This window comes from Leuconostoc sp. DB-1 (assembly GCF_013414845.1).
In the GTDB taxonomy this organism is placed as follows: Bacteria; Bacillota; Bacilli; order Lactobacillales; family Lactobacillaceae; genus Leuconostoc; species Leuconostoc mesenteroides.
Genome location: NZ_JABFNJ010000001.1, coordinates 1,326,446 through 1,384,116, shown reverse-complemented (window position 1 = coordinate 1,384,116; position 57,671 = coordinate 1,326,446). Strand labels below are relative to the sequence as shown.

62 protein-coding genes and 5 pseudogenes (2 of these 67 running past the window's edge) are annotated in these 57,671 nt (G+C 37.9%); 60 read left to right on the top strand and 7 right to left on the bottom strand.

Going from position 1 to position 57,671, the window contains the following annotated elements; all coding sequences use genetic code 11:
* From HFP47_RS06740 to HFP47_RS06680, 13 genes are all read left to right on the top strand, one after another.
* On the top strand, positions 1-1,354 hold the end of the coding sequence (locus HFP47_RS06740) for a hypothetical protein (protein WP_179876253.1). The gene continues 2,939 nt to the left of window position 1, outside the view; only the last 1,354 of its 4,293 coding nucleotides appear in the window; its start codon lies off the left edge, out of view; it ends in the stop codon at positions 1,352-1,354.
* A 12-nt stretch (positions 1,355-1,366) separates the two neighbouring features.
* On the top strand, positions 1,367-1,504 hold the full coding sequence (locus tag HFP47_RS06735) for a hypothetical protein (RefSeq protein ID WP_179876252.1): 138 nt from the start codon (positions 1,367-1,369) through the stop codon (positions 1,502-1,504).
* Positions 1,504-1,740, top strand: coding sequence for a hypothetical protein (locus HFP47_RS06730; RefSeq protein WP_179876251.1), 237 nt, complete (start codon positions 1,504-1,506; stop codon positions 1,738-1,740). The genes HFP47_RS06735 and HFP47_RS06730 overlap by 1 nt, the downstream gene beginning before the upstream one ends.
* A gap of 49 nt (positions 1,741-1,789) precedes the next feature.
* Positions 1,790-2,215, top strand: coding sequence for a hypothetical protein (locus HFP47_RS06725; protein ID WP_179876250.1), 426 nt, complete (start codon positions 1,790-1,792; stop codon positions 2,213-2,215).
* Positions 2,212-3,306, top strand: coding sequence for a hypothetical protein (locus tag HFP47_RS06720; protein WP_179876249.1), 1,095 nt, complete (start codon positions 2,212-2,214; stop codon positions 3,304-3,306). The genes HFP47_RS06725 and HFP47_RS06720 overlap by 4 nt, the downstream gene beginning before the upstream one ends.
* Before the next feature lie 11 nt (positions 3,307-3,317).
* The gene (locus HFP47_RS06715) at positions 3,318-4,124 is read left to right on the top strand and encodes a hypothetical protein (protein ID WP_179876248.1); all 807 of its coding nucleotides are present in this window, start codon (positions 3,318-3,320) and stop codon (positions 4,122-4,124) included.
* Between the two features lie 17 nt (positions 4,125-4,141).
* Positions 4,142-4,366 (top strand): hypothetical protein, encoded by a 225-nt coding sequence (locus HFP47_RS06710; protein WP_179876247.1) that lies wholly within the window; start codon positions 4,142-4,144, stop codon positions 4,364-4,366.
* A 3-nt stretch (positions 4,367-4,369) separates the two neighbouring features.
* Positions 4,370-5,461 carry a GH25 family lysozyme gene (locus tag HFP47_RS06705; RefSeq protein ID WP_179876246.1) on the top strand — a complete coding sequence of 364 codons (1,092 nt, stop codon included), beginning with the start codon at positions 4,370-4,372 and terminating at the stop codon, positions 5,459-5,461.
* Positions 5,462-5,470: 9 nt separating this feature from the next.
* A complete protein-coding gene (locus HFP47_RS06700) occupies positions 5,471-5,776 on the top strand; it encodes a phage holin family protein (protein WP_179876245.1) in 306 nt (101 codons plus the stop codon).
* Positions 5,777-5,862: 86 nt separating this feature from the next.
* Entirely contained in the window at positions 5,863-6,375 is a 513-nt protein-coding gene (locus HFP47_RS06695; protein WP_179876244.1) for a Panacea domain-containing protein, read from the top strand.
* Positions 6,366-7,106: a hypothetical protein gene (locus tag HFP47_RS06690; RefSeq protein WP_179876243.1), complete on the top strand. Its 741-nt coding sequence runs from the start codon at positions 6,366-6,368 to the stop codon at positions 7,104-7,106. Before HFP47_RS06695 ends, HFP47_RS06690 begins: the two co-directional genes overlap by 10 nt.
* Positions 7,107-7,264: 158 nt before the next feature.
* Entirely contained in the window at positions 7,265-8,044 is a 780-nt protein-coding gene (locus tag HFP47_RS06685) for a hypothetical protein (RefSeq protein ID WP_179876242.1), read from the top strand.
* Between the two features lie 64 nt (positions 8,045-8,108).
* On the top strand, positions 8,109-8,366 hold the full coding sequence (locus tag HFP47_RS06680; RefSeq protein WP_179876241.1) for a hypothetical protein: 258 nt from the start codon (positions 8,109-8,111) through the stop codon (positions 8,364-8,366).
* 561 nt (positions 8,367-8,927) lie between these two features.
* Here HFP47_RS06680 and rnjA read toward each other — a convergent pair.
* Positions 8,928-10,610, bottom strand: a complete 1,683-nt coding sequence (gene rnjA, locus HFP47_RS06675) for a ribonuclease J1 (RefSeq protein WP_011680268.1) — start codon at positions 10,608-10,610, stop codon at positions 8,928-8,930.
* Positions 10,610-10,822: a DNA-directed RNA polymerase subunit epsilon gene (locus HFP47_RS06670; protein WP_011680267.1), complete on the bottom strand. Its 213-nt coding sequence runs from the start codon at positions 10,820-10,822 to the stop codon at positions 10,610-10,612. The genes rnjA and HFP47_RS06670 overlap by 1 nt, the downstream gene beginning before the upstream one ends.
* 138 nt (positions 10,823-10,960) lie before the next feature.
* Between HFP47_RS06670 and HFP47_RS06665 the strand changes: the two genes are divergently transcribed.
* From HFP47_RS06665 to HFP47_RS06595, 15 genes and pseudogenes are all read left to right on the top strand, one after another.
* Positions 10,961-11,512: a TIGR00730 family Rossman fold protein gene (locus HFP47_RS06665; protein WP_011680265.1), complete on the top strand. Its 552-nt coding sequence runs from the start codon at positions 10,961-10,963 to the stop codon at positions 11,510-11,512.
* 3 nt (positions 11,513-11,515) lie between these two features.
* Entirely contained in the window at positions 11,516-11,992 is a 477-nt protein-coding gene (locus HFP47_RS06660) for a MarR family winged helix-turn-helix transcriptional regulator (protein WP_011680264.1), read from the top strand.
* Between the two features lie 85 nt (positions 11,993-12,077).
* Positions 12,078-12,638: an elongation factor P gene (efp, locus tag HFP47_RS06655; RefSeq protein WP_002815385.1), complete on the top strand. Its 561-nt coding sequence runs from the start codon at positions 12,078-12,080 to the stop codon at positions 12,636-12,638.
* A gap of 122 nt (positions 12,639-12,760) precedes the next feature.
* A complete protein-coding gene (locus HFP47_RS06650; RefSeq protein WP_002815384.1) occupies positions 12,761-13,213 on the top strand; it encodes an Asp23/Gls24 family envelope stress response protein in 453 nt (150 codons plus the stop codon).
* On the top strand, positions 13,213-13,626 hold the full coding sequence (gene nusB, locus HFP47_RS06645; protein ID WP_002815382.1) for a transcription antitermination factor NusB: 414 nt from the start codon (positions 13,213-13,215) through the stop codon (positions 13,624-13,626). Before HFP47_RS06650 ends, nusB begins: the two co-directional genes overlap by 1 nt.
* A gap of 92 nt (positions 13,627-13,718) precedes the next feature.
* Entirely contained in the window at positions 13,719-14,516 is a 798-nt protein-coding gene (locus HFP47_RS06640; protein ID WP_025268385.1) for a TatD family hydrolase, read from the top strand.
* Positions 14,509-15,078 carry a ribonuclease M5 gene (gene rnmV / locus HFP47_RS06635; RefSeq protein WP_179876240.1) on the top strand — a complete coding sequence of 190 codons (570 nt, stop codon included), beginning with the start codon at positions 14,509-14,511 and terminating at the stop codon, positions 15,076-15,078. The genes HFP47_RS06640 and rnmV overlap by 8 nt, the downstream gene beginning before the upstream one ends.
* A gap of 1 nt (position 15,079) precedes the next feature.
* Positions 15,080-15,967, top strand: coding sequence for a 16S rRNA (adenine(1518)-N(6)/adenine(1519)-N(6))-dimethyltransferase RsmA (rsmA, locus tag HFP47_RS06630; protein WP_011680262.1), 888 nt, complete (start codon positions 15,080-15,082; stop codon positions 15,965-15,967).
* A gap of 104 nt (positions 15,968-16,071) precedes the next feature.
* On the top strand, positions 16,072-16,317 hold the full coding sequence (locus HFP47_RS06625; protein WP_002815378.1) for a Veg family protein: 246 nt from the start codon (positions 16,072-16,074) through the stop codon (positions 16,315-16,317).
* A 47-nt stretch (positions 16,318-16,364) separates the two neighbouring features.
* The gene (locus tag HFP47_RS06620) at positions 16,365-17,207 is read left to right on the top strand and encodes a metal ABC transporter solute-binding protein, Zn/Mn family (RefSeq protein WP_179876239.1); all 843 of its coding nucleotides are present in this window, start codon (positions 16,365-16,367) and stop codon (positions 17,205-17,207) included.
* Positions 17,204-17,908 carry an ABC transporter ATP-binding protein gene (locus HFP47_RS06615; protein WP_179876238.1) on the top strand — a complete coding sequence of 235 codons (705 nt, stop codon included), beginning with the start codon at positions 17,204-17,206 and terminating at the stop codon, positions 17,906-17,908. Before HFP47_RS06620 ends, HFP47_RS06615 begins: the two co-directional genes overlap by 4 nt.
* The gene (locus tag HFP47_RS06610; protein ID WP_002815374.1) at positions 17,901-18,692 is read left to right on the top strand and encodes a metal ABC transporter permease; all 792 of its coding nucleotides are present in this window, start codon (positions 17,901-17,903) and stop codon (positions 18,690-18,692) included. Before HFP47_RS06615 ends, HFP47_RS06610 begins: the two co-directional genes overlap by 8 nt.
* Positions 18,693-18,795: 103 nt before the next feature.
* Positions 18,796-19,628, top strand: a pseudogene (purR, locus tag HFP47_RS06605) (pur operon repressor).
* Between the two features lie 6 nt (positions 19,629-19,634).
* Entirely contained in the window at positions 19,635-21,008 is a 1,374-nt protein-coding gene (glmU, locus tag HFP47_RS06600) for a bifunctional UDP-N-acetylglucosamine diphosphorylase/glucosamine-1-phosphate N-acetyltransferase GlmU (RefSeq protein ID WP_084033508.1), read from the top strand.
* Between the two features lie 113 nt (positions 21,009-21,121).
* The gene (locus HFP47_RS06595) at positions 21,122-21,607 is read left to right on the top strand and encodes a hypothetical protein (RefSeq protein WP_011680258.1); all 486 of its coding nucleotides are present in this window, start codon (positions 21,122-21,124) and stop codon (positions 21,605-21,607) included.
* Between the two features lie 10 nt (positions 21,608-21,617).
* Here the strand turns inward: HFP47_RS06595 and HFP47_RS06590 are convergent, their stop codons facing one another.
* Positions 21,618-21,872, bottom strand: coding sequence for a hypothetical protein (locus HFP47_RS06590; protein WP_010288725.1), 255 nt, complete (start codon positions 21,870-21,872; stop codon positions 21,618-21,620).
* Positions 21,873-22,291: 419 nt separating this feature from the next.
* Between HFP47_RS06590 and xseA the strand changes: the two genes are divergently transcribed.
* The 6 genes from xseA to recN are packed head-to-tail and all read left to right on the top strand — an operon-like array spanning position 22,292 to position 27,678.
* Positions 22,292-23,569, top strand: coding sequence for an exodeoxyribonuclease VII large subunit (gene xseA, locus HFP47_RS06585; RefSeq protein ID WP_179876237.1), 1,278 nt, complete (start codon positions 22,292-22,294; stop codon positions 23,567-23,569).
* Positions 23,562-23,786 (top strand): exodeoxyribonuclease VII small subunit, encoded by a 225-nt coding sequence (locus HFP47_RS06580; protein WP_002815368.1) that lies wholly within the window; start codon positions 23,562-23,564, stop codon positions 23,784-23,786. Before xseA ends, HFP47_RS06580 begins: the two co-directional genes overlap by 8 nt.
* Positions 23,779-24,693 (top strand): polyprenyl synthetase family protein, encoded by a 915-nt coding sequence (locus HFP47_RS06575; RefSeq protein WP_050895145.1) that lies wholly within the window; start codon positions 23,779-23,781, stop codon positions 24,691-24,693. The genes HFP47_RS06580 and HFP47_RS06575 overlap by 8 nt, the downstream gene beginning before the upstream one ends.
* A complete protein-coding gene (locus HFP47_RS06570; RefSeq protein ID WP_011680255.1) occupies positions 24,690-25,526 on the top strand; it encodes a TlyA family RNA methyltransferase in 837 nt (278 codons plus the stop codon). The genes HFP47_RS06575 and HFP47_RS06570 overlap by 4 nt, the downstream gene beginning before the upstream one ends.
* Positions 25,519-25,974: an arginine repressor gene (locus tag HFP47_RS06565; RefSeq protein WP_010282264.1), complete on the top strand. Its 456-nt coding sequence runs from the start codon at positions 25,519-25,521 to the stop codon at positions 25,972-25,974. The genes HFP47_RS06570 and HFP47_RS06565 overlap by 8 nt, the downstream gene beginning before the upstream one ends.
* Before the next feature lie 36 nt (positions 25,975-26,010).
* The gene (recN, locus tag HFP47_RS06560) at positions 26,011-27,678 is read left to right on the top strand and encodes a DNA repair protein RecN (protein ID WP_050895144.1); all 1,668 of its coding nucleotides are present in this window, start codon (positions 26,011-26,013) and stop codon (positions 27,676-27,678) included.
* 53 nt (positions 27,679-27,731) lie between these two features.
* On the opposite strand, the gene HFP47_RS06555 is transcribed toward recN, so the two are convergent.
* Both HFP47_RS06555 and HFP47_RS06550 read right to left on the bottom strand, forming a co-directional pair.
* Positions 27,732-29,039, bottom strand: a complete 1,308-nt coding sequence (locus HFP47_RS06555) for an NCS2 family permease (protein WP_011680253.1) — start codon at positions 29,037-29,039, stop codon at positions 27,732-27,734.
* 153 nt (positions 29,040-29,192) lie between these two features.
* Positions 29,193-30,548 (bottom strand): MATE family efflux transporter, encoded by a 1,356-nt coding sequence (locus tag HFP47_RS06550; protein ID WP_179876236.1) that lies wholly within the window; start codon positions 30,546-30,548, stop codon positions 29,193-29,195.
* Positions 30,549-30,887: 339 nt separating this feature from the next.
* Between HFP47_RS06550 and HFP47_RS06545 the strand changes: the two genes are divergently transcribed.
* The 14 genes and pseudogenes from HFP47_RS06545 (at position 30,888) to HFP47_RS06485 (ending at position 43,684) form a co-directional block, all read left to right on the top strand.
* Complete coding sequence (locus tag HFP47_RS06545) at positions 30,888-31,550, top strand: 2,3-diphosphoglycerate-dependent phosphoglycerate mutase (protein WP_042252677.1); 663 nt, start codon at positions 30,888-30,890, stop codon at positions 31,548-31,550.
* The gene (gene pepA / locus HFP47_RS06540; protein WP_042252674.1) at positions 31,547-32,614 is read left to right on the top strand and encodes a glutamyl aminopeptidase; all 1,068 of its coding nucleotides are present in this window, start codon (positions 31,547-31,549) and stop codon (positions 32,612-32,614) included. Before HFP47_RS06545 ends, pepA begins: the two co-directional genes overlap by 4 nt.
* Positions 32,614-33,786 carry an FtsW/RodA/SpoVE family cell cycle protein gene (locus HFP47_RS06535; protein ID WP_014325053.1) on the top strand — a complete coding sequence of 391 codons (1,173 nt, stop codon included), beginning with the start codon at positions 32,614-32,616 and terminating at the stop codon, positions 33,784-33,786. Before pepA ends, HFP47_RS06535 begins: the two co-directional genes overlap by 1 nt.
* Positions 33,783-34,073, top strand: coding sequence for a YlbG family protein (locus HFP47_RS06530; protein ID WP_002815350.1), 291 nt, complete (start codon positions 33,783-33,785; stop codon positions 34,071-34,073). Before HFP47_RS06535 ends, HFP47_RS06530 begins: the two co-directional genes overlap by 4 nt.
* Positions 34,074-34,094: 21 nt before the next feature.
* Positions 34,095-34,648 (top strand): annotated as a pseudogene (gene rsmD / locus HFP47_RS06525) (16S rRNA (guanine(966)-N(2))-methyltransferase RsmD).
* Positions 34,649-34,651: 3 nt separating this feature from the next.
* The gene (coaD, locus tag HFP47_RS06520) at positions 34,652-35,140 is read left to right on the top strand and encodes a pantetheine-phosphate adenylyltransferase (protein WP_014325051.1); all 489 of its coding nucleotides are present in this window, start codon (positions 34,652-34,654) and stop codon (positions 35,138-35,140) included.
* Positions 35,124-36,215 (top strand): SepM family pheromone-processing serine protease, encoded by a 1,092-nt coding sequence (locus HFP47_RS06515; protein ID WP_011680248.1) that lies wholly within the window; start codon positions 35,124-35,126, stop codon positions 36,213-36,215. The genes coaD and HFP47_RS06515 overlap by 17 nt, the downstream gene beginning before the upstream one ends.
* Before the next feature lie 64 nt (positions 36,216-36,279).
* Positions 36,280-36,915 carry a helix-hairpin-helix domain-containing protein gene (locus HFP47_RS06510; protein WP_014325050.1) on the top strand — a complete coding sequence of 212 codons (636 nt, stop codon included), beginning with the start codon at positions 36,280-36,282 and terminating at the stop codon, positions 36,913-36,915.
* A 1-nt stretch (position 36,916) separates the two neighbouring features.
* Complete coding sequence (locus HFP47_RS06505; RefSeq protein ID WP_257229735.1) at positions 36,917-38,632, top strand: ComEC/Rec2 family competence protein; 1,716 nt, start codon at positions 36,917-36,919, stop codon at positions 38,630-38,632.
* Positions 38,578-39,198 (top strand): ComEC/Rec2 family competence protein, encoded by a 621-nt coding sequence (locus HFP47_RS10720; protein WP_257229734.1) that lies wholly within the window; start codon positions 38,578-38,580, stop codon positions 39,196-39,198. Before HFP47_RS06505 ends, HFP47_RS10720 begins: the two co-directional genes overlap by 55 nt.
* A complete protein-coding gene (gene holA, locus HFP47_RS06500) occupies positions 39,167-40,168 on the top strand; it encodes a DNA polymerase III subunit delta (RefSeq protein ID WP_011680245.1) in 1,002 nt (333 codons plus the stop codon). The genes HFP47_RS10720 and holA overlap by 32 nt, the downstream gene beginning before the upstream one ends.
* A 47-nt stretch (positions 40,169-40,215) precedes the next feature.
* Positions 40,216-41,301 carry a DNA polymerase IV gene (dinB, locus tag HFP47_RS06495; protein ID WP_179876235.1) on the top strand — a complete coding sequence of 362 codons (1,086 nt, stop codon included), beginning with the start codon at positions 40,216-40,218 and terminating at the stop codon, positions 41,299-41,301.
* A 39-nt stretch (positions 41,302-41,340) separates the two neighbouring features.
* A pseudogene (locus HFP47_RS06490) lies at positions 41,341-42,320 on the top strand (bifunctional oligoribonuclease/PAP phosphatase NrnA).
* On the top strand, positions 42,320-43,684 hold the full coding sequence (locus HFP47_RS06485; RefSeq protein WP_179876234.1) for a DEAD/DEAH box helicase: 1,365 nt from the start codon (positions 42,320-42,322) through the stop codon (positions 43,682-43,684). Before HFP47_RS06490 ends, HFP47_RS06485 begins: the two are co-directional and overlap by 1 nt.
* Before the next feature lie 55 nt (positions 43,685-43,739).
* Here the strand turns inward: HFP47_RS06485 and rpsT are convergent.
* Together rpsT and rpsO are read right to left on the bottom strand one after the other, a co-directional pair.
* A pseudogene (gene rpsT / locus HFP47_RS06480) lies at positions 43,740-43,990 on the bottom strand (30S ribosomal protein S20).
* A 49-nt stretch (positions 43,991-44,039) separates the two neighbouring features.
* Positions 44,040-44,309 (bottom strand): 30S ribosomal protein S15, encoded by a 270-nt coding sequence (rpsO, locus tag HFP47_RS06475; RefSeq protein WP_011680241.1) that lies wholly within the window; start codon positions 44,307-44,309, stop codon positions 44,040-44,042.
* A gap of 220 nt (positions 44,310-44,529) precedes the next feature.
* Here rpsO and gatC point away from each other — a divergent pair, with 220 nt between their 5' ends.
* The 12 genes and pseudogenes from gatC to murB form a co-directional block, all read left to right on the top strand.
* Complete coding sequence (gatC, locus tag HFP47_RS06470; protein ID WP_025268372.1) at positions 44,530-44,838, top strand: Asp-tRNA(Asn)/Glu-tRNA(Gln) amidotransferase subunit GatC; 309 nt, start codon at positions 44,530-44,532, stop codon at positions 44,836-44,838.
* A 1-nt stretch (position 44,839) separates the two neighbouring features.
* Positions 44,840-46,306: an Asp-tRNA(Asn)/Glu-tRNA(Gln) amidotransferase subunit GatA gene (gatA, locus tag HFP47_RS06465; RefSeq protein ID WP_179876233.1), complete on the top strand. Its 1,467-nt coding sequence runs from the start codon at positions 44,840-44,842 to the stop codon at positions 46,304-46,306.
* Positions 46,307-46,321: 15 nt separating this feature from the next.
* Complete coding sequence (gene gatB / locus HFP47_RS06460) at positions 46,322-47,761, top strand: Asp-tRNA(Asn)/Glu-tRNA(Gln) amidotransferase subunit GatB (RefSeq protein WP_014325043.1); 1,440 nt, start codon at positions 46,322-46,324, stop codon at positions 47,759-47,761.
* An 81-nt stretch (positions 47,762-47,842) separates the two neighbouring features.
* On the top strand, positions 47,843-48,829 hold the full coding sequence (locus HFP47_RS06455; protein ID WP_011680237.1) for a diacylglycerol kinase family lipid kinase: 987 nt from the start codon (positions 47,843-47,845) through the stop codon (positions 48,827-48,829).
* An 80-nt stretch (positions 48,830-48,909) separates the two neighbouring features.
* Entirely contained in the window at positions 48,910-50,304 is a 1,395-nt protein-coding gene (gene rlmD / locus HFP47_RS06450; protein WP_179876232.1) for a 23S rRNA (uracil(1939)-C(5))-methyltransferase RlmD, read from the top strand.
* 140 nt (positions 50,305-50,444) lie between these two features.
* On the top strand, positions 50,445-53,009 hold the full coding sequence (gene mutS, locus HFP47_RS06445) for a DNA mismatch repair protein MutS (protein ID WP_179876231.1): 2,565 nt from the start codon (positions 50,445-50,447) through the stop codon (positions 53,007-53,009).
* A 4-nt stretch (positions 53,010-53,013) separates the two neighbouring features.
* A complete protein-coding gene (gene mutL, locus HFP47_RS06440; protein WP_042252641.1) occupies positions 53,014-54,960 on the top strand; it encodes a DNA mismatch repair endonuclease MutL in 1,947 nt (648 codons plus the stop codon).
* 161 nt (positions 54,961-55,121) lie between these two features.
* Positions 55,122-55,265, top strand: a complete 144-nt coding sequence (locus HFP47_RS06435; protein ID WP_011680233.1) for a hypothetical protein — start codon at positions 55,122-55,124, stop codon at positions 55,263-55,265.
* A 169-nt stretch (positions 55,266-55,434) separates the two neighbouring features.
* Positions 55,435-55,644, top strand: a pseudogene (locus tag HFP47_RS06430) (CsbD family protein); the annotation flags it as partial.
* A 209-nt stretch (positions 55,645-55,853) separates the two neighbouring features.
* A complete protein-coding gene (locus HFP47_RS06425; protein WP_031296130.1) occupies positions 55,854-56,375 on the top strand; it encodes a DUF1456 family protein in 522 nt (173 codons plus the stop codon).
* A gap of 64 nt (positions 56,376-56,439) precedes the next feature.
* Positions 56,440-56,853, top strand: a complete 414-nt coding sequence (gene ndk / locus HFP47_RS06420) for a nucleoside-diphosphate kinase (RefSeq protein WP_042252636.1) — start codon at positions 56,440-56,442, stop codon at positions 56,851-56,853.
* A gap of 190 nt (positions 56,854-57,043) precedes the next feature.
* On the top strand, positions 57,044-57,671 hold the 5' portion of the coding sequence (gene murB, locus HFP47_RS06415; protein ID WP_011680231.1) for a UDP-N-acetylmuramate dehydrogenase. It continues 251 nt past the right edge of the window; 628 of the gene's 879 nt are visible here — the first part of the coding sequence; the start codon lies at positions 57,044-57,046; its stop codon lies beyond the right edge, outside the window.

Sequence of the window (57,671 nt, the reverse complement as noted above, 5' to 3'; positions counted from 1 at the left end):
GGTTACATCAACCTCAGCGGGTTATCAAGGTTATTTGGCAAATATGATTCCAGTATATGGTGGTAAGAAGTATAGCGCTTCTGTATTAGTTCACTACTCCAATGGTGGTTTAAGTAGTGGACAAGCATTGCTAGATATTTGGTTCTACGACAAGGATAACCAAAGAATATCAGCTGCTTCTAGGTCAACAGGGCAAGTAAGTAGCCCATATTGGGTAAAGCTATCTAATGAAGGATTTACAGCTCCTATTAATGCTGTGAAAGTACAGGTATGGTTAATTGTTAACAATGCAGGAGCGGGTCAAGTAGCTACATTTGCCCAACCAATGGTGACGGCTACTGAAAAGCTACAAGAGTATACACCCAATGACGACATTTCTTCACAGTTATCATTGCTTAAAGATAATTGGAGCATTGGTATTACTGATAACATCAGCAAAATTACCAGTGGCATTGTTGGTAATGCATCTCAAATGAGCCTTATTAGCAAGAATGTGACGATTGATGCACCAAACACTCAGATTAAGGGTACAGCGTGGATTAACTCAGCCATGATTGCAAACGGTGCTATAGGTAGTGCACAGATTGGCGATGCAACAATTACCAGCGCTAAGATTGCTACCCTAGACGTTGCTAAGTTGACTGGTAATGTTTCTAATTTCATTCAGTCAAACTGGAATGGGTTATATCAGTCAGTGAAGATTAGCCCAATAGGCATGACTATTAGTACCTCACAAGGTAGCACAGCTCAATTTAATCAGGATGGGTTGGTGTTAGATGGTTCTTTAGGTACCACTAATGTTCTAAATGGGCAGATCGAATTGATTAGTAGCAAAAATGAATATCTGGGTACATTCCAGCATGAAACCATGCCAGACCATGACAACGTAGATTATCTAATGATTAAGCTTGCTGGATGGCATACAGGTAAGTCTACAGACCCAGATTATGACTTAAATTCAGACGGAACTAACACCATTAGAGGTGGCGATGGTATTGGGTTCGGTGTAACTAACAGCGTAGGCACCTACGACATGAAAATGTCGTGGGATTCTAGCCTTGTAGCTGGCTACAAGGGACGTAAAGCAGGGTGGCATGTTGAAGACATCATGACGTGGCACCAACCAACTTACTTTGAGGGTGGTTTTGACGTAGCGCAACAATTTAGTTCTACAGATAGAAGAGCATTGCATATCCAAGGAGCAACATTATCGAACGGTCATAAATGGTTTGGATTTTTTGACACACCATCAAAAGCGGGCTTTGGCACAGATGATACCAATGACGTGCTATTTTACGTGAAGGGTAAGAGTTACAGCCTCTATACCGTGTTGAGTAAATTAAATATGCTATAAGAAAGGCAAAAAATGCAACCAAGACAGGAAGACATAATTAACAACTTATTGCAACAATTGACCAATCTAACTTATGTTAATGCACAGTTGCAGTCAGTTGTAACGCAATATCAAGCAAAAGCAGAACAAGTAGAAGAGGAAAGTAAATAATGACAATTAATAAAAGCGTATCAATCACAGCAATATCACAAACAGCAGACGGTCAAGCAATTGCTTACTTTAGTGCCAATGTATCTGATAGTGGCACATCAAGCAACATGACAATTCAAAACCAGGATTTATACGAAGCTAATAAAAAGCAAGTTCGTGCAGATAAGGCAGACTTTGATAACGCTGTATATGATGTGGAAGATGAACAAGCATCAAAGCCAACAACAGAAGGCTAAATAAAAGGGATTTATTCCCGTACATATCCAATAAAACAGGAGGTAATGCATGACTACAAAATATGGATTTGTTTTTATTGAAAGCAATGTAACAGGGCGCGAAAAAGCTATCACGCTAGACAACAATAGTGAATATTATGGCGTTCAATCAGGTAGCCCATCTTTAGTAACTATCACAGGTAGATGTAATGTCTACCCAGAATGGCAGATTATCCAAGATGGTGCAGTAGTTGGTAAGGCCAAATTTAGCTTATATCTAGCTGATAACCAGAGATTAATAGTCTCTAGCTATCCCGAAGACCAATATGCCCGTGTTTATAACACAGACGGTAGTTTCAGTGATGTTAGTCAATTGGCTGATTTTTCAGTTAACAATTATCTAAAAGTGCCAGAGGGAACTAGCACGCTACTGGCTTACTTAGATGAAAATGCTCAACTAGATGTGACTTTCAAAGAAGAGAGGATGATAGTATGAGCTTGGCACTTGATATTACAGTATTTGATAGTGCTAAATTAGTTATAAAAGGTACCTATAAGTTATTCAGCTATGATATACAGATGGATGCATTGAGTAATGTTACTAGTACATTCACTATTGATAAGAACACCAAAATTACAACAGGTGATTATGTAGCTGTTAGACCTAATAACAGCACCACATTGTTATACTACGGGCAAATAATCACAGTTGATGTAGATGATTCTAGTAACCTTATGACATTATCAGCTAACTATATATGGAACTTACTCAATGGTGACATTATTGTAGGTAGCAAGAGCAGTAATAGCTATGAAGCTCATATATTAAAGCTAATAAACAACTATATTAACTCTAATGTAGGTACTAACATACTCAATAAGGGGCTTACTAACTCAACTAACACAGCATTTCAGGTAACCTCATCTGATGGAATCAGTACAAGCAACTTTATTGATTATTTAGTAAGAGGATTCAAGCTACATAATACAGTGTTTGAAGTAACAGGAATAGGTCAAGGTACATCAGAAAATGGTGTACCTTTTTATTACCCAAAAATTGACTTTCATCAGGTAAAAGACACATGGAATTTTAAAAATGATGTTTACGATTTCAATAATTGGGTAGTCAGTGATTCCAGGAATCTACGAAATTACAATAATGAGTTGTGGATTGTAGATCAGGCAGGCACTAACATGGAAAATCCTACTGTATTAGCACGTTATTGGCTCACAGAAGACGGTTCAGTTATAAAAAACCTTACAGATAATGTGGCAAAGCCTACACAAGTTCAGATATATTTATTTGACAAGACAGCGACTGATAATCCTACTTATGACTCAATAGCACAAAGTAATCTATCAGCTAATGCTTACTCTCATAGTATTCAATTTAGCGCACAGTTAGGAAATAACTTCCTACCCCTAGAAAAAGTAAAGCTAGGGCTACAATCAAATATTTACTACGACAACACACAATATAAGTCAGTGCTTACGGCTTATTCAATCGACAGTAGCTCAGAAGTGGTTAACCTAACTTTTGGAAACCTACGCTTTGGACGAAATGACTTATTCAGCACAACGAATTAGGAGGAATAGTAATGGCCATAACAATGTATACCAGTGATCGTGCTTTTGTCACACCACGAGAAGTGGCATCAGCACAATCAGCTCTAGGCGGGGACACTTCAGGAGTTCTAAAAAGAGGTAATCAATTAAAAATAACAGTTAATGGTCTAACGGCAACCATTGACACAGGGCAAGTAATTATTTTAGGTCGATTAGTCGAAGTGACAAGTCCTACACAAATAACTTTGCCAGCTAATTCAAATGGAAACTTGGCAATTGTTGTAGACCTTTCAAAAGCCAACACTGTGCAAGGACAAGCAGGACAACCCAACTATTACCCAACAATCAACCAAGTATATTTAAGCGCTGTTACAGGTGATTTAGTACAGGAAGACATTAACAATGGTGGTTTTATTTATGAATTACCACTAGCAACATTCAGTACTACAGCAACAGCAGGAACAGTAACACAACATAACCCAATGCTTAACGATAGTGGATGGATGAACTTAGACATAGCATCAACAGGTGCTAAATTGTGGTCTGATAATGGGGCACCTTGCTACGCTCAATATCGTGTAAGAGATAACGTTATGTTCCTTAGATGGCGTGGCGTAGATGTTTCTAAAGCAAATAATGGTAACCAAATTGGACGTGTTCCATGGAGCCTACGCCCAGATGTCGAAATTGCTCAGGCTTCTAGTGACATTGGTGCAACCTCAATTTATCCCGTTATTAGTTATGTGAATGACACAACTACATTATGGGTAAGGGTTGTAGATAATCATTGTGGTAATTTGGTTGGTTCTATGAGCTATCCGTTGCCAGTAGGTCGCTAAAGAAAGGAGGTGAATGAATGCAAATGCCACATGATTTGTTGAGTTGGCTAAGTGTGGGGTCTATTCTTCTGGGTGGTTTGTGGTGGGTATTGAAGAATACCATTGTGAACTCAATTAATGGATTGAGAACAGATATCGCTAGCTTAAAAGATGAGCTAAAAATATCTAACAGTATCACTGACAACCATGAGATACGGCTTACTAAATTGGAAACGTGGAAACACAATAAATGGGAGGTTTGAAAATTGAATAAATTAAAACGATGGGTATTCGCTTCAATTGGAGCGGTTGCCTTTTTTGGTGCAATGATCACGGGTGTTTCAGCCAATACTAATGGTATTGATGTTGCCAGTTATCAAGGTGACACAGCAAGTTATTTCAATTCGTTTAAGCAAGTTGGCGATAACTTTACCATGGTTAAGTTAGGTGGACGAGGTGGTGGTGAGGGTGCTCATTATAGTAACCCGAAAGCCTACGCACAAATTCACAACGCTGATGCAGTCGGTATGCAAACAGGCGGTTACTTCTGGGCACAAGTAGGTGACTCAGTCAGTGAAGCTACTTATTCAGCTCAATTAGCTGTTCAAGATGCACAAAATGCAGGGTTGGCTAAAGGTTCATATATTGCTATGGATTACGAAGCAGGAGCTGGTGCAAACAAGGCCAATAACACAACGGCTATTCTAGCGTTCATGGATCAGATTTACGCCTCTGGGTATAAGCCTATGTTTTATAGCTACACTAGCTATGTGAACTCACACGTTGATTTAAGTCGTATTAACGCTCGTTATCCTAATGCTTTGTGGTTAGCTTGGTACTTAACTACAGCACATCAAGCAACACCACCTATGCAATATTTCCCTAACTATTCCAACGTGAAGATTTGGCAATACGCTGATAATCACTACGGAGTTGACGGGAACGTGATGGTCGTCGGTTCATTGGATAACAACAAGCCAGCCGAACAGGTTGCATCTAAGCCAAGTCAATCAACCAACACGCCAAGTACACCAGCTAAGACGCAATACGCTACATTCAGCGGTGTGTATGTCGCTGATTACTGGGTAGGTTATAACAACAAGATGTATGGTGTGAACTTTGATATGAGCATCAAAACCATTGACTACAACAACTATATTCCTATTTCAGCCATGACATTGACTGATAAATATGGCAACAAGTTGCGTAATCAATACATTCAAGGTAACAACGGACGTATGGAATACTTCACTTTGAACGGTAAGTACAAGGTTATTAGTCAAACAGCCACAACGATTAATGTTGAAATCGGTGGTGAACCAGTTAGCATGATGAAGGCTTTTGCCACGATTAAATAAGGAGAAATAATGGCATTTAATGTAGATTCAAATATCGCAATTCTAGTAATTGTATGGTTAATTGTACAGGTGCTGAAACCTACCAAGATTAACAACCATCTGTTACCCTTAATAGCTGTAATTGTAGGTGCCATGGTAGCAGTAGGTTTGTCGTTCTACACCAAAGACACAAAGCTAGTGCAAGACATCGTTCTAGGTGTATGGGCTGGATTTGCTTCAACAGGCTTGAATGAAACAGCCACCAAGTCAATCACATCAATTATTGATGGCTTCGCTAATGGATTTGGGAAGCCAGAAGATAAGAAAACTGAATAAAATAAAAGCACCCAACTGGATAATCTGGTTGGGTGTTTTTTAATTTTGGTGATATAATTAATCGAAAGTGATAGAAAGGACTTAAAATGGATAATCGTAATTATAGCTGGGATCCAAATGCTGTAGCTAACTATATAGTTGACTACGCTAATGAGAATGGTAAAACATTAACTAATCTTAAGTTACAAAAAGTTCTCTATTTTTTGCAGGCAGCCTTCTTAGTGGAACATGACTCTACTTTGATGGACATTAAATTTTCGAGATGGCAATACGGGCCCGTTTCCCGAGATGTCTATTACAATTTTAATGATCGCGGAGCTTTACCAATCAAAGAAAAAACATCCGTGTTGAACATGGAGAATTTTTCTTTTTCTGTACCAACTTTGGAGAAAGTTCCTAACGATGTTGAAGGAGACTTGAATCGGTACATTGATTCGTTACTTGCCTTTTCAGCAAGCGACCTAGTAAAAGCAACTCATAGTCAAGCACTATGGGCTGATTACCAAGATGATATAGCCAAACATATGGCACCCGAATATACAGACGAGGAAATTAGAAATTATTTCAATAATCATAAAGAAGATAGAATATGGATATAAATACAAAAACAGTTGTCTATGTCAATAATCTATTTGAACAGATGCTGGTTTATGACGATACGAAAGAAATAGAAAATGAAAGATTAAAAAATGCGTTAACTGGAATTAAGAAGATTAGTAATAATTTTCATTCAGCAGTCGGAATCGTTATTTATCAATTAAACGATGAAAAGTGTTCTCTGATTGGTAAAATGTTCATTAAGGAAGAGGCTACGTTTGATTTTTTGTTAAATTCATATGAACTGGAAGATCCATCATATTTGAAATTCCGTGATTCGGTTATTTTATCATTAGCCCAAAGGCAATATATAAATGAATCAAACCAAAAAGCAGAAAAAGCTTCAAAGCGTGTGCTAAAAAACTTGAAAAAAATAAAATCAACAAAAACGGGAATATATAGTGATTTAATTGCCATATTGGGAATATTTACGGCCATAACTTTCGCAACTTTCGGGGCTACGTCTATGCTGTCGTCTGTTTTCTCGCATGTTAGTAATGTGACGGTTTCGAATTTAGGATTTATATTCATAACAGCTGGAGTTTATCTAGTTTGTTTATATGCTTTAATAGCGGTCATGTTCGTTGGGATACACAAAATAATTCATAGTGAAGATATTAATAAACATAATGGTAAATATGATTACCATTTTTCTGAAAATGTTACTGCACCGATTGTTTTGTTTTCATTATTGCTCATTATTTTTGGTTTTGTAATCATTACCGTCAACTAGTAAAAAAATAGAAATTTGCCCTCAATTCACACAAGTGATACTATAAAAAAGCCAACTGAATTAAGTTCTAGTTGGCTTTTTTATTTTTACAATATTATTTTTGCTTCTCTTGTCAATCAAAATGATAGAATCAATATATACAAGATAAAGGAGAAAATATGTATAAATTAAATTTGAAATACGCAAACAAAATTATATATTCCAAAGATGTAATTATTGATAATAATGATGAACGCCTACACGATATTATTAATAAATTTGTTAGGGACAATGTTCATGAAATAAAAAATAGTATATCAGAATCAAATGATTACGATTATCTTAACAGTGTATTATCAACTGAAGATAAATTACCATTTTTCATTTACTTAGAACCGTCGTCAAATCCACTTAACTATGATTTAGATGAAAATGGATTATTATATATTCATTCATCAACTTTAGACGGTCTTTGGTCGATTGATAGTATTAATAAGCTTCAAGACTTAAATCTTATTGCATGGGAAGGGCGAGAAATTACCTTTTCCATAGCACTAGGTATCGGTGCCGGTGGATTTATTGATGCATTAGTCGAAACTTTCGTCAACATATTAACTTCTACACCGGTTACTGCGTTTATAAACGCGAAAACTTTATTGGATGCCAGTGCGGAAGGTATTCAAAAAGTACGCGATTTCGAATCTGAAGATAGCAAGAAAATTCTACGAAAAACAGCACAGGGTTGGGTAAAAAGAGGTATTTACCCTAGACAATTTAAAGAGATTATTTTAACAAATAGTCACTGGAATAAAGAAGATTTGAAGCGTTCATTTGGTACAGACGAAAGGGTGGTAATAGCTATTATGCAAAGCCTTGGGTACATAAAAATAGATAGAAGTACTTTTGAAATAAGTGAAACGAATGAAGCAATAAAGTCTAGAGAAAGATGGAATGAATAGAACAAAGTAACATATTATTTGCAATAAAGAACAAGTGTTCGTATAATGTCATAGAGGTGACATTATGAACTACGACGACAAACTAATCGAAGAAATCAAGAAGCGATTCACGAAAAAGAAAAACACCCTGTATTGGGTGCGCATCGTGTATCAAAGATATTCCAAGCAGTTAAACGTGTTCTTCGAATACGCAAAAATAGGTACGGCCACACATTCTGAACAAATAGGTAGGTACGTTGAATCTGAAAAGGATCGTATACCTGAATTAGCAAAACGCATCAAGAAAGAGACGAATGTAAGTGTGGAGCTTGGCGATTTTTGATGGATTTAATATTAGTTATTGTTTTCGGAGAATTTATCGGTTAAAATAATCATGTAATTATATTAAAAGTAATTACGCGGCCCGATAGCATTCCGAGAAGCTTTACCCCTATCGGGTCTTTTTATTACAAAATATTTAAAAACACTTTTTAAAATTAGTAGTGTATAATTATTTTTAAGCCTAACAGACTTTCTTCGCTCTATAAGTATAATTACCTGAGTTATTTTTGTTCGCTTATTCATCTGTTAGGCTTTTTACTTGCAAAAATGCATGTCAATATAGTAGAATTATTTTACGCCTAGCTGGCAGTCAAACTCCATGATAATATCCTCCCAAGGTGATTATCAATTTATTGCGCATCCTGCTAGGTTTCTATATAGATGAAACTCGTTAAAAAACCGGCTAGAAATTAATCTAGTCGGTTTTTTATTTGTAGTAAATTTGTAGCAAATGTAGTAAATTTTAAGTGAAAAATAATGAATAATAGTGAATTTTTAGAAAATAAGTAAAACAAAAACCGCTAATCAACTTCTTGTAAATGTTGATACATAGCGGTTTTATTTAAACCAAAATTAGCATTGGCATAATCATTGGTTTGCGAGCTGTTTCTTTGAATAGGAAACGAGACAAGTCATCAATAACAGCTTGACGAATATCTGACTCGCTATTGTTTGAACTATTCATAACGCGGCGCATTGTGCTGAAAATGACACGTCGACCTTCATTAATCAAATCGCCAGATTCACGCATATAGACAAAACCACGTGATAAAATATCTGGTCCAGATAAAATCTCTTTCTTTTTCAAATCGATTGTTGCAGTAACAACAACTAAGCCATCTTGTGACAGCTTTTGACGATCATGTAACACAACTGAACCGATATCACCGATTCCTGATCCGTCAATGTATGTGTCATCGCCAGGGAAATGTCCAGCAACGCGTGCATTTTCACCATCCAGAGCCAAGACATCACCATTTTCTAAAATGAAAGTATGGTCTTCTGGTACTTCTAGCTCATGTGCTAATGAAGCGTGGACTTTTAACATACGATATTCACCGTGAACAGGCATGAAAAATTTAGGCTTCAACAAAGCAATCATTAACTTTTCTTCTTCTTGACCACCGTGACCAGAAGTGTGGATGTTATTAACTTTACCGTAGATGACATTAGCGCCACCTTCTTGTAATTTATTAATAACAGCGTTTACAGATGCTGTATTACCTGGAATTGGTGAAGAGGAGAAAATAACATTGTCTTTTGGCTTCAAACGAATTTGCTTATGTGTTCCTTCAGCAATTCGTGCCAGGGCAGCCATCGGTTCACCTTGAGAACCAGTTGATAGAATAAGTAATTCATCGTCAGGAATATGTTTGATTTCTGATTGTTCGACCAGCATATCATCAGGGATATTTAGATATCCCAAGGCACGACCATTAGTAACAGCTGATTCCATTGAACGGCCAAATACCGCAATTTTACGCCCATGTGCAATAGCTGCATCTGTAGCCATGCGAACACGGTTCATATTAGAAGCAAACGTTGCAAATATAATACGTCCATGTTGAATTTTATCAAATATATGGTTAACAGATTTTGCTACCCATGCTTCTGACTTCGTCCATTCAGGGCGTTCAGCATTGGTTGAATCACTCATCATGAGTAATACACCATTTTCGCCAATACGTGCCATTGACCAAAGGTTAGGTGGCTGCTTAGTAGTTGGTGTCAGATCAAACTTAAAATCACCAGTTTCTACAATAGTCCCAACTGGTGTGTGTACAGCTACACCAAATACGTCAGGTATAGAGTGAGTGGTACGGAAAAACTCGACACTTAACTGATCAAATTCCAGTACTGAGCCATCAGTAATTTCATGAAGTTCGACGCGATTAAGCATCTGTTTTTCTTCGAGTTTGTTCTTAATTAATGCCATTGCTAATGGGCCAGCGTAAACTGGAACATTAACAGCTTGCAAAAAGTAGGCGATTGCACCGATATGGTCTTCGTGTCCGTGGGTGATAACCAGTGCTTTAACGCGATCGATATTATCAACTAAATAAGTATAGTCAGGAATAACGTAATCAATACCGAGCAATTCGTCTTCTGGGAACTTAATGCCCGCGTCGACGACGATAATTTCATTTTGGTACTCGATACCGTACGTGTTCTTACCAATCTCGCCTAAACCGCCTAGCGCATAAACTGCGACTTCGTTAGGTTTGATATCTACAGAATATGTCATTAGAATGTTGTAACTTCGAAGTTAGGATTGGCCTTTTCATAAGTTACAGCCTTATCAGATAATTCTTCGATAAACTCCACATTGTATTCTGTGTTTTCTTCAATAATTTCACGTGCTTGTGGCAAACTTTCGGCCTCAATGTACATTGAAATTGTTGTTTCACGCTTTGGATTGCGTTCAGGGTGTTCTTGGTAGTAAATTTTATAAATCATAAATGCCTCCATTAAATATAGTATAGTAATTTGTCACGAACAAAACCTTATTTTCTAGTTTACCACATAAACTAAGATTTCAACCACTTGCTTGATTAATAAACCAATAATTGATAAATTATTATTAGGGATAAACATATGAAAATATCATCTATTGGCGTTTTTATGGGATCACAATCAGGTAATGACCCACAGTACATAGAGGCAGCAGAAGAACTTGGTAAAAGAATTGCTCTGAAAAAAATCAAGTTGGTTTTTGGCGCAGGGAAGGATGGCTTAATGGGTGCCACCGCCCGAAGTGCCATGGAAGCCGGTGGTTCAGTTCTAGGGATTTCACCTCGTAATCTTGCTGAGGAGGCATTTGAGGCTTCAGAAATTACGCAGTTAATAGAAGTGAACACGATGACAGATCGTAAGCAACTATTAATGGATAATTCTGATGTTTTTATTGTGCTACCAGGTGGTTTTGGAACCTTAGAGGAGATAGCACAAGTTATCAGTTGGTCAAAAATTCATTTACACGATAAACCGTTGGCACTTTTTAACGTTAACGGTTTCTATGATAAATTTTGGGCATGGTTAAATGAAGTTTACGAAGATGGTTTTGTAAGTGAGCATGATATGAGATGTATTCAAATGTTTGATTCAATTGATGCAATGTTCGAGTATTTAGAAAATTTTGAAGGTTGATGTATGCAAAACTCAGAATTATTGAATGAATCTATTAATGTATATATGTCGGCATTAAAGAATCTTGAAAAACTAATTTCGCAACCAACGAGCGAATATGGTGCTTCTTTTGAGCAGTGGCTTATTATGGCCGCTGTTGCGGATAGTGATGAGCCACTAACGATGACCAAAATAGCTAAAGATCGTGGTGTAACCAAAGGAGCTGTTGCTCGCCAATTAAAACCATTATTTGATTGTGGCTACTTAAAACATATGCCTGATGAAAAAGACCATCGCCGTGTGCTACTAGTTTTGACGTCAGAAGGGAAGGCTGTTGAAAAACAGATGACGATGAAAGTGCAACAGCGTTTTCATAAATGGTTGGATATTTTTGGTGTAGAAGAAGGCAAATCCTTTCTTAAAACACTGAAACGCTTCCAAAACTTAATTGTCCAACCGGAGTTAAACAAAAAAAATATTGAACCTAATCAGGATTTGTGATAGAATATTAACTTGTTTGAAGTCTGCATAAATTACGGATTTCTGTTATAATAAACTATATTATCGGATAAAGAGGATACTAATCATGGCAATCGGCATGAATGACTTAAAGACAGGTTTGACTATTGAATACTCAAACTCAATTTGGCGTGTTTTGGATTTCCAACACGTTAAGCCTGGTAAAGGTGGTGCGTTTGTTCGTTCAAAATTGAAGAATTTACGAACTGGTGCGGTTAATGAAGTTACTTTCCGTCCTGGAGATAAGTTTGAACAAGCTGATATCACAACACGACCAATGTCTTACCTATATGCTGAAAATGATGGCCGTGTATTTATGGATGTTGAAAGTTATGATCAAATCAACATTCCTGATGAATATTTAAAAAATGCTTTGAAGTTTTTGCTTGAAGGTATGGAAGTTAAAATTACCATGTTTGGTAATGAAGTGCTTGGTGCAGAACTACCATCAACTGTTCAAATGAAGGTGACAGAAACGCAACCAGGTATCAAAGGCGCAACAGCAACTGGTTCAGGAAAGCCAGCAACGGTTGAAACTGGTGCTACTATTACTGTACCTGACTTTGTTAATGAGGGTGAAACCATTATTATTAACACTGAAGATGGTTCGTACAAAGGTCGCGCCTAATTAAGGTAAATGCACGATTGTTGCCTGGTTACAAGTAACATTTGAGCGGTAGTGAACGTGTTTATCATAAAAAGTTCCCCCGCGGAACTTTTTATTTTAGAAACTATTTTCGAGGAGCAAATATGGCCAAAGAAATTAAATACAATAAAGCAACTACTAAGAATTTGTTATTAATCACTGAGAGTGAAGTACCTGGAACCACGCAGGTAACGCCAGAAGTGATTGAAGTCATTGCACAAATCGCGGCACAAGAAGTGTCTGGTGTTTACTCAATGAGAGGTAAATTATCAGACCGATTTGCCAGTGTGTTTGGATCAACTGCCCGCGGAAAGGGCGTTGAATTACAGCAAACAATTGATGGCTTAGTGATTGAAGCGTATGTTTTCTTGCAATATGGTGTTCCAGTACCAAAAATAGCTTTAAACATTCAAAATGCAATTAAGTCTCAAGTTTCGTCAATGACAGATTTAGAGGTAGCGCGTGTTAATGTGCACGTTAGCGGAATTATACCGGAAAAGCCGGATCATACGATTGATCCTGATAATTTATTTGGTGAGAATGAGGTAGCTAATTAATGGCAAACTTAACGCGACATGAGTCACGACAAGCTGCATTTCAAGTTCTTTTTGCATTAGAAAAAGATCCACAGAGTAATAAAATTGATGATTTATACGAAATTGTGCTAAATGGCAAACAATTTGATGACTATTTGCCACGATTAGTTAATGGTGTTTTAGGTTCCAAGGCAGATTTGGATGAAAAAATTTCATCACATTTAGCTGAAGGTTGGGCGATTAACCGTATCAACAAAGCTGATTTAGTTATTTTACGGTTAGCAATTTACGAATTAACTGCTGTCGAAGCAACCCCATACAAAGTTGCCATCGATGAAGCTATTGAATTAGCAAAAACTTTTGCTGATGAAGATGATCGTAAGTTTGTTAACGGTGTTTTAAAACATTTTGCACGTGATGAAAAAACCGCTTAAGTAGCGGTTTTTTCATTTTAAACGTGTGTATTATTAGTAATGTACTTATCATGGTATACTAAACAAAGAATAATTTATTACTGGAGACTAAAATGGCGATATATGATCCAACGAAAACACCAACAGATAGTTATGATACCCATACGCATTTGAACGATGACCAATTATTTCATGACGTGCCAGCGTATATTGGACGAGCTAATGAGTTTCGTGTAATGGAAATGAATGTGGTGGGATACAATGCACAAAGTAATGAACGTGCATTAGAAATTTCAAATAACCATGATAATATTTATGCAGTTCTTGGTTTTCAACCTGAGGATACAAAGGATTTTGATGATCAGGCGTTTATCACATTGGAACAGCAACTACAACAGCCAAAGGTTGTTGGGGTCGGTGAGACGGGGTTGGATTATTATTGGGAAACAACAGCTCACGATGTCCAAATTGCAGCATTTAAAAAGCATCTTGAGTTAGCTAAAAAATTTGATTTACCCGTCATTATTCATAATCGTGATGCTTTTGAAGATGTTTATAAAATACTAAAAGATTCAGGTGTGAAAAAGGGTGTGATGCACAGTTTTTCTGGCACACCAGAGCAGGCTAAGGCATTTATTGATTTAGGAATGCACATTTCTTTTAGTGGTGTTGTAAGTTTTAAAAAAGCCGAAGAAGTTCGTGAGGCAGCAAAAACAATTCCTCTAGATCGTCTCTTGGTTGAGACGGACGCTCCTTATTTGGCACCTACACCTTATCGTGGTAAAACGAATGAGCCGGCGTTAGTTAAGTTTGTCATCGATAGCCTGGCTGAAACATTAGAGATGTCAGCTAAAGACTTATCAGATGTGACACGCGGCAATGCACATCGTTTATTTTTAAATCATGAATGAGTTGCCTAAAATTAACGAAATGATTGTTGTTGAAGGACGATCAGATACGCAAAATCTTGCGCGTGCAGTTATTGCGGATACTATTGAAACTGGTGGTAGTGCGGTTAATGAAGATGCGATTGAGCGAGCTAAATTAGCAGCTAAAACGCGAGGAATAATTATTTTAACTGACCCAGACTTTAATGGTCAGCGTATTCGTCATATGGTTACAGAAGCAGTACCCACAGCTAAACAAGCCTACTTGACGCAGGCAGAAGCACGTGCAACAAAAGATAATCCGCATAAATCATTGGGGGTTGAACACGCAACGCCAGATACATTGCGAAATGCATTGGCCAACGTTATTACACCAGTGCACGCAATTGGAATAACTTCAGATATTGATCGTTCATTTCTTCTAGATTTAGGACTACTAAGCGGGCCAGAAGCGCGTGTTAAGCGGGCATTTGTTGGTGAACAGTTGCATATTGGTTATGCAAACGGAAAACAATTGTTGAAACGATTGCAAGCATTTGGTATTCGACGTGCGCAAGTGGAAGATGTACTTAAAGGAAAATTTTAAAATGGCACAGACAATTGACATAGCCAATCCAACGAGAACACAGGCTATTTTAAATGAATATGGCTTACGAGCTAAGAAAAAATTTGGTCAAAACTTTTTGACAGATTTAAATGTACTACATAATATTGTCGAAGCAGCCGAAATTACTGCAGAGGATTATGTTATTGAAATTGGTCCAGGAATTGGTGCTTTAACTGAGCAGTTAGCTCGCTCAGCTAAAAAGGTGTTAGCTTTTGAAATTGATTCGCAAATGGTTGAAGTTTTAGCTGACACTTTAAAGCCTTATGATAATGTTAAGGTAATCGAAAATGATGTGTTAAAGGTTGATTTGGCAAAAGTCATTAGCGAAGAGTTCGGTGACAATGCTCATGTAAAAATTGTCGCCAATTTACCATATTATATTACCACACCTATTCTCATTCAGCTTCTCCGGTCTAATATCAATTGGGATAATATCGTAGTTATGATGCAACGCGAGGTAGCTGACCGATTAAATGCGGCAGTCGGAACGAAAAGTTATGGCGTACTAACGTTAACCATCCAATACTTTGCACAAGCAACATTAGCAATCAAAGTACCAGCGAGTTCCTTTAACCCATCACCTAATGTTGATAGTGCAGTGGTTAAATTAACCCCACTAAAACCAACAACTGTTGTTGAAAATGTTGGTAAACTTTTTGGTGTGATCAAAGGAAGTTTTTCACACCGCCGCAAAAGTTTATGGAATAATATGTTACAAACATATGGTAAAGATGCAGGAACAAAAGAACAATTAACAGTTGCTTTGAAATCAGCACAAATTGATCCAGCAATCCGTGCTGAACGACTGAATTTGGAACAATTTACGCAATTATATTTGGCATTACGTGATCAAAATTTAACACAATAAACGAATAATTATTCGACAATATGTTTTAATATTCGCAGAAAATTGCAAACATTCCTTATTTATGGTATAATTGAACTAGCTTTTACACGAAAGGTGGTATAAAAATGCCAAGTAGTTTGCAAGATATTAAAACAAAGATTGACGCTCATGTGGGTCAAGAAGTGACGATTATTGCCCAAGCTGGACGAAAGAAGATCACGGAGCGCTCAGGAATTCTTCGTTCAACGTTTCCTTCATTGTTCGTTGTCGAATTAGATGAGGATGCTAATTTTGAACATGCTTCATATAGTTATACAGATATTTTAACAAAGAATATTGACATTACATTCGCTGATGAGTTGCCCGCTTAAGGGCTTTTTTTATAGCGATTACAGATACCACTTTAGAAACGAATGACATGAATAAACAATCCGTTTATGCAATTTTAACGATTATGTTAATCCCTATTGGGATTCTTTTAGTGTGTGCTAAAATGGTTGGCGACACAACTGAAGCACAGGATACTGCTGTGAAAATTACGACAGATAATCCAGCCTATCAACAAATTGCAAAAGCTATTGCCGGCAAAAAAGGGCGTGTCAGCCTCATGTCGGGCAATCTCAAAACAGCACAACAGAAAACAAAATTTAAAAAGTCTGAACTACTTTTGACAGATGATCACACGAGTGCGCTGTTAACAGAAGCTCAAAAGTTACATAGTAGCCCTAAGTTAGTAATTGCGAGTGACTATATTCATACAGACTCGTCAACACAGAAGTATTATTTAAGCCCAAATACAACAGTAGTAATGGCACAACAAATCGTGAATTATTTGAGTGACATGGATCCAAGAAATCGTGATACTTATGTCGAAAACAATAAGCAATTTGTGGAAAAAACAAGCGACTTGACGACGCTTTACACAACCCTAAAAAAAATAAAAGATATTCGGTATGTCGCTACGAACAACTCACAGCATTTGCTTATGACACAATTGGGATATGCTGCTGAAACAGATGATGTATCTAAATTAACGGATAAGCAAATGTCAGATCTTGAGAGTAAATTAGCTGATAAAAAAATTCAGTTTATTTTTACAACGTCACAGGACACAACTGAAAATAAACAAAAACTTGTGACTATGGCAAAAAAAGATGACGTCCCTGTCGTCACGTTTAGTCAATTTACGCCTGACAGCACGAAAATTTGGACTTGGCAATTAACGCAACTCAAAAAAATTCAAAAGGCATTAGATAAATGAATACAATCATTAGCACGAAAGATTTCATGGTTCGGTATGGGGAAAAAGTTATTTTATCGCATATCAACATTGAGGTATTAGCTGGACAGTTTCTGGCTGTTTTAGGAGAAAATGGTGCCGGTAAAACAAGTTTCATTAAAGCACTCACTGGACAAAATAAACAAACAGAAGGTACATTAACGGTAGCGACGAATCGTATTGGATATGTCCCACAATTCAGAGATATTTCTCGTGATTATCCTTTAAGTATAGCTGAATTTGTCGGACTGAATTTCAATCATGGTAGCCGCTTATGGTTTACTAAAGAGGAAAAACAGTTAATAACTAAAGCTTTAAAGCGTATGGACTTAAATCAAATGCGTGACCAACGATTGGGACTAGCATCAGGTGGACAAAAACAGCGCGCATTTGTAGCTCAAGCCTTAGTAAAAAATCCAGATTTGTTAATTCTAGATGAGTCCACTGCTAGTTTGGATCATGAACACAAAGTGCAATTATTGGAAAATGTCCGTACCTTACAGCAAACCACAAATATGACAGTGCTATTTATTACACATGAAATCAAGCTGGTCACTGATTTTGCGGATGGCTATCTCTCTTTTGAAAATGGTAAAGTACAACAAGGGGATGCTACCCAGCTGCAAACGCTGACGATGGATATGACGTCTAGGCACAAAGAAGATGAGGTGCGCCATGTTTAGTTATGATTTTATGCAAAATGCTTTCATAGCAGGTACGATTGTCAGCATTGTTGCCGGGGTTATCGGTACATTTGTTGTGGCGCGAAATTATGCGTTTTTAACGCACTCTTTGAGTGAAATAGGTTTTGCCGGTGCAGCTTTTGGTTTGTGGATTGGTTGGCCGGCTTTATTAGGTATGATGATTGCAACTTCTGTTGCTTCAGTAGCTATTGGCGCCTTGGAATCAACGTATACGAAACATGATAATGTCACAAGTGCTGTATCTGCGTTGGCTATTGGTTTGGGAATATTATTTTTAGCACTAGGTCATACATCATCTAATGCTGCTACTGGCATTCTATTTGGTTCAGTTCTTGGAATTAGCCACCGTGACTTATACTTGCTCATAATTTTAGCCTTAATTGTATTAGTTACGCTACTATTCAATTACCGCTCCTTGCGTCAATTAGCATTTGACGAAGCAGGTATTTTTCTTCAAACATGGAAACAAAAATCAGTTCGCTATACCTTTTTAATCATGATTGCATTATCGATTAGTATTTCATCACAATTGGTAGGATCCTTACTTATTTTTGTGTTGGTAACATTACCCGCGGCGAGCGCAAAATATTATGCTAAAACGACGTTGCAGCTTATGGGGATGGCCATTGTCTTCGCTTTGTTCGGTACGTGGATTGGCTTGACAATCGCTTATTTAACAAATTTACCAACAAGTTTTTTTATAGCTATTATAGAAGTAATAATTTATCTTGTTTCAATATGGCAATTCAAACGAAATGCCTAGTTTCCGAACAATTAGAAAATAAAAATGGTATAATTAGTCGTAAATATTAATAAAAGTTTAGGAGGAAACGGACTAAAATAACTTTGTTGGTCCGTCACACATCATGAAAACACGTCGTTCTGACCGGTTAGTCGATATGGCGCGCTATATGCTTGAGCGCCCACGCAAGTTGATATCTTTATCTTATTTTTCCAAAAGGTATGAATCGGCTAAGTCATCAATTTCTGAGGATCTATCAATACTCAAGCGTACATTCCAAGAACGTGGTACAGGTTTATTGGAGACGGTACCTGGTGCTGCTGGTGGGGCACGTTTTATTCCTTATATGACTGAGTCCGAAGCAGCAGAATTTATTGACGATATTTGCCGGTTAGTAAATGATGAGACGCGCGTATTGCCTGGGGTTATGTCTATCTATCTGATTTGTTAGGTCGTCCTGATATTTTACGACAAGCTGGGCGTTTAATTGCAACACAATACATACGTGATGATATTGATGCTGTCATGACTGCAGCGACTAAAGGTGTTCCGTTGGCACAAGCTGTTGCTGATCAGTTAAATGTACCATTTGTAATTGTTCGCGATGATGCGAAAGTTACCGAAGGTCCGACTGTATCTGTTAATTATTTGACTGGATCATCAAAGCGTGTCGAAAAAATGGAATTGTCTCGTCGTTCACTACGCACAGGTTCACGTGTGTTGGTCGTAGATGACTTTATGAAAGCTGGCGGAACAATTCAAGGAATGCAAACCTTGGTTGGTGAATTTGATGGTACGGTGGTTGGTACTGCAGTATTTGCTGAAGGCCGTTCAACAACCAGATTACTTGATCACTTCACATCATTGTTGCATGTCGACACAAACTTGAAAAATGGTGATCCAATTTTGGTTACGCCGGGTAATTACTTGAATGAAATATTTAAACATGAGGCTTAATTAAACATGAGCAATATAAACGTATTAATATTGGCAGCAGGAAATGGCTCAAGAATGAAGTCAACAACTCCAAAAGTATTGCATACTGTGGCTGGGCAAACGATGATTGACTGGGTACTAGATGCTGTCGAACCACTTAAGACGGATAAGTTAATCACTGTTATTGGAGTTGGTGCTGAACGTGTCCAAGAACATGTCGGTAATCGTAGTTCATTTGTACTGCAATCTCAACAACTTGGTACTGGTCATGCTGTGCGTCAAGCTGAGGCAGAACTTAAAGACAGCGATGGTGTCACCCTAATTATGTCTGGTGACACGCCAATGTTTCGTTCAGAAACCTTACAAGGTTTCATTGCAGAGCATGAACGTTCAAATAACGCTGTGACTGTACTAACTGCCATTGCCAATGATCCTACTGGGTACGGCCGCATTGTCCGCGGAGAAGATGAGACAGTTCAGAAAATTATTGAACAAAAAGATGCTAGTATTACAGAACGTCGTATTAAAGAAATTAATACTGGCGTATATGTATTCAATAACCGTTTATTATTTGAATCACTAGCAAAAGTACAAAATAATAATGCGCAAGGCGAATACTATTTACCTGACACGCTTAACATTTTGCGACGCTCAGGAGAACAGATTGGTGCGCACACACTCCAAGACTTTACAGAGTCATTAGGAGTTAATGATCGAGTAGCATTGGCAACAGCTAACCGCGTCATGCACGAAAGAATTAATCATCAACTAATGGTTGATGGCGTTGAACTGTTAGATCCAGCGAATACATATATTGATTCAACGGTTAACATTGGGCCCGATACCTTAATTGAGGGTGGCGTAACTATTTTAGGCAAGACGACCATCGGCGTAAATAATACTATTACACAAGGATCACGAATCGTAAATAGTGTGCTTGGTGACAATAATGTGATTACATCATCGCACATTGAAGATGCTATCCTGCAAAATGGTACCACAGTGGGTCCATATGCACATTTGCGACCGGCTGCTCATTTAGAAGATAATGTTCATGTTGGTAATTTCGTCGAAGTCAAGAATGCTAAATTGGGTAAAGACACCAAATCAGGACATCTCACTTACATAGGTAATGCCACTATTGGTCAAGATGTTAATATTGGAGCAGGTACGATATTTGTTAATTACGATGGGGTGAATAAGTTTAATTCAACTGTCGGAGATCGCGCGTTTATTGGCTCAAATACCAAAATCGTTGCACCGGTTAACATTGCTCAAGAATCAATTACTGCTGCTGGGTCAACAATTACAAATGACATACCAGAACATGCAATGGGGATTGCTCGCACACGTCAGACAAATAAAGAAGATTTCTGGCATCACATGCCACATAAATTTTAAATAAAAAGAGTTCATTTGAGCTCTTTTTATTTTGGTATTTGTTGTTAATTATGTTTATAATAGAAAGAAACTTTGAGAAAAATTATTATTACGAAAATAAAAGGGGATTTTTGATGCAAATTACAGGTGAACGTGCATTAGTCAATATCGAAAATGAAACATTCTATACAAAGAGAATAGACGTAGCTGATGACGAAACAATTCCGCTTGATGCGCTTTTTTCAGAAATTGATTCACATATTGAAAATGAAAACTTTATACATATTGAGTTGCAGATTAATGGCGGAGTAGAGTCCACGGGGACGACATTAAGTGTTGAAACCAATGTCATTAATTTACCCTTGCGCTATCAAAACCAATTACGAAAACTGGTTTGGCAAGAAAAAGACGCATTAGATGTCAATCTGTATATGATTGCTGAAAATGAATTTGAGAGTCAGTCCCATTTGAAAATATCATTAGCAAGCTCTGTTGCCACATACGTAGATGATTCTGAGAGTGTGAAGGCTAAAATTTCCACATGGTTTAATGAACAACTTGAACATATTGTTAATGAACAAAAACAAGCGGAAAAGGAAGATGTGGGTGTCGAAGAATAAGCAACTGCCCTCAGTCTGCCTCAATATAACCAGTTACATGTAAGAGTTTATTATCGTCTAGACAGGTAAAGTCTAATATGTGTTTTGAAACCGTGGTTTTGACATTATTTAGTTCCCCTAAGTTGTAGGTGTCGATAGTATATTGAGCTAGTTTAGCCTTATCATTTAAATCAGACATAGGCACAATTAAATCCTCTAAGGCTGTTTTAGTGGGGTTAGCAATGCGGTCAATGTAGTTTTTTTCAAGCTTTGTTAATTTTATCATGGTTATAATTATAACGATTTTGCTCGTGTGTGTAAACGAAACTACTTGTTTGGTTATACTGAAATAAATAGAATATTTTTTGACTATTTTATAATTTATTGATATAATTGATGTATGCGATGAGTCGAAGCGCTTGAAAAATTAGCGCTGATTGCGGCCTACTGTGTTTAATCACAAGTCTCGTATAGATGTAGGTGATGAGTGTTGTTGTGGAACTCGCTCATCTCACTTGACTAACAGTGCTTGCACTGTAGTGACGCGACTTTGCTATTGATGTGACAATCAATAGCCGCCAGCCAGAGCGAATCTGGCACGCCAAACTAACAACTAACTTAGGTTAGTTGTTTTTTTATGCAGATTTTAATGTATAATTGTAGTAGAATTTACATGTTATTGAATTAAGTAGGCTTAAAGGAAAAATGGAAAAAGAACGAAATCAATACTTAACGGTCAGTGCATTAACTGCTTATTTAAAAAGAAAATTTGATGCTGATCCGTATTTAGCCAAAGTCTATGTTACCGGTGAAATTTCTAATATGGGTCGTCGTCGCGGGCCACATTTATATTTTTCTATTAAGGATAGTGAAAGCAATGCTGTGATTAATGCATCAATGTTTGGCTATGAACGGCGTATTAAATTTCAGCCCGAAGAGGGGATGAAGATTAATGCGATTGGGCGGGTGGAAATATATGAACCACGGGGCTCATATTCCATTATTTTGGAATCAATGACTCCCGACGGCGTTGGTGAACTATTTTTAGCTTATGAACAACTAAAACGTAAATTACAGGCCGAAGGATTGTTTGATTTGCCAAAAAAACAAGTACCACTATTTCCTAAAAAAATAGCGGTAGTTACTTCACCAACTGGGGCAGTTATTGAAGATATTGCTCGTACGGTGCAACGACGTTTTCCAAGTGCTCAGGTTATTTTATTTCCAGCAGTAGTGCAGGGCGAAAAGGCAGCGCCAACAATTATTCGGCAGCTCCAACGTATTGATAATATGGATTTTGACACGTTAATTGTTGGACGTGGCGGTGGTTCCATTGAAGATTTGTGGGCTTTTAATGATGAAAAATTGGCGCGAACTGTTGCTAGTATGAAGACACCGGTGATTAGTTCAGTTGGACATGAGACAGATAATACCTTAGTAGATTTTGTTTCTGATCGACGTGCAGCTACGCCAACGGCCGCAGCTGAACTAGCGACACCGGTAACATTACAACAATTGACCACCCGTTTGCAAGAATTACATTTACGGCAAATATCACGGATTAAACAGATGATTGACATGAGGCAACAACGATTAAATCGAGTTGCAACGTATGTTATTTTTCAGCAACCGGATCGGTTATACACGGGGTATAATCAACGAATAGATCAGTTATCGCATGCATTGCAACAGCTAACAAAACAAAAAGTAATTAATGAAAAACACAAATTAGCGGCAATATTGCAACGACAGCAGCAGTTACAACGTAGTTTATTGCAACCTGTACAAGAAAGATTACAATTATTAAGTACTAAATTAGACTTAGTAAGCCCTTTGAAAATATTATCCAGTGGTTATGCAATTGTTGAGCATGACAATAAAGTAGTTCGTAGCATAACAAATATTACGATTAATGATGAAATTGACATGCGCTTTTCTGATGGGCATGCCACGGCAAAAATAACAGGAGTACAGCATGAGTGAACAACCCACATTTGAAGATAAGTTACAACAATTAGAAAGTATCGTGAGTCAGCTAGAAAAGGGTGATCGTCCCTTGGAAACCGCTTTGGCTGATTTTCAAACCGGTGTTGGTTTGGTCAAAGATTTACAAAAGACATTGAAGGATGCTGAAGATACATTGGCAAAGGTTATAGATAATGATGATGAATTATCAGATTTGGAATTAACTAATGATTGATTTAAAAAGTTTCCAAAAAGAATGGCTTCCAAAAATTAATCAACAATTGGAAAATGATTTATCAATGGCTTCCCCAGATGCTGATTTAGTTGCTATGATGAAGTATGCAGTTTTGAATGGTGGCAAAAGGCTCCGACCATTGCTGACGTTAGCAGTTGTTACAAGTTTTGGAGAATCTATCACACCAAGTATATTGAAAGTAGCAACGGCAATTGAATGGGTTCATTCATATTCCCTTGTTCATGATGATTTGCCGGCAATGGATAATGATATGTTTCGACGTGGCAAACCCAGCGTTCATGCATTATATGGTGAAGCCAATGCTATTTTAGTCGGCGATGCGTTATTAACTGGTGCCTTTGGAGTCATAGCGACTGCCAATAGTTCATGCAGTGTTGAGGATTGTCTTCCAACTGAAGAGCTATTATTAATTACTCAAAAATTAGCTCGCGAAGCAGGTGGATCAGGAATGGTTTTAGGGCAACTCCATGATATGGATAATCACACTGAAGAACAAAATGCTAGTACAAATTGGTTGTTAAATGATGTTTATAGCATGAAGACTGCAGCATTGATAAGATATACAACAACGTTGGGCGCAATATTGACCCATCAAAATGTCAATGTTGAGGATAATCATTTTGATCCGAAGAAGGCAATGTATGATTTTGGTGAAAAATTCGGATTGGCCTTTCAAATTCAAGATGATTTAGATGATTATCAGCAAGATCAATTAGAAGATGTGAACTCATTGCCACATATAGTGGGTGTTAAAGAGGCACAAAGTGTGCTTGACCAATACCTCTTCTCAACACAAGAAATATTAGCTAATACTGTTGAACAAGATCAACAATTTGATCGACGTTTGCTGGATGATTTTGTTAGTTTAATTGGAGATAAAAAATGAGCATTGAAAAAGAACGTGTTGATGTATTGCTGGTCCAACAAGGATTGTTTCAGTCACGTGAGCAAGCAAAACGTGCTGTGATGGCTGGTCAGATTCTTGGCAATAACGAAGAACGTTTAGATAAAGCGGGTGAAAAAATTCCCGTGACAACGGAACTACATTTCAAAGGTGAACAGCTAAAATATGTTTCCCGTGGGGGATTGAAGTTAGAAAAAGCATTGAATGATTTTGATATTACCGTTGAAAATAAAACGGTGTTAGACATTGGTTCTTCCACGGGCGGTTTTACTGATGTTTCACTTCAAAATGGTGCTAAACTTGTTTATGCACTAGATGTGGGTACCAATCAACTAGCTTGGAAGTTACGAAACGATGATCGTGTGAAAGTTATGGAAAATACAAACTTTCGCTATTCAAAATTAGCTGATTTTAAATACGGACAACCAGAATTTGCTACAATTGATGTTTCATTTATTTCTTTGGGACTTATTTTACCAGCACTAGCCAACATTATTACTATGAGTGGTAATGTTGTGGCCTTAATTAAACCACAGTTTGAAGCTGGACGTGAAAATGTTGGTAAGAACGGTATTATCAAAGATACAGCTGTTCATAAACAAGTTTTACAAAAAGTAACACAAATGATGGTTACTGATGGTTTTAGCATTACGGACTTAACCTACTCGCCAATTAAAGGGGGACAAGGTAATATTGAGTTCTTAGCAGTACTGAAACGATCAAATCAAGCCGAAATCAGCGAACATATTAATATTGACAGGTTACTTGAACGCACTTATGAGCAACTCAATCATAAGGAGAATGATCATGAATAAAAAAGATCGCCAAAAAGCCTTGTTGTCGCTCATTAAAGAGCATCCAGTGGGTCGTCAGGAAGATATTGTTGCGTATTTTGAAAAGATTGGCGAAAAGGTTACCCAAGCTACAATATCGCGTGATATTAATGAGTTGGGATTAATTAAAGTTCCAAATTCCCACGATGGCTTTTTGTATCATTTACCAAAATCCGATGACAGGCCATATTTACAGCGATTACGTCGAGCGCTACAGCAATCATTTTTGAGTTTGCGTGCGCAGCGTGGAATGATTATGATCAAAGTTCAACCTGGAAATGGTCAATTGGTATCAAACCTGATTGAGCAAGTGCAGCTACCGGAAATATTTGCGACCATAAGCGATGATGGTTCGGTTCTCGTATTATTAAAAGATGGTATTCCTACGGCAAAAGTGATTAACATTATTCAAAAGTTACTTGAAAAATAACAACGTATAGCATGTACTACGTTGATGGAGTTACTTATGTTAGAAAATCTAATTATAGAAAATTTTGCGATTATTGAAAAAGTGGATCTTCAGTTTGAAGAAGGTATGAGCGTTTTAACCGGTGAAACAGGTGCTGGAAAATCAATTATTATTGATGCACTTTTTATGTTAACTGGTGGTCGTGCGAACTCTGAAATGGTTCGTCATGGCAGTAAAAAAGCTGTTCTACAGGCAGTTTTCAGTGTTCCGGATAATCAAAAGCTAAGAGATCTAATTGCTCGAAGTGGTGTAGCAGGCGATGATAATGAACTTATTATTTATCGTGAATTAAACCAAAATGGGCGGAGTATTATTCGAATCAATGGTGTTCTTGTCAATTTGAAAACTTTAGCGGCTATTGGTCGTTACTTAGTTGATATCCAAGGACAAAATGATGCACAGCAATTACTGAATCCAGAGGAACATTTACCGTTATTGGATGCTTTTGGTGATGAAAAAATTACGCAATTTCGAAATGATTACCAAGAACTTTTTCAAAAATTTCGTTCTATCACCACTCGCATTAGAAATATTCAAACGTCACAACAAGAAATCACACAACGTTTAGATCTTTTAAAATTCCAACAAGAAGAACTGCAGGAAGCCAATTTACAGCCAAATGAAGAAAATGATTTATTAGATGCACGTGACAAGTTACGTAATTTCAAAAAAATTGCTGATCGACTTCAGTTAACGCAGACAACACTAAGCGGCGAGCAAGGCGGAGCCATAGACTCCCTCGCTGAAGCAGTTCATCAACTACAAGATATTGCAGAATATGATGATCAATATGCTGAGCTAGCAAAAACGATTTCCGAAGCTTACTACACGGCCCAAGATGTTGGCCGTGATGTTGACGAACAATTGAGTGAATTAACATACGATGAGGCAGAACTAATTCGTATTGATGACCGGCTTCAGCTAATTCACTCATTAGAACGCAAGTATGGTACATCGGTTGCAGATGTTTTAGATTTTCAAGCCAAAATCGAAAAAGAGCTTTCGCTTATAGATGATGATGAATATGATGTTGAACGACTACAGGTCAAACAAAATGACATGCGCCAGTTATTAAGAAAAAAAGCGATTAAATTACGTGAGGCCCGACAAAAAGTAGCCCGAAATTTGGAAAAGAATGTTAATCAGCAATTGAACGATTTATTAATGAATGGGGCCGAGTTTGCTGTACACTTTGATCCAGTTGAAGGCTATATCTCCTCGGGAATTGATAAAGTTGAATTTCATGTCCAAACTAACGTTGGAGAAGGAATGGCGCCCTTGGTCAAGATCGCATCAGGTGGAGAAGCTGCTCGCCTGATGTTAGCACTGAAAACTACATTTGCTAAGCAGCAGCACATCATTTCAATTGTTTTTGATGAAGCGGATACAGGTGTTTCCGGTCGTGTGGCTCAGGCAATAGCAAAAAAAATGCTCACAATTTCAACCGATTCACAAGTTTTAGCAATTACGCATTTACCACAAGTTGCAGCTGCCGCAACTCATCATTATTTGATCTCAAAGTTAACTGAAAATGATCGTACACTCACTCAAGTAGCACCATTGGATGAAGATGGTCGAGTTCACGCAATTGCTATGATGTTATCTGGTGACAATATTACTGAAACTGCTCTTGCAAATGCTCGTGATTTACGTCAAGAATTTTAAATTAACAAAATAAAAAAGACGCGCAATTTAAGCGACGTCTTTTTTTTGTGTTTCTAATGCGCAATGATCATTAAGAATGCAATGAACATAATCGCTAATACATACATCAGAGGATGTACTTTCTTAATACGACCAGTTGCAATCATTGTGATTGGATATAAGATGAAACCAAGCGCGATACCATCTGATATAGAATAGGTTAGGGGCATACCAATAACAATCAAAAATGCTGGTGCTGCGATAGCCAAATCTTCCCAATCAATTAAGCGTAAGTTTTTGGCCATTAAGACGCCAACTACTACTAACGCTGGTGCTGTCACCTGTGAAGTAACAACAGATAAAAGTGGTGAGAAGAGCAGAGCAAACAAGAAAAATATTCCAGTGAACACGGAAGTTAATCCTGAGCGACCACCAACTGCAATACCAGATGACGATTCAACATAAGCAGAAGTCGGTGAAGTACCAATAACGGCACCTACTGTCATACCAACCGCATCAGCCATTAAGGCACGGCCAGCACGTGGCATTTCATTGTTTTTCATGAAGCCAGCTTGTGTGGCCAAGCCAATCATTGTACCAGCTGTGTCAAAAAAAGTAACAATCAAGAAGGTAATAACAACTGTGACTAGTTGCAGAGAATTAATATCACCAACATGCATAACGCCAGCACCAAATGTAGGTGCAAGTGAGGGAGCAGGTGAAATAATGGCAGATGGTAATTTGATTAGACCGGTTAGAATACCAGCAAGTGATGTTAAAATCATACCAATGAATATGGCAGCCGGTGTTTTACGACTCATCAATATGAAAGTAACAATAATTCCAAAAATTGATAATAGTGATGTAGGTGATGACAGATGTCCCAAAGATACCATGGTGTCTTTGTTAGCTACAATCAGCCCCGCATCATGCAATCCGATAAAAGCAATGAATAGCCCGATTCCCGAAGCAATAGCGAGTTTTAGATTTTGTGGGATAATATTGATGATTTTCTCACGAATTTTGAAAAACGTTAAAACTAAGAAAATCAATGCGGCTACAAACACACCAGCCATAGCAGTTTCCCATTTTACGCCCATGCCAATAACAACAGAATAAGCGAAGAAAGCATTCACACCAAGCCCTGGGGCAATAGCAATAGGGTAGAGTGCAACGACACCCATGAAGATAGTTGCGACAGCTGAAGCAATTGCTGTCGCTGTGAAAACAGCGCCTTTGTCCATACCTGCTGCACCCAAAACAGTAGGGTTAACAAATAAGATGTAAGCCATCGACGCAAAAGTAGTTAAACCAGCAATAAACTCGGTCCGAACACTTGTGTTGAGTTCGTCAAGTTTGAAATAATGTGCAATCGTAGACATGATTGCCTCCCAAATATTTAGTTACGAATAACGTACAATTTAATTTTAGCAGTCATTTACTAATAATTAAATTAAAAATGAGAAAATAAAAGATGTTTTCGCGAATAATAGGGAAAAACAGCAAGTGAAAGCGCTTAATAAACGAACGAAACATTATAAATGTTCGGAATTCAATGAAATATGCTGTTCTTTTAGCATTTTAACGGTTTTGAGATAAGCTGGAATCATGACCAGAACAGAACCTGTCCAAGCTAACATATTGGCAAAGCTGGCACCAAAAAATCCGAAAGGTCCAACTAAAGTAATTGCTGCTACTGTCCGCATAACTAATTCAGCAATACCAGCAAAGGTAGGGGTTCTAGAGTCATTGAGCCCTTGCAAAACATATCGTATGATAAACAAAGCGGATAGTATATAGTAGAAGGCACCGTTAGCCCAGAAGTACTGTTGTGCTAATGATAATACACGATGTTGATCAGCACCGACAAACATAGACACAGCAACATGACCAAACATAATTTCTAAAATACCCATAAACAGGCCAAACCCCATGCTCATAAATAGCGCATGTCTTACCCCGATTAAAATGCGTTGATATTGTTTGGCACCATAGTTTTGCGCAGCGAAGGTTGCCATTGTTATACCAAATGACATCATAGGTAGTGTAGCCACTTGATCAATACGTTGCGCAGCCGTGGTTGCTGCAACTGCGTCTGTTCCTAATGTATTCAATGCACCTTGTAGAACTAATGAGCCAATCGCTATAATTGAACTTTGAAAGCCCATAGGTAGGCCGGCGTGTAAATGAGTGCGAATGTCTTTTGCGTCCCATTTTAAATCGTCACGATCAACACGAAGCTGGGGGACAAATCTATAAATGTGCCAAAAGCTTAGAATAGCAGAGACCAATTGTGCAATAACAGTTGCAATAGCTGCTCCAGCAACACCAAAACCAAGGCCTAAAATCAACCATAATTCGAGGCCAATGTTAACAAACATACCAACAACCAAATAAATTAATGGTGAGCGAGAATCACCCACTGCACGAAGGGCATTAGCGGTGACATTGTACCCCATCGTAGCAAAAATACCACCTAAGATGATACTAATAAATGTGAATGCTTGATTCAAAATGTCTGGTGGGGTTTGCATGATTTTAAGTAGTGGATAGATTAGGATAAAACTCACCACGGTAACGATTACAGTGACTATTGCTGATACGATAATTGTTGATGCCATACTTTTGCGCACACCAGCGATATCACGAGCACCATAACGTTGCGCTGTAATAATTGATAATCCAGAAGTGAATCCTTGTACGAATCCTATAACTAAAAACATGATTGAACCAGTTGCTCCAACAGCAGCAAGAGATTTCACACCAAGTGTTTGCCCAACAATCAGCGTATCGGAAAAATTATATAATTGTTGGAAAAGATTTCCAATTACGAGTGGAATTGTAAAAAATAAAATTTGCTTTGCGGGAGTTCCCTGAGTTAAATCACGCATAATCTCTCCAATATAGATAAAAATGTCTTGAACATATATTCTAAACGAATAGTGGTTATTTGACTAGGGTTTTGTTCTAAAATTTATAAGAAAGACATCTGTTTGTAAAAGGCTGGATACACTAGGTTTTTACTAAGATTTTTTCATGTCTTTTGAATTAAATTCGGAGATAAATTAAAATATCTTCGAGCTGACATCGTCGATAATTGATGTTTCGAATAATGATATAATCATACTAATATTAAAAAATGATCATTTGTGAGCAATCCAATATTTGCTTACGTAGCTTTAAAATGATTGAAACGATATAATAGGAAGAGTATAAAAAAGGAGTTGCATATGGCTGCTAAACTTGTGTTAGTTCGCCACGGAGAGTCAACAGCAAACCGTGACAATGAATTTACCGGATGGACTGACGTTCCACTGACCTTAAAAGGGGTTAGACAAGCGAACCGTGTTGGTGAAGTTTTGAAGCGACATGGCTTGCAATTCGATGTATCATTTACTTCTTTTTTAAAGCGCGCAATCATAACTGACAATATTATATTAGAAGAAATTGAGCAGTTGTGGTTACCACTCCATAAGGCTTGGCAACTCAATGAGCGGCACTATGGTGCATTACGTGGCTTGAATAAAGATTATGCTCGTCAACAATATGGCGCAAATAAAGTTGCCTTATGGCGACGTAGTTATACGGCTACGCCACCACTACTAGAACACGTTATCCCAGATAGACGTTACCCGGAAGGCTTAGAACCACGTGGTGAGAGCTTGAAAATGGCCAGTGATCGGCTTGTTCCTTATTGGCATTCAGAAATCTTACCTCAGATACAGCAGGGTAAAAATGTCTTAATCGTCGCACATGGTAGCTCCTTACGTGCTTTAGTCAAATATATAGAACATATTAGCGATGAAGACATAGACGGTCTTGAGATTGACAATGGCGAACCTATTTTGTACGAGTATGAAGAAAGATTTAGTGAGAGGATTTATTTAGAATGAATGATAGAACATGGGCTCGTGTGAAAAAGTATACGGAACTACAAGGCACTTCTGGTCAAGAACACGCTATTCGTCAATCTTTCCGTTCTGATTTGGAACCATTGGTTGATACAATCCACCAAGAGGGACTTGGTGGTGTTTACGGTGTTAAAGAAGGACAAGGTCCACGTGTAATGTTTGCAGCGCATATGGATGAAGTTGGATTTATTGTGAAAGATATTCTGCCTAGTGGTGCACTTAAAGTTGCCGCCCTTGGTGGATGGAATCCAGCAGTAATTAGTTCGCAGAGATTTACTTTGTTCACAAGTAAAGGTAAGTATCCTATTGTTTCAAGTTCTGTGTCACCACACTTATTACGCGGCAGCGCTCACGGCCCACAGATGCCAACCGTAGAGGATATTTTATTTGATGGCGGATTTTTGAACAAAGATGAAGCGTGGTCATTTGGTGTCCGTCCTGGGGACTTTATTGTGCCACAAGTATTAACCGTTATGACAGCAAATAAAAGGCGCGTAATATCTAAATCATGGGATAATCGATTTGGACTTGTGACAATATTAGACGCTTTGGAAGAACTAGAAAATGTTCAGACACCCAATACCTTGATAATGGGCGCCAATGTTCAAGAAGAAGTTGGGCTACGCGGTGCACATGGCGCCGTCAATTTACTGAAACCAGATATTTTTTTCGCAGTTGATTCTAGTGCTGCAGATGATACTTCAGGACAGAATGGACACCAAGGAATCCTAGATCAAGGAACGTTATTACGTGTTTTTGATCCAACTGTTGTTATGCCACTGCGCTTAAAAGAATTTTTGTTATCTGTGGCTGAAGATAACCATATTCCTTATCAGTACTTTGTTTCCAAGGGTGGAACTGATGCAGCAGCAGCTCAAACTGAGTTAACTGGTGTACCAGCCGTTGCATTAGGTGTTGCTTCTCGTTACATACACACCCACCAAACAGTTTGGTCAATTAAGGATTTTGAAGCATCTAAAGCATTTGTTGTGGCCATTGCCAAAAATTTGGATGATGCAAATCTTAAAACTATTATGGGCGATTAATGTTTAAAAAAATCAGAAAATTAGATTATTGGATTGCGGTACCATTTGCCATACTCAGTGCGTTGGGTGTGGTAATGGTTTTTTCGGCGAGCTTAACGAATTCAGCAATGCTAAACTTTTACAAACAACTTCTTTTTGTTTTTATTGGTTGGATTGGTGCGTTTACTTTATTTCATTTTAATATTAACAATTGGCGCAATGAAAAATGGATAAAGGTGATGATGTTTGGTATAATTGGGCTTTTAATTATTGCCAGAATAATGCCAGCAGTTAATGGTGCTCACGGTTGGATTCCACTGGGGATTATTACTTTGCAGCCGGCTGAGTTTTTAAAATTAGTTTTGATATTATACTTTGCTGATTTTTTTGCTAAACATCCATGGCAACCACACGTTAAATTACCACAACAGCCAATTAGCCAACTTAATGCTTGGTTTTTACCTTTTTCATCTCTATTTTTATTATTTATTATGCCAGATAATGGTAATATGATTATTGCCGCCATCATTATGCTAACCATTGTACTTGCAGCTGGGGTGTCTAAAAAGATTACCGTTGCCTGGTTTGCTATCGCTGGCATTGGCTTTGGACTTTTACAGCCAATCATTAATTTGATCGATAAAGTATTTCATCTGACCGGTAGTACGCATTATGGTATTTTAAGATTAATTAATTTTGTTAATCCTTGGGCTGACCCAGATCAAAGCCGTCAACTACTATACGGTTATTACGCCATAGCTCATGGTGGCATGTTTGGTGTTGGTTTAGGAAATTCTCTCATAAAGCCATATCTACCTGAATCAAATACGGATTTTATTATGGCAGTAATGACAGAGGAACTAGGGGCAGTAGTGACTGTAATTGTGTTAATTTTACTATTAATAATCATTACGCGCCTTATTATTTTGGGCATTAGACAAAAACGTCAATATCAACGATTAGTCATGTATGGTGTAGCTACCTTATTATTTATCCAAGCTTTTGTTAATTTAGGTGGCGTTATTGGTGTGTTACCAATAACGGGTGTTGTTTTTCCATTTATTTCTGGTGGTGGATCATCATATATAGCCTTTAGCGCTGCCATTGGTCTAACGTTGAATATTGCTGCGCAACAGAAGAAAAAACCAGTCATTCATCCAAATGATACAGTGGCCAGAAAGGATTATCGATGACATTTCAAATACAACCACGCCGTGCAATTTATATCTATATCAATAATATAAGGCATGCACAACAGCTTAAAAAGTTTGGTCAAATCACGTACATATCTCGCAAGATGATGTTTGTGGGTTTATATGTGAATGATGAAAATGTTGAACAATTAGTTGAAAAAATTAAGCAATACAAGTTTGTAAAAAAAGTCGTCATGTCGCCACGTCCGGAAATTAATCCTGATTTAGACAATTTGCATGATGATATTTTCTTTGAAAATTATGATGAAGGAGGAAATACAAACTAAGAGTTTGTATATCGTATAATCATGCGGGTAGTATCAGGAAGATTTCGAGGAACACGCCTTGAAGCAGTCAATGGCGACAAAACACGTCCAACGACGGATAAAGTGAAAGAAGCCATGTTTAGCATGTTAATGCCGTATTTAGACGGCGGGGATGTACTTGATTTATATGCAGGTACAGGAGGCCTGAGCATTGAAGCTGTTTCAAGAGGTATGATGCATGCTACGTTAGTAGATCGCCAATTCCAAGCAATTAAGGTCATTCAAGAGAATATTGAGAAGACACACCGTGCTGATGAGTTTACGGTCCTAAAGTCGCCAGCGCAACAAGCTTTGCTTAATTTTGTAGCCAATTCAAAAAAATTTGATTTGATTTTTTGGATCCACCATATGCTAAAGAAACCATTGCTGCAGATATGTCGTTTATGGCAGAAAATGGGTTATTAAACTCGGGTGCTATTATATTGGCTGAAAGCAACGATGAGGCAAATTTACCGAATGAAAGTGATGATTTCTCAATCATTCAACAGAAACATTATGGTATAACCGTAGTGACGATATATCAATATGAGGGCTAAATTATGAGTATAGCAGTATTTCCTGGTAGTTTTGATCCGTTAACCAACGGTCATTTAGACATTATTAAACGTGCTAGTGGTATATTTGAAAAAGTAATCGTAGGTGTTGGTAATAATACAAGCAAAGCGGCACTGTTCACACCACAAGAAAAAATGACATTAATTAGTACTGTCGTTAAAGATTTGCCAAATGTTGAGGTAGCAATCATGAAGGGACTAACAGTTCAATTCATGAACGAAGTTGGTGCTAAGTATATCGTTCGAGGGCTTCGAAATGGTAAAGATTTCGAGTATGAACGTGATATTGCCGGAATGAACAGTGCTCTGGCAGATGTTGAGACCGTTTTACTACTTGCAAAACCGGAAAATCAAAATATTTCCAGTTCCATGGTCAAAGAAATTGGTAGTATGGGTGCTGATAATATGGTAAAGTTTGTCCCAAAGGCCATAGTTGAAGCATTAAAGGAGCGACTGAATGCGCAAAAAAAGTAAAATAGTTCTTGCTGTTGCATCCCTTTTAGTAATAGTTGGTATCGTAGTTGGCGTTTGGCCGTTGAACGGTTACATTGAGTCACCTGGTGAAGCAGACGACTTAGCACAGTTTGTTAAAATTGATGGTAAAAAGGATACATCAAAGGGACAATACAGAATTACATCCGTTTATTTGTCCCAAGCGAATGGATTTAAGTATTTACAAACTAAAATTAATCCACACCTGTCGTATGCAACTGCAAAGGAAGTTACTGGTGGACAAAGTTCAGCTACATTTAGTAAAGTACAAGATTTTTATATGCAAAGTGCAATTGCCAACGCTGAGCAGGTCGCCTTTAAAAAAGCGAATAAACCTATTACGACAAAATATCGTGGTATCTACGTACTGAGTGTCTCTTCTAAATCCCATTTCAAAAAGAGTATCAAAGTAGGAGATACCATCACTGCAATCGACGGTCATCACTACGAAAACTCAGATAGCTTTATTAAGTATTTAGCCAATAAATCCAAGGGAACGAAAGTCACTGTCGACTACACCCGGGATGGTAAAAACGGCCAAGCAACTGGTGATACAATTAAGCTCGCTGGGACCAAGACGGCAGAATACCCAAATGGCCGTGCTGGAATAGGTATCGTGCTGACGGATAATGTGGCCGTTACAACAACGCCAAAAGTTAGTGTCAATGCCGGCCAAATTGGTGGACCTTCAGGCGGCTTAATGTTTACCATACAGATTTATGATCAATTGACTGGTGATTTGTTAGCTAAAGGACGTAATATTTCTGGTACTGGTACAATGAGTGCTGATGGCTATGTGGGTGAGATTGGTGGTATTGATAAGAAGATTATGGCTGCTAAGGCAGCCGGATCAACAGTATTCTTTGCGCCATATGTAAAGCCAAGCAAAGAGTTACTCAAGTATGAAGAGCAACATAAAACTAACTACATGCTAGCTCGAGATACGGCCAAAAAATATGCACCTAAATTAAAAGTTATTCCTGTGCAAACATTTGATGATGTCATCAATTATTTGCAAACAGGGAAAGTAATTAAGACAACTGACAGTGTGAAATAAAGCTTATCTGCTATGGTAAGCTTTTTTATTTTGAAATTCGTACTATGAAAGTAGAGGGATTGAAATGTCAGACATGTTAGAAATTGTAAAAGAAAAATACTATGAGTATAAAATTTGGATATTCATCATTTTATTTATTCTCGCTGCTATTACTTATTGTGCATATTCTCATCAGACCAAAGAAGTACCGCAGACATCATTATCTTCTTCAATAGCAAGTACAAGTGATGTAAAGAAATCTGAATCTGACGACAAAAATAGCTCAATCGTAATGGTTGATGTTAAGGGCGCTGTCAAAAAGCCTGGGGTCTACAATATTACTAGTTTTGCACGTGTACAAACAGCCATTGCACAGGCTGGTGGAACCCTAGAAGAAGCAGATATGCAGCAAGTTAATTTAGCCCAAAAATTGACGGACGGACAAATTGTGTACGTTCCTATGAGAGGAGAGACATCTTCTGCTCCAGTAAACAACGGTAGTACGTCAGCAGTGACTACGACAGATAATGAAGTTATTAATTTGAATACCGCTACGGTAGTGGAATTACAAACATTAGATGGAATTGGTGTCAAGAAAGCGGAACAAATCATTGCATATCGTGAAGAACACGGTGGATTTAAATCTATTGAGGAAATTAAACAGGTTTCCGGTATCGGTGAAAAAAGATTTGAAGCTTTGAAAGATAAAGTGACTGTTTAATATGGCGCGGATTTTAATGTTTGCTAGTTTGTTGATAGCAAGTTTAACTGGCATTATCTATTATTCATGTGCAGTTACTTGGTTCCTTTTTACTTTTATGGTCGTATTGTGTTCTTGGCAACGGCAAATTGATTTTTTGTTCAAAATCTTACTGCTGACACTACCTTTTATGGTTTATTTTATTTACAATTCGCATTGTTTACAGCAACAAGTCAATCAAAAAAATGATAAGCAACATCATGTAAGAGGTATCATTTTTCCAGATGATATTCAAATTGATGGAGCAAATCTCAAGGCAACGGCTCAGTTAGATAACCATGAGAAAGTCAAATTGTATTGGCTTTTTCCAGATGAAAAGATAAAAAACATGTGGCTTGAAAACAATAAAGTCATTTGTTTTCAAGCAGAAGCTGAATTAACGCGTATACCTGGGCCAACTAATTTCAATCAATTTGACTCTCAAAAATTTTATTTAACAAAGTCAATCACACATCAAATCAATATCAAATCATGGTATACGGAGGTAGCCAAACCGTCAACTTTACTACAAAAAATTAGATATCAACTCCATGAATGGCATAGCGTCGGTATCCATAATGCCGAGCGGCTTCCTTCTCCGCTTAGTGCATATGCAGAGGCTTTAATTCTTGGAACGACACCTCAGTCCTTATATGAAGATAATCCAGGAGTACAAACGTTAGGGTTAATTCACTTATTCAGCGTGTCAGGATTTCACGTGACTTTCTTAATGACATTACTGATGCAAATATCAAGAAGGATCTGGTTGCCAAAAGAATATACTATATTGGTGTTGAGTATAATACTGATTGCATATTTTATATTTGCGGGAGAACCCGATGTATTAATTCGTTCTATCATTTCAGGAGAATTAATATTGTTAAAGGATTTAACAAATAAGAAGATAAAAGCTCAGGTTATCTGGTCGTTGAGTCTGTTGTTTAGTTTAGCTATGGTGCCGCAAATTTTATTGACGCTAGGAGGACAACTGTCATTTGCCTTAACCTTTTGCTTGACATTTGCACAGAAACTAACATTTTGGCAAACTAACATTTTGATGAGCTTAGTTAGTTTTCCGCTTATTATTCAACAACAATATACATGGCACATTCTGCAAACATTTATCAATTTTGCTGCAATTCCTATTTTTGGTACAGTAATTGTTCCTTTGGTTATGATAGGTTTTTTTGGTCAATATATTCCATTTTTAACATATATAACAAACCTAATCATCCGGTATTTTGCTTATCTGGTAGATTTATGTGCAACGTTACCAGGAAATTTTGTGGTTGGTAAAATACCTAACGCACTAGCTGCAATACTTTTGTTTTTGGCTTTAGGGATGTTTGCGCGTGAAGCCAAAATTAAGCATATCTCGAGAATATCGTGGCTTGTTTCCTTTAGTGTAGCCATGATTTTCGTACATCTCCCATATCATGGCGAATTTGCAACTTTTGATATAGGACAAGGGGATGCAGCAGTGATTCGTGAACCGTACAATAAAACAATTACGTTAATAGATACTGGAGGAAAAGTAACGTTTGGCGAACAGCCAGCATGGCAAAAACAGAAGTACTTCCGTACCAATGGCGAGACGGTAATTGTTAATTATTTACATAGCCGGGGATTAGTAAGATTGATAACTTGGTCTTATCACATCATGATCAAGACCATATCGGTAATGCTAAAGTCATATTAACAAAAATGAATGTTAAAAATGTTATTATTCCAGCTGGAATGATGCAACAATCGTCGTTTAAAACCGAAATTAAACCATATCTTAGGTCAGCACAAGTAACAGAAGTTACCAATAATATTCAAGTATGGAAACTACCACTTCAAATAGTTCACCCGTTTAAAAGTGGTCAAGCAAAAAATGAGGATTGTATCGCGTTATTTGGCCATATTGGAGGGAAAAATATTTTCACTGCTGGTGATTTAGACCAATCTGGAGAAAAACAGATTGCAAATTTCTTGCCAGACATGCATATTGACATTTTAAAGTTTGGTCACCATGGTTCAAAAACATCGACAAATCCTGAAGTTATCAATAAATGGCATCCTGAAATTGGCATAATATCTGCCGGACGAAACAATCGCTATAACCATCCAAATAAAGAAACGCTTGAAACAGCTCAGAATAATAAAATGACTGTCTTTAATACACAAATAAATGGTATGATGTGTTATGAATATTCAGGATTAAACGGACATTTTAAGGTAAAAATACCCTATGAACCTAAAACAACTACAACAGCAAATTGAAAATAATGCCATGGCAAACTTTTATATCGTGACAGGAGAAGAAGAAACATTGCTAAGCCACGCAAAATCAATGTTTAAGGGATTAGTTGATCAAGAAGATCGTGACATGAATTATTCCCAGATTGATTTAACCGAACAGACATTGGATGTAGTAATTAATGATGCTATGTCCGTGCCTTTTTTCGGTGATCGTCGTGTTGTTGTGGTCAAAAATCCACAATTTTTGACTGCTACAGGAAAAGTTGGGGATCGTGATCAAGAATTATTATTAAAATTATTTGATCAGCCAGTATTACAAAATATTGTTGTTTTTTTTGCCAATGACTTAAAATTAGACAAGCGTAAAAAATTAGCAAAAGTCCTTCTGAAAACGGCTGAAAATATTTCTTTACCAGCTCTTAACGAGCGCCAGGCGCAACAGGCTATCGTTCAACAACTAGATCAGCGCTCGTATGCCATAGAACCAGAAGCACTTCATGAATTAATGCAGCGTACTAATGCCCAGTACACAGATATGAAAAACGAATTGCCTAAACTAATAACCTATGCGGAACAGACAAAAAAAATAACACTAGACGTAGTATCGGCATTAGTTCCCAAGACACTGACAGCTAATGCGTTTGATTTGGTAGACGCAGTTATTAAACGACGACCTCAAGAAGCACTAACCCTTTATCATGATCTTTTACAGAATGGCGAAGCCCCGTTGCGATTAAATGCTGTTTTAACTAATCAATTTAGATTACTTTTGCAGGTTGCAGGGTTGTCTGGGAATGACCAAGACATTGGGGCGCAACTCAAGGTTCATCCTTATCGAGTAAAATTAGCCAAAGAAGCATTAAGGTCTTATCCACCACAGTTTGTACGAACAGGGTATCTAGGTATGATTGATATCGAAACACAATTGAAATCCACATCTCAAGATCCAGAACTTTTATTTGAGCGGTTTATTTTAAAAAATTTTCAGTAATATTTTTTATTGAATAAGAACACTTGTTCCTGTGATAAAATTATAGTATGCCAGAATTTCTTATCGCAGCAGACAATAGAAGAATTATTCACGTTGATCTAGATGCCTTTTATGCCCAAATTGAAATGCGTGATCATCCTGAGTTGCGTAATCTGCCATTGATCATTTCGCGTGATCCTATTGAGTCAAACGGACGTGGTGTTGTTGCGACTGCTAATTATGCCGCCAGAAAATTAGGAGTGCATTCAGCAATGAGCGCTGCCGAGGCCAAAAGATTAGCGCCAGATGCATTTTTCATGCGACCTGATTTTCAGAAATATAAGATGATATCTCAGCAAATTCATCATATTTTTCATCAGTATACTGATAAAATTGAACCTATTGCATTTGATGAGGCATACTTAGATTTAACAGATAGCGTACTCACGGGAGCGACATTAGCGGCAAAAATTCGTCACCAAATTCTAAAAGAAACGCAGTTAACCAGTTCAATTGGTGTTTCGTACAATAAATTGTTGGCGAAGTTAGCATCAGAATTCAATAAGCCAAATGGCGTTACTGTAATAACAAAAGATAATGCATTAGATTTCTTGGCAAGATCACCAATTTCCTCTTTTCGAGGAGTTGGGAAAAAAACACAAGAAAAATTTGCAGTGCTGGGTGTTGAGAATGGCGCACAATTGCGCATGGTACCTCAAGAAACGTTACGAGCTCAATTTGGAAAAATGGGTGAACATTTGTTTTGGCAGGCTAGAGGTGTTCATTTTGGCGAAGTTCAATGGCATCGTCAAAGACAATCCGTAGGAAAAGAAGAAACCTTTGATCAATTTGTACAAACAAGAGATGAAGTTAATCTAGAATTCAAAAAATTGGCTGTGGAAATTGTTAAAATCATGAAAAATAAGAAATTAGTAGGACGTACGCTAAATATAAAAATTCGTGACAGCGAATTTAATACTATCACACGTTCTGTAACTCAAAGTGTGCCTTTCAAATTAGAAGCTGGGAGTATAGTATCTGTAGCACAGACAATATTTGATGAGAATATGAATGCGGCTTTTTCTATTCGTTTATTGGGAATATCACTTAGTAACCTACAGTCTAGCGGATTTGAGGAAATAACGCTGTTTTAATGTTACAATAATAGAAAATAATAATTAGAAAGTATAAACATGTCAGTAATCGAAGAACAAATATTAGAACAGATCAAGCGTTACGATACAATAATTATTCATCGGCATCAACGACCTGACCCAGACGCTTTTGGTTCACAGTTGGGTTTGAAAGAAATATTAAAAGCAAGTTTTCCAGAAAAAAAGATATATGCTGTGGGCAAAGAAGTTCAAGGATTAGCATGGATGAATGAAGATGACAATTTCATGGATGTTATACCCGATGCTGCTTACAATAAGGCTCTTGTTATTGTAACTGATACAGCCAATGCACCGCGTGTAGATGACCAACGCTGGCCAGATGGTTTAGAAGTTATTAAAATAGATCATCATCCAAATGATGAACCATACGGGGATTGGCAATGGGTTAAAGATGGTCACTCCGCTACAAGTACAATGATTTTTGAGTTTTATGAAAAACTTAAGGCTCAAGGATTGGTGATGACCAAAAAAGCAGCGCGCCTATTATATATTGGTATTATTGGAGACACGGGTCGATTTATGTATAGTATCGATTCAGAAACGTTCCGTGTGGTGTCAGAACTGTTTAAGTATGATTTTGATTATCAAGAAATTCATCATGCGATGGCAACCATTTCGGAAAACGCAGCCAAATTGTCAGGCTATGTTTTGCAAAACTTAAGCATACTGCCATCGGGATTTGCTTATGTTATTTTAACTAAAGAATTGTTAAAGCAATTTGACTTGAAAGATGCCGGGACAGCTTTTGTTGTACCATTACCATCAAAGATAGATTGTGTGAAATCATGGGCTATTTTGAAGAACAAGACGAAGGAAACTATCGTGTCAGACTGCGCTCACGAACAATTGCAATTAATAAGATTGCAAACCAATTTGAGGGTGGCGGTCATCCAATGGCTTCAGGAGCTTGGGCGCAAGATCAAGGTGATATAGATCGCTTAATCAATATAGTTGATAGTGCTCTTAGCGAGAAGCAAGACGCAGAAAAGGAAGATTGATGGCTGAAAAAGCAAACCAATTTGGACAATTTAATTTAAAAAAGGAAGTTATTGACGCATTAAGTGCTATTGGTTTTTATGAACCAACTGCTGTGCAAGCAAAATTAATTCCAGATGTTTTACAAGGACGAGATGTGGTCGGACAATCGCAAACTGGTTCAGGAAAGACGCACACATTTTTGATTCCAATCTTGAATCAATTAGAGCAGGATAACGAATACGTACAGGCAGTAATTACGACACCGTCACGTGAATTGGCAGCGCAAATTACCAAGGCGATGAAAGAATTTTCTAATCAGCTAAACACTGATATTTCCATTTCTGAGTTTGTGGGTGGAACAGACAAGCAACGACAAATTAAACAATTGGAAAATCACCAACCACAAATTGTCATTGGGACACCGGGTCGGATTAAAGATTTAGTAGAGTCTGGATCATTGAAGTTACATGCAGTTCATACGCTTGTTGTAGATGAAGCTGATATGACGTTAGATATGGGATTTTTAAATGAAGTCGATTATATTGCAGGTGCAATGCCTGAGGGTCTTCAGACATTGGTGTTCAGTGCGACAATGCCAGAAAAGTTGAAGCCATTCTTGAAAAAATATTTAGATAACCCACATTTTGAAGCTATACCAGTGTCAACGGTCATTGCCGATACAATTGACAATTGGTTATTAGCTACTAAGTCAAAAGATAAGAATGACATTATTTATCAAGTATTAACTATTGGTAATCCATACTTAGCATTGGTTTTCGCTAATACCAAAGAGCGTGCGAAGGAAATTTCGAGTTTTTTGCGTGGACATGGTTTGAAAGTGGCCGAAATACATGGCGATATTGAACCACGTGAACGTCGACGTGTGATGAAAGCGATCCAAAACTTAGAATACCAATATGTCGTGGCAACAGACCTTGCTGCACGTGGTATTGATATTGAAGGTGTTTCGCATGTCATTAATGATGATATACCTGCCGAATTAGAATTCTTTGTTCACCGTGTGGGTCGGACGGGCCGTAATGGTTTGCCTGGATTAGCCATTACGTTGTATGGTCCAGATGAAGAAAATGAAGTTACTGAATTAGAAGCCTTGGGTATCACTTTTAAGGCTAAGCAAATTAAGGGCAATGAAATTATTGACGTTAAGGATCGAAGGGCTCGTGTTCAGCGAGTAGCCACAACCAAAAAATTGGATTCAACTATGGTTGGTATGGTTAAAAAGAAAAAGAAAAATGTCAAGCCAGGTTACAAAAGACGCATTAAAAATGCAATTCAGCGTAAAAATCAAATGGATCGTCGAATATCTCAACGACAAGAAATGAGAGCAACACGCAAAGCAAACAAACAACGTGGAGAACATTAAAAAAAGGACTTGGAAATTTTTCCAAGTCCTTTTAGTATTCAAGGAAGTAGGTTAATTACTTAACGTACTTAGCTAAACGTGACTTTTCACGTGAAGCTTTGTTCTTCTTGATCAAACCTTTTGAGTAGGCGTGATCAATAGCTGAAGAAGCAGCCTTGTATAATTCTGCTAGGTTGTCTGTACCAGCAGCTGCAGCTTTTTCAAACTTTTTACAGCTGTACGGTAAGCGCTGAGTTGTGGTTCGTTACGGTCGTGTTGCTTCTTAGTAAGACGAACACGTTGAATTGCTGATTCAATAACAGGCATATGTCTTTTCTCCTTAAATTTGATACGAGGTTTTCAAGTAATCCTAAGATTAACGACGCAAACCTAAGCGTTGGATCAATTCACGATAACGTTGAATATCAGTATTGCGGAGGTAACGTAATAAGTTACGACGGCTACCAATCTTCTTCATTAATCCACGTTGTGAGTGGAAATCATGCTTGTGAGCTGCCATGTGTGTGTTCAACTCGTTAATATCAGCAGTTAAAACTGCGATTTGTACTTCAGCTGAACCTGTATCGCCTTCGTGGCGGGCGTATGCCTTGATGATTTCGTTCTTACGTTCTTGTGTAAGTGCCATATTTATATCCACCTTTCTAAAATGTCGCCAGAGACTGCGTAAAGCGATGGTGAGCCGCTCAACAAAGTTACTGGTCGTGTTGTTTGTACAACGTTCTTAATTATACAGGAATACCATTGAAATGCAAGGCGAGAGATTGACAAATATGTGATAAAATGGACTAGTATATAAACACTGAAAGGAAGTGTGCCTACAGAAATGTATGCACCCGCGGATATTTATGGCCGAAACAACAATCACACGTGACGAAGTTGCCCATGTTGCAGGGTTAGCCAAATTAGCTTTTAACGATGCTGATCTTGACCAATTTACAACACAATTGGGTGATATCTTGAATATTTTTGATACGTTGAGCGAGGTAAATACTGATGATGTTATCCCAACATACTCAGTAACGGAAAATGTTAATCATTTGCGTGAAGATGTCGCAAATAACTGGAATCAAAAACAAGAACTTCTTAATAATGCACCACTTGAAGCTGCAGATTTAATTAAGGTTCCTGCAATTTTGAATGGTGAGGGGGAATAACATGGCAATTAATTATTTTGAGCATGATTTAACTTCTTTGCACAATCAGTTGGTAAACAAAGAAGTAAGTGCGGTAGATTTGACACGTGCATCGCTTGATAACATTTCTAAAACTGATGATAAATTAAATGCATTTATTAGCACAAACCCAGACGAAGCTATAGCACAAGCTCAAAAAATTGATGAAAAATCTGATTTTTCGAATGTCTTGACGGGTCTCCCTTTGGGATTGAAAGATAATATGGCAACCAAGGGCATTCAAACAACGGGTGCTTCGCATATTTTGGAAGGTTTTAAGCCAATCTATAATGCGACAGTGGTGGAAAAATTGCAAAACCTAGGGGCGGTTTCTGTTGGAAAGACTAACATGGATGAATTTGCCATGGGTGGTTCAACAGAAACCTCATACTATAAACAAACATCAAATGCGTGGGATCATAGTAAGGTGCCAGGTGGATCATCAGGTGGATCAGCTGCAGCAGTTGCTGCTGGACAAGTGCCATTTGCATTAGGGTCTGATACCGGTGGTTCAATTCGCCAGCCAGCTGCCTTTAATGGAATTGTTGGTTTAAAGCCTACGTATGGTCGTGTTTCACGTTGGGGCTTGTTTGCCATGGCTTCTTCACTTGATCAAATCGGGCCTTTCACAAGAACTGTGAAGGATAACGCAACAGTACTAAATGCTATTGCTGGTTTCGACGAGAAAGACTCAACTTCATCGCAGCGTGAAGTGCCTGATTTCACTGCAAAGTTAAGCGGTGATGTTAAGGGCTTAAAGATCGCTGTGCCAAAAGAATACTTTGGTGAAGGTATTGATCCAAAAGTTGCCAAGCAAGTCAAGGCTGCTATTGCACAATTAGAAGCATTGGGAGCAACTGTTGACGAAGTAAGTCTTCCACACACTAAATACGGTGTAGCTGCATACTATATTATCATGTCATCAGAAGCATCATCTAACTTACAACGTTATGATGGTGTGAGATATGGTTTCCGTGCCGATGACGTTAAAAACTTGGAAGATTTATATGTCAAAACACGTTCAGAAGGTTTTGGTGACGAAGTCAAGCGTCGTATCATGTTAGGAACGTTCTCATTGTCAGCTGGTGCGTATGATGCTTTCTTTAAGAAGGCCGCTAAAATTCGTACATTGTTGATTGAGGACTTTAATAAGGTTTTTGAAAACTATGATGTAATTGTTGGACCTACTGCGCCAACAGCTGCATATGGTCTTGGTGAAGAGGTTGATGACCCTACAGCAATGTACCTGGCAGATGTTTTGACTATCCCAGTAAACTTAGCTGGTCTACCTGGTTTGTCAGTCAACGCTGGATTTGTTGATGGATTGCCTGTGGGCTTGCAAATTATTGGTAAGCCATTTGACGAACAGACTGTTTATCAAACAGGATATGCTTACGAACAAGCCAGCCGTTTGTTTGAACAACATCCTGACGTTGCGAAAGAATATTAAAGAGGAGGGGCACACATGGGAACTGGAAATTTTGAAACAACGATTGGACTTGAAGTCCACGTTGAAATGCAAACAAACTCAAAGCTGTTGTCACCTTCACCGGTTCACTATGGTGACAAGCCAAATACTAATACAAACGTAATTGACTTTGGTTATCCTGGTGTTTTACCGGTAGCAAACAAAGGCGCATTGGAATATGGTATGCGTGTTGCGCTAGCATTACACGCACAAATTTCGCCATTGATTCGTTGGGACCGCAAAAACTATTTTTACCCTGATAACCCCAAGGCTTATCAAACAACGCAATCACAAACACCAATTGGTACTAACGGTTACTTAGATGTGACATTGGCCGATGGAACGGTAAAGCGTGTCCACATTGCAGAAATGCACGTTGAAGAAGATGCGGGTAAAAATACACACGGATCTGATGGTTATTCTTATGTTGATTTAAACCGTCAAGGGACACCATTGATTGAAATTGTTTCAGAACCTGATCTTGCTTCACCAGATGAGGCCTATGCTTACTTAGAGCAGTTGCGCCAAGTTATTTTATTTACAGGTGTTTCTGAAGCTAAGATGCAAGAAGGTCAAATGCGTGCAGATGTCAATGTATCACTCAGACCATTTGGATCAGATCAGTATGGAACAAAAGTTGAAATGAAGAATATTAACTCATTCAACTACGTTCGTAACGCATTGATTTTTGAAGAAAAGCGACAGGCAGAGGTTTTGCGTTCTGGTGGTGTAATTCAACAAGAAACTCGACGCTATGATGAACCAACTAAATCGACAATCTTAATGCGTGTAAAAGAGGGAGCAGACGACTATCGTTACTTCCCAGAACCTGATTTATCTCCGGTGGTCATTGATCAAAAATGGATTGATGAAGTTGCTGCAGACTTACCAAAATCATCGAGTGAACGTCAAGAAGCCTATGTAAATGACTTGGGAATTGAACCTTATGATGCAGAAGTTTTGACACAGACGCTTGCTATGTCTGATTTTTATGATGCGACTGTATCTTCAGGAGCTGATCCAAAACGCGCTGCTAACTATCTAATTGGTGATGTGAATGCTTATATGAATAAGAATCAAGTCGAGCTGCAAGACACGCGTTTGACTCCTGAGCATTTAGCAGGCATGATTAAGTTGATTGAAGACGGAACAATCTCTACAAAGCAAGCCAAGCAAGTCTTTGAAGCGATTATGATTGGTGAAGAGCCAGAAGCCTTTGCTAAGAAGCATGGTCTGGTTCAATTAAGTGATCCAGATTTGTTGTTAGGCTGGATTACTGAAGTATTGGACAATAATCCGCAATCTATTGAAGACTTCAAGGGCGGTAAAGATCGTGCTACTGGCTATCTTATTGGGCAACTTATGAAAATGTCCAAAGGACAAGCAAATCCAAGTGTTTTGAATAAGTTGTTGTTGTCAGAGTTAAAAAAACGATAAACGTTGAGAATGTAAACTAGTCAATAAGCGAGATTTTTCTCGCGTACATATTGTAAGCTGAAAGGAAAAGTGTTTGCCGGCATGAAACGAGCAAGAATTATCTATAATCCAACTTCGGGTCGAGAGGCTATTAAACGCGAGATGCTTGATATCCTCGCAGTTTATGAAAAAGCTGGGTATGAAACTTCGGCTTTTGCCACTACACCAGAACCACTGAGTGCGGCGAAAGAAGCAAGGCGTGCTGCTGAGGCTGGTTTTGATCTTATTGTCGCAGCAGGTGGGGATGGAACAATTAACGAGGTTGTTAATGGATTATCTCCCTTAACAAAGCGCCCGATGATGGCAGTCATACCGGCGGGTACAACCAATGATTATGCACGTGCATTAAAATTACCTCGCGATGAGCCATTAGAAGCAGCAAAAGTAATTTTGCAAAATGAAACCATTAAAATGGACATAGGCAAAATTGAAAAAGATAACGAAATTAAGTATTTTATGAATATTGCCGCTCTAGGAACTATTAGCGAGGTGACGTATGCAGTACCTTCGTTGATGAAATCATTATATGGCTATTTGGCCTATTTGGTTAAGGGAGCAGAGCTGATTACTCGAGTTAAAGCAGTTAATGCCAAGGTTATATTTGATGATGGTGAGTATTCAGGAAAAACTTCGATGATCTTTTTGGCACTGACTAATTCTGTCGGTGGCTTTGAGTCCATCGTCCCAGATGCAAAGTTAGACGATGGTCGTTTTACGCTCTTAATCATTAAAGAAGCTAACTTGGCACAGATGCTACAGATGGTGGCGCAGATGATTAATGGCGGTAAGCATATTGATAATCCTAAGTTAATCTACAAGAAAACCAACAAAGTAGAGATCTTGCCACTAGATAATGACCAAATGAAAGTGAATTTAGATGGCGAATATGGTGGTGATGCGCCAATGAAATTTACTGATTTACAACAACATATTGAATTTGTGGCCAATCGTTCAGGCATGTCAGAAAATTCTGTAAGTGTTGCTAAACGTAAATTTGTTGAAGAAGCCGAAAAACTAGATACAAAGTAACATCAGTAAGGCGCTAATTATGGCGCCTTATTCTCATTTTAAAGTGCGTGTCAAAAGGCGCAAGAAAGAAGCAAATCATTATGGCGAAAGCTAATCGAGTATATAAAACCAAAGCACCAGTAGCTAAAAATCAGGAAATTGAAGCAACCGTGATTGATATTACATATCAAGGCATGGGTGTTGTTAAGGTTGATAATTTTCCGATATTTGTAGTTGATGCTATTCCGGGAGAAATTGTCCGCGTGAGTGTCACAAAAGTACTAAAAAGCTACGCATTTGGGCGTGTAACAAGACGCATTCAGGAATCCGAAAATCGCGTTCAAAATGCCAACAAAATAGCAATTACCACAGGCATTGCACCGCTAGCCAATTTGAAATATGAGGCACAACTGGCGTTTAAACAGCATCAAATTGAAGAATTATTTAAAAAGGTTAATGTAGATGTTGATGTGGCGCCGACTATTGGTATGGAAAATCCAACAGGGTACCGTAATAAGGCACAAGTACCTGTGCAAATGATAAATGGTAAATTAGAAACAGGTTTTTATCGTCGTGGGTCACATCGTTTAGTGCCAATTGAAGATTTTTATATCCAAGATCCCAAGGTTGATGAAGCAGTTCGTATTACGCGAGACATTTTACGTGAATTAGGTGTTTCCGCGTATGAAGAAGAAACTAAAAAAGGCGTTATTCGTCATATTATGGCACGACGGGGCTATTACTCACATGAATTAATGGTTGTTATCATCACGAATACTAAAAAACTACATAATAGCGACTTAATTGCCGAAAAACTCAGTGCAAAACTACCTGAATTAAAGAGTGTTATCCACAATATCAATAATCACGATACCAATGTGATTATGGGACAATGGAATAAAACGATTTGGGGTGAAGATGATATTCACGATCAATTAATGGGTAAAGACTTTGTTATTGGGCCAAACTCTTTCTATCAGGTCAATCCTCAAACCACTTCGACCTTGTATGCGCTCGCAGCTGAAAAGGCTAATTTGAAACCGACTGATGTTGTTGTTGACGCTTATTCTGGTATCGGAACAATTACGTTATCTGTTGCAGATAAAGTGAAAAAAATATATGGTGTTGATGTTGTTGAAGGAGCAATTGAAGATGCTGAAAAAAACGCCAAAAACAATCAAATTACAAATGCCGAATTTGTATTGGCTGACGCACCAGAGCAAATGGCAAAATGGGCGGATGAAGGATTAAAGCCAAATGTTGTCTTTGTTGATCCACCACGCAAAGGGTTAACACAAGAATTGATTGATGCAGTTAAAGCAATGAATCCTGAAAAATTTGTATATATAAGTTGTAACCCAGCAACACTTGCGCGTGATGCTGTTCAAATTTTGGCTGCAGGATTTGAAATCGAAGGTGCAGTTCAACCACTGGATCAATTCCCACAAACAACTCACGTTGAAAGCATTACAGTTTTCAAAAAAGCTGAAAATTAATAATTTAGATCCAAACAATATGCGGTACGCATCACTATGAGATTGTCCTTTCATAGCAGATGTGCGCTGCATTTTTCAGTGTGTCACAGAAATGTTTATTTGATATGTTAAAATGTAGTGTATAGAAAGAGGTATTCAACATGGCTAAAGTTGCTGAAACACCAATGATGGTGCAATATCATGAGATTAAAAGTCAATATCCTGACGCATTCGTGTTTTATCGTTTGGGTGATTTTTATGAGTTATTTGAAGATGATGCAGTGCTTGGCGCAAAATTGTTGGAGCTAACATTAACAGCACGTAATAAAAATTCTGAAAATCCGGTACCAATGGCTGGCATTCCACACCATGCTGCTCAGAATTATATTGATATTTTAGTTGATCAAGGACACAAAGTTGCTATAGTGGAGCAAATGGAAGATCCTGCCACTGCAAAGGGAATGGTGAAGCGTGATGTGGTGCAACTCATTACCCCGGGGACAAAGCTTAATAGTGGCATGGGCAATGATAAGCAAAATAATTATTTGGCTGCGGTATTACCACGAGATAATCGTTATTTTTTGAGTTATATTGATTTATCAACGGGTGAATTAAAAACCACAACACTAAAGCGCTTTAGCGATGTAATTGATGAGCTCAGTTCACTTGAAGTTAAAGAAATTGTGTTATTAAAAGATGATGAAACAATAGAACTAGGGATAGCTAATAAGCTTGCTGAACGGGGATTGGTAATTTCTACTCAATCTGACGTAAATGTTAATGCTACAGTTAGTTTTTTGACACAGCCTTTGGTACATGAAAATGAAGCACAAGTAACCACTATTTTATTAAACTATATATTTGACACCCAGCGCCGTAATTTGGATCATATTATTCCGGCTCAAAATTATGAACGCTTGGCTTATTTGAAATTCAACCAAGATACACGGACTAATTTAGATCTTGTAAAAAACGCAAGGACAAAAAAGAAAGCAGGTTCCTTACTTGGTCTAATTGATGAAACTAAAACCGCTATGGGAGGTCGGTTACTAAAACAATGGTTGCTGCGTCCACTTCGGGATACAGAAGACATCAATGAACGTTTAGATGTGATTGAAGCATTTCAAAATGAATTTTTTGTACGTGGCGCGCTACAAGATCATTTGAAATCAGTATATGATTTGGAACGTTTAGCAGCTCGTGCTGCTATGGGCACGATGAACGCCCGAGAATTAGTACAATTAAAGCGATCATTATCTGCAATTCCAGGTATGAAGTCCGTTCTGTCCTCAAGCCAAGGTATTTTAAATCATGCTAGTCAACGACTAGAAGATATGAGTGATTTAGCTGGATTGATTGATGAAGCAATTGTTGATGACCCTCCGATTAGCATCCGTGAGGGCGATATCATCAATGATGGATTTGATTCAAAAATCGATGAATATCGTAACGTTTTGAGTCAAAATCAGAAATGGCTGGCACAATTAGAATCCGATGAGCGTGCTGCAACTGGCATTAATTCATTGAAAGTTAAGTACAATAAAAATTTTGGATTTTTCATTGAAGTATCTCGTGCAAATGTTAGTAAGTTAGAAGAAGGGCGCTATGAACGTAAGCAGACCCTGACTAATGCTGAAAGGTTTGTTACGCCTGAACTGAAGGAGCACGAGCGTTTAATTAACGAAGCGCAACTCAAAAGAACCGAGCGTGAATACGAATTGTTCATTACGATTCGTGAGCGTGTTAAAGCAAATATTTCTCGTTTACAAAAGTTGGCACGACAGGTAGCGCAATTAGACGTTCTAGCAAGCTTAGCAGATGTTGCTGACAATAATCGCTTTGTTCGTCCCACATTTACTGACGATAATATAATTAATATTAAGCAGGGACGCCATCCAGTGGTTGAAGCAATATTAGAAGCCGGTGAGTTTGTTGCTAATGATGTGAATTTGGATCAAAATACGGCAATGCAATTGATCACGGGGCCTAATATGGCTGGAAAATCAACCTATATGCGGGAGTTAGCGTTGATTGTTATTTTGGGTCAAATGGGCAGTTTTGTTCCGGCCGAAAGTGCCGTATTACCAATATTTGATCAAATATTTACCCGTATTGGCGCCAATGATGATATGGCAATGGGTCAATCGACATTTATGGTCGAAATGGCGGAAGCCAACCTAGCATTGCAAGAAGCCAGCGCGCACTCATTAATATTATTTGATGAATTAGGTCGAGGCACGGCAACTTATGATGGTATGGCATTAGCTCAAGCCATCATTGAATATTTAGATGCTCATGTACATGCTAAAACATTATTTTCAACCCATTATCATGAGTTAACGGCATTGGCAGACAAACATGAAAATATTAAAAATGTTCATGTGGGCGCTGTTGAAGATGAATCGGGTGAGTTACACTTCTTGCATCAGATTCAACAAGGACCAGCTGACAAATCGTATGGCATTCACGTTGCTGCACTAGCCGGATTGCCTGACGAATTAATTGCAAATGCAACAACGATTTTATCAGGATTAGAAAATCAAGAAGCATTAGTACCTGAACCAAAAGCTTCAGGGTTGTCTGAGCAAGTGGCATTGTTCAATGTTTCGGATGTTGATCCTAAAACAGAAACATTATTTCAAAAATTAGATAGCATCAACATATCAACAATGACACCGCTAGAAGCATTAAATGTATTAGCAGAATTACAAAAATTGAGGAAGTAAGACAGTGCGCATACATGAATTATCAAATTTATTAGCTAACCAAATTGCCGCTGGTGAGGTCATTGAGCGTCCAGCCAGTGTTGTAAAAGAATTAGTTGAAAATGCTATTGATGCAGGGGCAACACAAATTGATGTCATCGTAGAAGAAGCCGGTGAGTCATTAATTCGTGTTGTCGATAATGGTGAAGGAATTAACCCAGAAGATGTACCGTTAGCTTTTACTAGGCATGCTACTAGTAAAATTAGCAATCGACATGATTTGTTTAATATTATGTCTCTTGGATTCCGTGGAGAAGCTTTGCCGTCGATAGCAGCTATTTCTGATGTAACCCTGAATACCACTACTCAAGAAGCGCCAAGTGGGATCATGTATCATATCAAAGGTGGCAAGCAAGTTTCTGCAACGCCAGCCAACGGCCGGCGAGGAACGGTGGTTTCTGTTAGAGATCTATTTTACAATACCCCAGCTAGATTAAAATATTTGAAACGGCCACAAACAGAGTTGTCTCGTATCGCTGATATTATGAATCGTATTGCGTTGTCATATACGAATGTTGCCTTCACTGTAACTGCTGATGGACGTAATATTTTGCAAACAAATGGGGATGGTAATCAGCAACGTGTTATCGCTGCAATATATGGACGTGACGTTGCGCAAAAAATGCGTGCAATTGCTGGCGAAGATGATGATTTTAATATTACAGGGTTTGTGTCATTACCAGAACTCACGCGAGGTTCGCGGGATTACTTAACGATATTGGTTAATGGCCGTTTTATCAAAAATTTTTCCGTATCAAATGCAGTTATTCGTGGATATGGGTCAAAGCTGATGGTTGGTCGTTTTCCAATGGGTGTCATCAACATCAATACAGATCCTTTATTAGTTGATGTTAACGTACATCCGCAAAAAGCTGAAATTCGATTATCAAAAGAAGCCGAACTATCAGCATTAATTATTGATACTATTAAATCTTGCTTCGCTGATGAAAATTTAATTCCAGATGCTTATGAAAATCTATATGGACAGGCTCAGACTAACAAAATTGAGCCACCAGCACCAAAGCAAGTAGCACCATGGGCTAAGCCAGATATGGAACAGACTATTGCAATCAATACAGGTATGGATAGCAATGAAGTGGTCATCAATCAAGAGGCAGATTTGATGAACCATGCAGTTAATGAGTTTACTCAAAAATATGCTCACGAACCTAACTTACCAATATTTGATGATGAAATAACTGTGCAAGTTTCTGAAGATATATCCAGCTATAATAAGCCAGATATACCAACCCAAGAAGAATTAGACATTTCACCAAAGAAACCGAGCGGATTTCCCAGCCTAGAATATATTGGACAAATGCATGGTACGTTTTTGTTTGCTCAAAGTAGCGAAGGATTCTATTTGATTGACCAACATGCTGCACAAGAACGTGTGAAGTATGAATATTATCGAAAAGAAATTGGTCAGGTTGGCACGGATAAGCAACGAATGTTAGTGCCAATCACCATTAACTATTCTGTAGCTGATATGTTGAAGATTGCCGATAAGGAAGCCGAATTAGAGGCTATTGGCTTGACGCTAGAACCATTCGGGCCAACAACAGTAATTGTCCGTGAACATCCAACATGGTTTGAAAAGGGCCAAGAGACTGAAACGATTAAAGAAATGGTTGATTGGATATTACGAGACGGTAATTTGACAGTTGCCGAATTTCGTGAACGGACAGCAATTATGATGAGCTGTAAACGCTCAGTCCGTGCCAACATGCATTTAAGCGACTTACAAGCCCGGACGTTGCTCGAATCACTTGCCTCGACTGAGAACCCTTATAATTGTCCTCATGGTCGTCCAGTGGTGACGTCATTTACACTAACTGAAATGGAAAAAATGTTTAAACGCATTCAAGATTCACATGAGGCATGGGAGGAATATGATAACCATCCATATTAACCATTTGTAACACATTAGTTTTTCTAGTTACTTCATATTTTTTGGGATAGATTTGTTATCACATTATTATTTAATAAAGTAAAAAGGATTAATTTTTCACTTGCGTAACTCAAAATTATTCGATAAAATATGATTTCAAACAATTGATGGGAGAAATTGTAATGGCATTGAATACAAAATTAAATCAGACAAAAAATAATGTTAAAAAAAATACTAAAATTATTAAAGACAATAGTAAGCAAGTTGTTAAAAATTCAATTGAAGACTTCAAACATGATAGTGTTCCTATGGAACATAAGAAGTAACCTCTTAATGCTCTTTACATAAAATCTGGTGATGATCTTGCCTCGAATATTTATTCACAGCACATGGCTTTGGGAAAAAATGATTTGTGCGAGGCATATGCTTTTACAAGCGCTTACAGTTGCGTTATACTTATCAGACAACATCGAATATCATTCAAGGAGGACGCTCATGTCATTTGAAGAAAAGTTTGATAATGCTAAAGATAAAATTGCTGGTAAGGCAAAAGAACTTGAAGGAAAAATTACCGGTGATAAAGCACGTGAAGTCGAAGGTAAGACCCAAAATGTTAAGGGCGAAGCCAAAGATGATGTACAAAAGGTTCGAGATGTTGCCCATGACGATGTCGATGCCGTAAAAGATGCTTTGAAAAATAAAAAGATAATCCAGAAAAATAATAAGTTTACAATTGCATATCAAAAAGGCTGGCTAGGGAATTCCGATCGGCCTTTTTTGTATGATATAATTAGACTTACGGATACAACTGTCTTTTCTACAGGGTAGTTTGAAGAGAAAAATAAAAGGAAAATAATAGAGAAAAATAGTTGACATTTGGACAATATATTTTCTATTTACTAGGTTCTACAACAATGGCTTTTAACAATAATGATATAATTATTCGTTTACGTTACGCACTCAACATAAAAGATGCTGATATGATTAAAATTTTTAAATTTGGTGGCGTAACAATAGATGAAGATCAATTACACAATCTATTGACAAAACAAGCAGAAGATACGAAACGTGATGAGAAGGTCGCTACAAAAATACTTGAATCATTTATGAATGGCTTGATTATTTCACAACGTGGTGAAAAAATTGGTCCCGATTTAAAGCCTGTTCCACCAACATTTGATATGGTCAACGAGGCAGCGATAAATAATGTTGTTATCAAAAAATTGAAAATTGCGATGGCCTATACTAGTGATGATTTAATTGGTTTCTTAAAAACGGCAGGTATTCAAATTTCTAATAGTGAGTTAAGTGCAATATTGCGTCGACCGGATCATCGAAATTATAAACCGGCTGGTGATCGCTATCTTCGTAATATTTTAAAAGGGATGGCCATGGAGTACCGTCCTGAGGATGTCAAACGCACAGCAAGAAAGTAGTATTGTGAACGTTTTCATATATGTGTACAATTAAGTCAGAGACTTAATTGTAAGGAGGAAATATATGGTAGAACGTACTTTTATGATGATTAAACCGGATGGCGTTTCGCGTAGCAAAATTGGTGAGATTATTCAGCGAATTGAGCATAAAGGCTATGCGATTAAAGCGATGAAAATGGTACAACCTACTCCTGAATTACTAGCAAAGCATTATGCTGAACATGTGGGCAAATCATTTTATCCTTCGTTAGTGCAGTATATGACTTCGGGCCCGGTTATTGCGATGATTGGAGAAGGAACCAACATTGTATCGGGCTGGCGAACAATTATGGGAACGACCAATCCAACACTAGCTGCACCGGGAACCATTCGTGGTGATTTAGGTCGTGAATGGGAAGGGGAAGCTGTTATGAATATCGTTCATGGTTCGGACAGTGTTGAAGCGGCCGAATATGAAATCAAATTATGGTTTGCGTAACGCAGCGTAAGATGAATGATGTTTTTAATAGTTAAAGTGAATTGATTAAGCACTCACGGGAATTGATTTAAATCCACTTGGGCGCTTTTTTATTTTGTTTTTTCATTAATATATTAGCAATTTAACATAATTTTAAAGAATTACCTAAAGTTTGGTAAAATAGTACATATGGACTTGGAGACAAAATTTAATGCAATTAGAAAATATTGAAATACTAGAGAATCATTCACTAGCACCATATGCTTATACGCAAGCTGGTGGATTGGTTGATTATTTAGCCATCCCCAAAAGTATTCATGAATTGAAAGTACTGGTGAACTGGGCTAAAGAGTTAGGCATGCCTGTGCAAGTTTTTGGTCGGCTATCCAATTTAATCGTTCGCAATGGTGGTCTACGGGGACTATCCATCTTACTACATGATTTACGGGACGTCGTTGTGGATCAAAATAAAATCGTAGCATCAGCTGGTGCTGACTTAATTTGGGTAACTGAGCAAGCGTTTGAACATGGGCTGAGTGGTTTAGAGTGGGGCGCAGGAATTCCAGGGTCAGTTGGCGGAGCTGTATTCATGAATGCAGGCGCTTATGGGGGGCAAGTTGATATGGTTGTGTCATCTGTCACTGCTTTAATGCCAGATGGCACTCTGCAAAATTTTGAAAAAAAGGCATTGGAATTTGGTTACCGAAAATCTGTTTTCCAGAGCAACGGTGGCATTATAATTAGTGCGACTTTTGAATTGCAACCAGATAGTTGCACTGCTATCAGGACACGAATGGATGAAAATAATTTTAAACGTGCTAATAAACAACCACTAAATT

Bases quoted from the DNA above. Each gene is read 5' to 3' on its own strand.
- rnjA (WP_011680268.1), bottom strand. From the start codon at position 10,610: ATGACATATTCTGTAGATATCAAACCTAACGAAGTCGCAGTTTATGCG.
- rlmD (WP_179876232.1), top strand. From the start codon at position 48,910: ATGGCGAAAGCTAATCGAGTATATAAAACCAAAGCACCAGTAGCTAAA.
- HFP47_RS06735 (WP_179876252.1), top strand. From the start codon at position 1,367: ATGCAACCAAGACAGGAAGACATAATTAACAACTTATTGCAACAATTG.
- HFP47_RS06610 (WP_002815374.1), top strand. From the start codon at position 17,901: ATGTTTAGTTATGATTTTATGCAAAATGCTTTCATAGCAGGTACGATT.
- rpsO (WP_011680241.1), bottom strand. From the start codon at position 44,309: ATGGCACTTACACAAGAACGTAAGAACGAAATCATCAAGGCATACGCC.
- HFP47_RS06660 (WP_011680264.1), top strand. From the start codon at position 11,516: ATGCAAAACTCAGAATTATTGAATGAATCTATTAATGTATATATGTCG.
- HFP47_RS06625 (WP_002815378.1), top strand. From the start codon at position 16,072: ATGCCAAGTAGTTTGCAAGATATTAAAACAAAGATTGACGCTCATGTG.
- recN (WP_050895144.1), top strand. From the start codon at position 26,011: ATGTTAGAAAATCTAATTATAGAAAATTTTGCGATTATTGAAAAAGTG.
- glmU (WP_084033508.1), top strand. From the start codon at position 19,635: ATGAGCAATATAAACGTATTAATATTGGCAGCAGGAAATGGCTCAAGA.
- HFP47_RS06690 (WP_179876243.1), top strand. From the start codon at position 6,366: ATGGATATAAATACAAAAACAGTTGTCTATGTCAATAATCTATTTGAA.
- ndk (WP_042252636.1), top strand. From the start codon at position 56,440: ATGGTAGAACGTACTTTTATGATGATTAAACCGGATGGCGTTTCGCGT.
- HFP47_RS06710 (WP_179876247.1), top strand. From the start codon at position 4,142: ATGCAAATGCCACATGATTTGTTGAGTTGGCTAAGTGTGGGGTCTATT.
- efp (WP_002815385.1), top strand. From the start codon at position 12,078: ATGGCAATCGGCATGAATGACTTAAAGACAGGTTTGACTATTGAATAC.
- HFP47_RS06565 (WP_010282264.1), top strand. From the start codon at position 25,519: ATGAATAAAAAAGATCGCCAAAAAGCCTTGTTGTCGCTCATTAAAGAG.
- mutS (WP_179876231.1), top strand. From the start codon at position 50,445: ATGGCTAAAGTTGCTGAAACACCAATGATGGTGCAATATCATGAGATT.
- HFP47_RS06670 (WP_011680267.1), bottom strand. From the start codon at position 10,822: ATGATTTATAAAATTTACTACCAAGAACACCCTGAACGCAATCCAAAG.
- gatB (WP_014325043.1), top strand. From the start codon at position 46,322: ATGGGAACTGGAAATTTTGAAACAACGATTGGACTTGAAGTCCACGTT.
- HFP47_RS06700 (WP_179876245.1), top strand. From the start codon at position 5,471: ATGGCATTTAATGTAGATTCAAATATCGCAATTCTAGTAATTGTATGG.
- HFP47_RS06615 (WP_179876238.1), top strand. From the start codon at position 17,204: ATGAATACAATCATTAGCACGAAAGATTTCATGGTTCGGTATGGGGAA.
- HFP47_RS06730 (WP_179876251.1), top strand. From the start codon at position 1,504: ATGACAATTAATAAAAGCGTATCAATCACAGCAATATCACAAACAGCA.
- xseA (WP_179876237.1), top strand. From the start codon at position 22,292: ATGGAAAAAGAACGAAATCAATACTTAACGGTCAGTGCATTAACTGCT.
- HFP47_RS06590 (WP_010288725.1), bottom strand. From the start codon at position 21,872: ATGATAAAATTAACAAAGCTTGAAAAAAACTACATTGACCGCATTGCT.
- HFP47_RS06715 (WP_179876248.1), top strand. From the start codon at position 3,318: ATGGCCATAACAATGTATACCAGTGATCGTGCTTTTGTCACACCACGA.
- HFP47_RS06685 (WP_179876242.1), top strand. From the start codon at position 7,265: ATGTATAAATTAAATTTGAAATACGCAAACAAAATTATATATTCCAAA.
- HFP47_RS06425 (WP_031296130.1), top strand. From the start codon at position 55,854: ATGGCTTTTAACAATAATGATATAATTATTCGTTTACGTTACGCACTC.
- HFP47_RS06515 (WP_011680248.1), top strand. From the start codon at position 35,124: ATGCGCAAAAAAAGTAAAATAGTTCTTGCTGTTGCATCCCTTTTAGTA.
- nusB (WP_002815382.1), top strand. From the start codon at position 13,213: ATGGCAAACTTAACGCGACATGAGTCACGACAAGCTGCATTTCAAGTT.
- HFP47_RS06725 (WP_179876250.1), top strand. From the start codon at position 1,790: ATGACTACAAAATATGGATTTGTTTTTATTGAAAGCAATGTAACAGGG.
- HFP47_RS06505 (WP_257229735.1), top strand. From the start codon at position 36,917: ATGGCGCGGATTTTAATGTTTGCTAGTTTGTTGATAGCAAGTTTAACT.
- HFP47_RS06595 (WP_011680258.1), top strand. From the start codon at position 21,122: ATGCAAATTACAGGTGAACGTGCATTAGTCAATATCGAAAATGAAACA.
- HFP47_RS06640 (WP_025268385.1), top strand. From the start codon at position 13,719: ATGGCGATATATGATCCAACGAAAACACCAACAGATAGTTATGATACC.
- dinB (WP_179876235.1), top strand. From the start codon at position 40,216: ATGCCAGAATTTCTTATCGCAGCAGACAATAGAAGAATTATTCACGTT.
- HFP47_RS06695 (WP_179876244.1), top strand. From the start codon at position 5,863: ATGGATAATCGTAATTATAGCTGGGATCCAAATGCTGTAGCTAACTAT.
- HFP47_RS06535 (WP_014325053.1), top strand. From the start codon at position 32,614: ATGTTTAAAAAAATCAGAAAATTAGATTATTGGATTGCGGTACCATTT.
- HFP47_RS06665 (WP_011680265.1), top strand. From the start codon at position 10,961: ATGAAAATATCATCTATTGGCGTTTTTATGGGATCACAATCAGGTAAT.
- gatC (WP_025268372.1), top strand. From the start codon at position 44,530: ATGGCCGAAACAACAATCACACGTGACGAAGTTGCCCATGTTGCAGGG.
- HFP47_RS06455 (WP_011680237.1), top strand. From the start codon at position 47,843: ATGAAACGAGCAAGAATTATCTATAATCCAACTTCGGGTCGAGAGGCT.
- HFP47_RS06720 (WP_179876249.1), top strand. From the start codon at position 2,212: ATGAGCTTGGCACTTGATATTACAGTATTTGATAGTGCTAAATTAGTT.
- HFP47_RS06510 (WP_014325050.1), top strand. From the start codon at position 36,280: ATGTCAGACATGTTAGAAATTGTAAAAGAAAAATACTATGAGTATAAA.
- rnmV (WP_179876240.1), top strand. From the start codon at position 14,509: ATGAATGAGTTGCCTAAAATTAACGAAATGATTGTTGTTGAAGGACGA.
- HFP47_RS06545 (WP_042252677.1), top strand. From the start codon at position 30,888: ATGGCTGCTAAACTTGTGTTAGTTCGCCACGGAGAGTCAACAGCAAAC.
- HFP47_RS06575 (WP_050895145.1), top strand. From the start codon at position 23,779: ATGATTGATTTAAAAAGTTTCCAAAAAGAATGGCTTCCAAAAATTAAT.
- HFP47_RS06550 (WP_179876236.1), bottom strand. From the start codon at position 30,548: ATGCGTGATTTAACTCAGGGAACTCCCGCAAAGCAAATTTTATTTTTT.
- HFP47_RS06570 (WP_011680255.1), top strand. From the start codon at position 24,690: ATGAGCATTGAAAAAGAACGTGTTGATGTATTGCTGGTCCAACAAGGA.
- HFP47_RS06680 (WP_179876241.1), top strand. From the start codon at position 8,109: ATGAACTACGACGACAAACTAATCGAAGAAATCAAGAAGCGATTCACG.
- HFP47_RS06435 (WP_011680233.1), top strand. From the start codon at position 55,122: ATGGCATTGAATACAAAATTAAATCAGACAAAAAATAATGTTAAAAAA.
- HFP47_RS06485 (WP_179876234.1), top strand. From the start codon at position 42,320: ATGGCTGAAAAAGCAAACCAATTTGGACAATTTAATTTAAAAAAGGAA.
- HFP47_RS06580 (WP_002815368.1), top strand. From the start codon at position 23,562: ATGAGTGAACAACCCACATTTGAAGATAAGTTACAACAATTAGAAAGT.
- gatA (WP_179876233.1), top strand. From the start codon at position 44,840: ATGGCAATTAATTATTTTGAGCATGATTTAACTTCTTTGCACAATCAG.
- HFP47_RS06620 (WP_179876239.1), top strand. From the start codon at position 16,365: ATGAATAAACAATCCGTTTATGCAATTTTAACGATTATGTTAATCCCT.
- HFP47_RS06530 (WP_002815350.1), top strand. From the start codon at position 33,783: ATGACATTTCAAATACAACCACGCCGTGCAATTTATATCTATATCAAT.
- HFP47_RS06555 (WP_011680253.1), bottom strand. From the start codon at position 29,039: ATGTCTACGATTGCACATTATTTCAAACTTGACGAACTCAACACAAGT.
- HFP47_RS06650 (WP_002815384.1), top strand. From the start codon at position 12,761: ATGGCCAAAGAAATTAAATACAATAAAGCAACTACTAAGAATTTGTTA.
- coaD (WP_014325051.1), top strand. From the start codon at position 34,652: ATGAGTATAGCAGTATTTCCTGGTAGTTTTGATCCGTTAACCAACGGT.
- rsmA (WP_011680262.1), top strand. From the start codon at position 15,080: ATGGCACAGACAATTGACATAGCCAATCCAACGAGAACACAGGCTATT.
- holA (WP_011680245.1), top strand. From the start codon at position 39,167: ATGAACCTAAAACAACTACAACAGCAAATTGAAAATAATGCCATGGCA.
- pepA (WP_042252674.1), top strand. From the start codon at position 31,547: ATGAATGATAGAACATGGGCTCGTGTGAAAAAGTATACGGAACTACAA.